This is a genomic window from Streptomyces paradoxus, assembly GCF_014202475.1.
Classification (GTDB): domain Bacteria; phylum Actinomycetota; class Actinomycetes; order Streptomycetales; family Streptomycetaceae; genus Streptomyces; species Streptomyces paradoxus.
In genome coordinates this window covers 126381-181688 of the sequence record NZ_JACHGV010000011.1, presented here as the reverse complement: position 1 = coordinate 181688, position 55308 = coordinate 126381, and the positions used below count along the sequence as shown (strand labels likewise).

Here is a 55308-nt window from a genome sequence, read left to right as displayed (position 1 = left end):
CATCCCCCGCACGAACGACTACCTCCAGGCCGGGCAGCGCTATCTGCTGCTGGAGGACTGGGAGCGCGACGACCTGGTGAAGAACTTCATCGGTCAACTGTCCCAGTGCGACCGGGCGATCCAGGAGCGCATGGTCTGGCACTTCCTGCTCGTGGAGAACGACCTCGGCCTGCGGGTCGGCGAAGGACTGGGCATCGGCCCGGAGGACGTGGCCGGCCTGGAGCCGCTGGCGAGCCAGGACCTCACGGACGAGGACCGCGAGCGCCTCGCCAGCCTCGGGAAGAACGAGCCGCGCGACGTGGAGGGCCTCACGATGACCCACTGCGTCCCCGACGAACGGCACGTCGTGACCCGCTGACGGGTCAAGCCTCCAGGGCCGAACGGGCCGCCGCGAGGGCCTGTTCCGCGTAGCCCCGGCCGAACAGCACGGCGTGCACCAGCAACGGGAACAGCTGGTGCACGCCGACGCGCCCCGCCCACCCGTCCGCGAGCGGCGCCACCTCCTGGTAGCCGTCCAGCACCCGCTCCAGATGGGGACAGCCGAACAGACGCAGCATCGCCAGATCCGTCTCCCGGTGCCCGCCGTGCGCGGCCGGATCGATCAGCCGCACCTGCCCGTCGGCCGCCCACAGCACGTTGCCGCTCCACAGGTCGCCGTGCAGCCGCGCGGGCGGCTCGGCCGGCCCTGCCAATGCGGGCAGGCGCTCGCACAGACGCTCCACGACGGTCGCCTCACCGGCCAGGACCGCGCCCTGGTCGACCGCCCGCCGCAGGTAGGGCAGCACGCGCTGTTCGGCGTACCAGTGCGGCCAGTCGGCGCCCGGCTCGTTGCGCATCGGCGCGAGCCCGATGTACGCGTCCACCGGCCCGTCCGGTGGCGGCGCCCCGAACGCGGGTGCCCCGGCGGCGTGCAGCGCCGCGAGGTCCCGGCCGAACCGCACCGCCGCCTCCCGGCCCGGCCGCCCCTGCGGAACCCGGTCGATGACCAGCAGGCCCTCCTCGTGTCCGTGCACCTCCGGCAGCCGGACGCTCCCGGCAGCGGTCAGCCACCGCAGCCCCGCCGCCTCGGCCCGTGCCGCCCCCGGTGCACCCGACCGCTTGACGACCAGGACCCGCCCGTCGTCGAGGGTGACCTCGGTGAGAGTCCCCGACAGCGGCCTCTCACCGCTGACCGCTCGCCCGGTGAGCCGGGCCACGAGATCGGAACAGACGGTCATACGAGCTCCTTCCCCGCCCTCAAAGGGCGTTCCGACTCCAGGACATGCGCCACGCCCCGGTCACGCGGGACGGTGAAATCCCGCCGCCGGCCGACAGAACCGGCCACCGCCGGGGGAGCAGTCAGGTCATGACGAGTTCACCGTTCCAGCGCACCATCGCCCTGCCCGCCCCCGTCTGCGAACAGGCCGCACAGCACCTGGAGCAGGCCGCGCACCGGGCCATCGACGGAGCCGCGATCCCCCTGAAGGCGTTCAGCTCGGCCGCCGACAACGACTTCATCCTGCCGGTCCCGGTCGTCGAACAGGCGGCGGCCTGCCTGCTGGTGCTCGCCACCGAGACCGCCCAGACCGTACGCCCGTCCGCCCTGCGCGCCACCATCACGGTCGCGCTGCAGCTGCGCGACGCCGTACAACTGGCCCATCAGCCCGCCCTCAGCAGCAGGTTCTGGTGAGGGCGGCCCGGCCCCTCAGGCCGCGCGGAAGGCGACCAGGACCTGCTTGTGGCGCAGCGCCTCCAGCGTGGCGTGCTGCCGCCGGGCCCGTTCGATGAGCTCGTCGAGCTGCCGGGCGTCGAGGCGTTCGTCCGTGCCGGCCAGATCGCGCAGCGTCTCCCAGCCCGCCATCTTGCCCTCCACCCCGAGCGCCAGCGCTTCCAGCTCCCACAGTGTGCTCAGCGGGGACCGCCGTACCAGACTGCCGTTGCTCTTCAGCCGCCCCACCTGCTCGGCCGCCCGGCCCGCGTAGACCTTGTAACGGCGTACCGGGACGTCCAGGCGCCGCATGACGTGGAGCAGGCTCGTCCGGTCGTCGGCGATCTCGGCGGCGACCGGGGCCAGCGCGGCGGCGAGCCCCGAGCCGCGGCACGAGCGCAGCAGGTAGCGCACCCGCGCGGTCCCGGCGGTGGCACCGGCGAGATGGTCGTTGAGGTAGATGCCCAGCAGGGACATGTCGGTGGCCGGGGCACGCCGGGCGCCCGGCGAATCCGCTCGCTGTTCCGTCATGACGCGGCTCCTGTCGTACTCCGGTCCTGCTGCACGGTCACCGTCGTGGTGATCCGTACGAGGCTGGGAGGGCGGGGTGTCGAGCCGGTGCCGAAGCGCACGGGGGGCTCGACCGGGGCGAGGGCGCCGAGGCTCTCGCCCTCGTAGGTGACGGTGGCCGAGGTGACCGGGTGCAGATCCCGGGCGCCGTACCACTGGTGTCGTCCGGCCCGGGCACTGCCGTGGGTGCGTGCTCCCAGCAGCAGACGGGCGGGCCGGTCCCACAGCGCGATCCAGCCGGGACGGGTGGCGAGCCGGCCCGGGACCGCCCGCAGCGCCAGGCCCGGCAGGCTCCGGCGGCCGGTGCTGAAGCGCAGGTGGAGCGGCGGGGCGGTGACGGTCCAGTGCCTGCGGTCGGCGATCCGCACCTCCACCGGTACGACCCGCACCTCGTCGAACACGTACGTACCGGCGACGAAGTCCGCCGTCTCGCCGGTGGGCGCCAGCAGCAGCCGGCGCCCGTCGGCCGCTTCGACCATCACGTCGCTGAACGGCCCCCACGGCGACCGCGGCCAGTGTCCGAGCACCACGCGGGCACCGGACGTCGTGCCGATCCCGGCGATCCAGCCGTCGAAGCGCAGCGGGAACACCGGCGGCCGGGTGCCCGCACGCCGGGCCGGACCAGCGGATTCGCGAGCGTGGGGGAACACGCGGGCCGGGTGCCCGGCCCCTCTGCCGCGAAACGAGCCGCCGCCGCGGCGCGGCGTCGCACCGTCGGCCGGTGTGGCCGAGGCCACGTGCCGGACGAGGTCCCGCTCACGTCCGGGCACGGGAAACGCCGGTTACCGTCTACGACCAGATCCCCGCTCCCTCCCCTCGGACGGCCCGGCAGTGCAAGCAGATCTCTCCCCGGTCATCGCGGCCACCGCCCAGTGGCTGACCCGCGCCTTCCCCGCCTCCGGCGGCGCCCTGGCCTCCGTCCTGTGCGAGGTCCAGGCCCGGCAGGCCGTGACGGTCGCGGCCTGGCTCAGGTACCCGACGGCGCTGGACGCCGCCCTGCTCGACCTGGCCGGACCCGGCGGCTCCGGGCGGCTGGACTGGGTCACCGGCGCCGACGCTGCCCTGGGCGACGACACGGACGCACACGCGTGGCGCACCTGGGTGGACGAGGTCGTGGCCAGCTGGGCGGCCTGTCTGCTGACCGACCCGGAACTGGCGGCCCGGGCCGTGGCCGCCCTCGCCGACGGCGGCCACAGCTCCGCGGCGCCGGCCGAGTTCCGCCGTCTGGTCGCCCCCGACGCCGGCGACCGGAGCGCAGCGGCCCTGCTGCGCCACCCGGACCTCCTCGCCCCCGTCGCCGGCCTGCACCAGGACCAGCTCCTCGACCGCCTGAACCCGGGCCGCACCCTGATCGCCTGACACCTCCGGGCTTCCTCCGCCCCGACCTCAGCCGACAGCGCGACGCCCTCCTTTTCTCACCCTCCGTGACTCACCCGTTCGCCCTACGTGACCGTGCCGTGCGCGCACGGCCGTCGGAGGCTGAGCGTGGGCTCGACGGCCTTCAGGCGACCGGTTTCGCCGGACCGAGGCGCGGCCCCCGTGCCGCGCGCCACCGCCGACGGAGGAGTGACCGCATGACCACCGCCCTCTCACGCAACTGGGAACACGCCGTCGTCACCGGCGGCGCCGGGTTCGTCGGCTCCCATCTGTGCGCCGCCCTGCTGGACGCGGGCGCTGCCGTCACCTGTGTGGACGACTTCAGCACCGGCCGGCCCGAGAACATATCGCCGCTGCTCGAACAGCCCGGCTTCAAGCTCGTCCAGGCCGACGTCGCCGAGGGCCTGCGGATCAAGCGGCCGCCGGACCTCGTCCTGCACTTCGCCTCGCCGGCGTCCCCCGCGGACTACCTGCGCCTCCCGCTGCACACGATGGAGACCGGCAGCCTCGGCACCCGCAACGCCCTGGAACTCGCGCACTCCTCCCGAGCCCGCTTCGTCCTCGCCTCGACCTCCGAGGTCTACGGCGACCCGCAGCAGAACCCCCAGGACGAGCGCTACTGGGGCAACGTCAACCCCGTCGGCCCGCGCAGCGTCTACGACGAGGCCAAACGATTCGGCGAGGCACTGAGCACCGCCTACGCCGACGCCCAGGGCACCGACACCTGCATCGTGCGGCTGTTCAACACCTACGGCCCCCGGATGCGCGGCCACGACGGACGCGCGGTACCCACCTTCGTACGGCAGGCCCTGGCCGGCGAGCCCCTCACCGTGACCGGCGACGGCCGCCAGACCCGGTCGCTGTGCTACGTCGACGACACCGTGCGCGGCATCCTCGCCGCCGCCGCCCACGGCATGCGCGGCCCCGTCAACATCGGCAACCCGACCGAGATCACCATGTTCGACCTGGCACGCCTGGTCGTCGAACTCGCCGAGTCGTCCTCGGAGATCCGCTACATCGAACGGCCGGTGGACGATCCGGCCGTGCGCTGCCCGGACATCACCCTGGCCCGCGACAAGCTCGGCTGGGACCCGCAGGTCCGCGCCGAGGAGGGGCTGCGGCGCACCATCGCATGGTTCCGCGAGGCCGGTACCGAGGAGTGACCCCGCCCGGGCACCCCGCACCCCCGCGCCCGGGTGTCCCCGACCGCCGAAAGGCCCGCCTCCCCATGCGCATCCTCGGAATCAACGCCCTCTTCCACGACCCCGCCGCCGCCCTGGTGATCGACGGACGGACCGTAGCCGCCGCGGAGGAGGAGCGGTTCTCCCGGCGCAAGCACGGCAAGAGGCCCCTGCCGTTCTCCGCCTGGGAACTGCCCGAACAGGCCGCGGCCTGGTGCCTGAAGCGGGCCGGGCTGCGCCCGCAGGACCTCGACGCGGTCACCTACTCCTTCGACCCCCGACTCGCCCGGCCCGCCCAGGAGATGGGGCTGGACGACCCGTGGGACCACCTGCGGCTGACCTACGCCCGCGAGGCACCCGCCTTCCTGAAGACCGCCCTGCCCGGTCTCGACCCCGGCCTCGTCCGCTTCGTACCGCACCACATGGCCCACGCCGCCTCCAGCGCCTTCGCCGCACCGGACGCCGGGAACTCCTCCGTCCTCGTCCTCGACGGCCGCGGCGAGCGCGCCTCCCACCTGGCCGCCCGCCGCGTGGGCCACCGCCTGGAGGCACTGCACGCCCAGGACCTGCCGCACTCGCTCGGCCTGGTCTACGAGGAACTCACCGAACACCTCGGCTTCCTGCGCTCCTCCGACGAGTTCAAGGTCATGGCCCTCGCCTCCCACGGCAGGCCGCGCATGCGCGCCGAACTGCGCCGCCACGTGTACCCCACCGGAGACGGCGGCTTCCACGCCACCGGCGTGCCCTGGCACGAGCTGTGTCCGCCCCGCGGGCCCGAGGAGCCGTGGACACAGGACCACGCCGACGTCGCCGCCAGTGCGCAGGCCGTGCTGGAGGAGACCCTGCTCGACCTGGTGCGCTGGCTGCACGGCCGGACCCACGACCGGGTACTCACCCTGGCCGGCGGCGTCGCCCTGAACTGCGTCGCCAACTCCCGCATCGCCCGCGAGGGACCCTTCTCCCGGGTGTGGGTGCAGCCCGCCGCGGGCGACGCCGGGACCGCCCTGGGCGGCGCCCTGCTGCTGTCCGCCGCGGAGGGCGACGAGCCGGAGCCCATGACCGGTGCCGACCTCGGCCGGGAGTGGTCGGACGCCGAGCTCGGAGCCTGGCTGAAGACGGCGGCCGTCCCCTTCGAACGGCCCCCGGACATCGCCGCGACCGTCGCCCGCGCCCTCGCCGGCAACAGGATCGTCGCCTGGTTCCAGGGCCGCTCCGAGTACGGCCCCCGGGCCCTGGGCCACCGCTCCCTGCTGGCCCACCCCGGGCACGCGGGCAACCTGGAACGGCTCAACGACGTCAAGGGCCGCGAACAGTTCCGGCCCGTCGCCCCCATGGTCCTCGCCGACCGTGCCGCCGACCTCTTCGACGGCCCGCTGCCCAGCCCGTACATGCTGTTCGTCCACGACGTGGCCCCGGCGTGGCGGGAGCGCGTCCCCGCGGTCGTGCACGTCGACGGCACCGCCCGCATCCAGACCGTCGACCCGGATCGCGAACCCCTGGTCGCCGCCATGCTCGGCGAGTTCGAGCGGCTCACCGGCCTGCCCGTGGTCGTCAACACCAGCCTCAACACGGCCGGCCGGCCCATGGTCGACGATCCGCGCGACGCCCTGGAGTGCTTCGGCTCCTCGCCCGTCGACCTGCTGGCCATCGGCCCGTACGCGATCCGGCGCGGCGACCTCTTCCGAACCGACTCCCGCAGCGACGACGCCGGATGCCCCCGATGACCGCACCCGGCGCCCCGCCGCCCGCAGCCGAGTACGCCGTGGTGATCCCGACTCTCGGACGGCCCAGCCTGGGCGCCTGCCTGCACGCCCTCGCCGAGGCCACCGGGCCCGGCCCGGCCCGGATCGTCCTCGTCGACGACCGGCCCGGCACGGACCGGATCGCCCTCACCGCCGTCGTCCCGCCGTCCCTGCGCTCGCGCACCGTCGTCGTGCCCGGCCGGGCCCGCGGACCCGCCGCCGCACGCAACCTCGGCTGGCGGGCCGCCGGCGACGTGCCCTGGATCGTCTTCCTCGACGACGACGTCGTACCCGGTCCCACCTGGGGCGACGACCTCACCCTCGACCTGGCGGCGGCGACCGCGCGCACCGCCGGCATCACCGCCCGCATCGAGGTGCCCCTGCCCGCCGGCCGGCGCCCCACCGACTGGGAACGCAACACGGCCGGTCTCGCCGACGCCCGCTGGATCACCGCCGACATGGCCTACCGCCGGGACGCGCTGGCGGCCGTCGGCGGATTCGACGAACGCTTCCGCCGGGCCTTCCGGGAGGACGCCGACCTCGCCCTGCGCACGCTCGACGCCGGCTGGACCCTCACCACCGGCCGTCGCACCACCACCCACCCCGTACGGCAGGCCGGGCGCTGGATCTCCGTCCGCCTCCAGGCCGGCAACGCCGACGACGTGCTGATGACCCGGCTGCACGGCCGTCACTGGTGGCGCCGTGCGGAGGCCCACCGCGGGCGCCTGCCCCTGCACCTGGCGGTGACCGGGGCGGGGGCGTCGGCGCTCGGCTGCGCCCTGCTCGGCCGGCACGGGGCCGCCGCGGTCTGCGCCGCCGCGTGGCTCGCCGGCACCGCCGAGTTCGCCCTCGCCCGCATCCTGCCCGGGCCCGGCACCCGCGACGAGGTGCTCACCATGACGGTGACCAGCGCCCTCGTCCCGCCCGCCGCGACCTGGCACTGGCTGCGCGGGCGCGTCGTCCACCGCAAGGCCCTGCCGTACACCCCGTCCGGCAGCGGAGAGCCGACACTCGGGTCCCGCCCGGCGGCCCGGGAACGGCTGCGGTCATGACGCCGCCCCCCGGCCCCTGGCTGCTCCCCGGGGACGTGCGTCAGCGCTACTGCGATCCGGGCGGCCCGCTGCCCGCGGCCGTCCTCTTCGACCGCGACGGCACGCTCGTCGCCGACGTCCCCTACAACGGTGACCCGTCGCGGGTCGCGCTCATGCCCGGTGCCCGGGAGGCCGTGGACGCCGTGCGCACCGCCGGGGTGCCCGTCGGTGTCGTCACCAACCAGTCGGGCGTGGCCCGGGGCCTGCTGACCCGCCGCGACGTCGAGGCCGTACGGCTGCGGGTGGAGGAGCTGCTCGGGCCGTTCGCCGTCTGGGCCGTGTGCCCGCACGCGCCGGAGGAGGGCTGCGACTGCCGCAAACCGGCCCCCGGCCTGATCCTGGCCGCGTGCCGCCGGCTCGCCGTCCCGCCGGAACGCACCGCCGTCATCGGCGACATCGGAGCCGACATGGAGGCGGCGCGGGCCGCGGGGGCCCGTGGAGTTCTGGTCCCCACGGCCGTCACCCGTGCCGAGGAGGCGGCAGAGGCCGAGGCCACGGCACCGGACCTGCGGGCGGCCGTGCGTCTCGTCCTTGCCCCGGCCGTCGCGGCCCGGGAGCCGCGATGACGCCCACCCGCCTTCCCCGCACCCTCGTGGTCCGCCTCGACAGCTCCGGAGACGTACTCCTGGCGGGCCCCGCCGTGCGGGCCGTCGCCGCCGGTTCCTCGTACACCGCGCTGCTCTGCGGACCTCAGAGCGCCCCGGCCGGACGGATGCTGCCCGGCGTCGACGACGTGCTGACCTACGACGCCCCCTGGGTCGGCCTGGAGCCGCCGCCGGTCACCCGGGCCGCCACCCGGCAGCTGATGGAAACGCTCACGGCGGGCCGCTTCGACCGGGCGATCGTGCTGGTGTCGTACCACCAGAGCCCGCTGCCGATCGCCCTCCTGCTGAAGCTGGCCGGGATCGGACGGACCGCCGCCGACTGCGAGGACTACCCGGGCGCGCTCCTCGACCTGCGGCACCGCAGACGTCCACGCCGCCACGAGGCCCTGGCCGCCCTCGACCTGGCCCGTGCCGCAGGCTTCGAGCTCCCGCACGGCGACGACGGCCGGCTGCGCGTCCTGCCGCCCCCGCGCACCACCCACCTCACCGGCCCCGGACCGTACGTCGTCCTCCATCCCGGCGCTGCCGTGCCCGCACGGGCCTGGACACCGGGCCGGGCGGCACGTGCCGCGGCCGCGCTGTCCGCGGCGGGGCACCGCGTGGTCGTCACCGGCGGGCGCGCCGAGCGCGAGCTGACCGCCCGGGTCGCCGGGCGGCACGCCCTGGACCTCGGCGGCGCCACCGACCTGCCGCAGCTGGCCGGGGTCCTGGCAGCGGCCCGGGCCGTGGTGGCCGGCAACACCGGCCCGGCGCACCTGGCCGCCGCCGTGGGCACCCCCGTCGTCAGCCTCTTCGCGCCGGTCGTGCCGGCCGAACGGTGGGCCCCCCACGGCGTACCGCACGTCCTGCTCGGCGACCCGCACGCCGCGTGCGCGGACACCAGGGCTCGGCACTGCCCGGTGCCGGGACACCCCTGCCTCGACGGCATCGGCGACGCCGAGGTGCTCGCCGCCGTGGCGGCCCTCACGGACCACCCGGCCGACCGGGGAGAACACACCGAGCGAGGAGCGGCCGTATGAACATCCTGCTGTGGCACGTGCACGGCTCCTGGACCACCGCGTTCGTCCAGGGCCCGCACACCTACCTCGTCCCGGTCACCCCCGGCCGCGGCCCGGACGGCCTCGGCCGGGCCCGCACCTTCGCCTGGCCGGCCTCGGTCCGCGAGGTCACTCCCGACGAACTCCGTGACACGCCGGTCGACCTGGTCCTTCTCCAGCGGCCGCACGAGCGGGAGCTGGCGCAGCGGTGGCTCGGCGGACGCCGCCCCGGCCAGGACGTGCCCGCGGTGTACCTGGAGCACAACGCGCCCGACGGCGACGTGCCGGACACCCGGCACCCGTGCGCCGGACGCGACGACCTGACGCTCGTGCACGTGACCCACTTCAACCGGCTGTTCTGGGACTGCGGAACCACCCGCACCGAGGTGATCGAGCACGGCATCGTCGACCCCGGCCACCGCTACACCGGCAGGCTCGCCCGTGCCGCCGTCGTCGTCAACGAACCCGTCCGGCGCGCCCGCCACACGGGAACGGACCTGCTGCCCGCCCTGGCCGAGGCCGTGCCGCTCGACGTCTTCGGCATGGGTACCGAGGACCTGGCCGGACACCTGGGCCTGCCGGCCGACCGCTGCCGCACGGCCGATCTGCCCCAGAGCGAGCTGCACACGGCCCTGGCCGAACGCCGCATGTACCTGCACCCGGTGCGCTGGACCTCCCTCGGTCTGTCCCTGCTGGAGGCGATGCACCTCGGTCTGCCCGTGCTGGCGCTCGCCACCACCGAGGCGGTCGAGGCGGTCCCGCCCGCCGCCGGGACCCTGACCACCCGCCCCGACGTCCTGGCCCGCGCCGCCCGCCGCTACCTCCACGAACCGGAGGCGGCGGCCGCGGACGGAGCCCGCGCCCGGCAGGCCGCCCTCGAACGCTACGGGCTCAAACGCTTCCTGGCCGACTGGGAGCGCCTGATCACGGAGGTGTGCTCATGACCCCGTCCCTCAGCCCCCTCCCCGGCGGACCGCTCGGCGGCGACCCGCTCGACCCGGGCGTCCTCGCGATCGCGCTCGTCTCCGAGCACGCCAGCCCCCTGGCCGCACTCGGCGGTGTCGACGCCGGCGGGCAGAACGTCCACGTCGCCTGCCTCGCCGCCGCACTGGCCGACCGCGGCCACCGCGTCACCGTCCACACCCGCCGCGACTCAACCGACCTGCCCTGCCGGGTGGAGCTGCGCGACGGCGTGGAGGTGCACCACGTACCCGCCGGGCCTGCCGAGCCGCTCCCCAAGGACGCTCTCCTGCCGCACATGGACGAGTTCGGCCGCCACCTCGCCCGCGGCTGGCGCACCTGGGCCCCCGACGTCGTGCACTCCCACTACTGGATGTCGGGCCTGGCCGCCCTGCGTGCGGCCCGCGAGCACGGCCTGCCCCTGCTGCACACCTACCACGCCCTCGGCACGGTGAAGCGGCGGCACCAGCGGCTCGCCGACACCAGCCCGCCGGAGCGGATCCCCGGCGAGACCGAGGTGGGGCTGGGCTGCGACCGGGTCATCGCCACCTGCCGGGACGAGGCCCGCGAACTGGCCCTCATGGGCATTCCCCCGCACCAGGTCGGCATCGTGCCGTGCGGCGTCGACACCGACCGGTTCACCCCGAAGGGCCCGGCCGCGCCGCGCGGACCGTACCCCCACCGGATCCTCCAGGTGGGCCGGCTGGTGCCGCGCAAGGGCGTCGCCGTCGCCGTCGCAGCGCTGGCCCGGCTGCCCGGCACCGAGCTGGTCGTGGTCGGCGGGCCGCCCGCCGGCCGGCTCGACGGCGACCCGGAGGTGCGGCGGCTGCGCGGCATCGCCCGGGACGCGGGTGTCGCCGACCGCGTCCGTTTCACCGGCGCCCTTTGCAGCGAGGAGGTGCCGCCGCTGCTGCGCTCCGCGGACGTCGTCGTGTGCCCCGCCGACTACGAACCCTTCGGCATCGTCCCGCTGGAGGCCATGGCCTGCGGAGTGCCCGTGGTGGCCAGCGCGGTCGGCGGGCAGCTCGACACGGTCGCCGACCCCGGAACCGGGCGGCTGGTGCCGCCCCGCGACCCGGAGGCCCTGGCCGCTGCCGTCGCCGCACTGCTCGCCGACCCGGCGGCCCGCGCGGCCTGCGGTGCGGCCGGCCGCCGGCGTGTCCTGAGCCGTTACGGCTGGGGACAGGTCGCCGCCGCCACCGAGGCCGCCTACTGCGAAGTCCTCGACACCGATGCCGCCGCGACCCGGGCCGGCTGACCGGCCGGCCCCGCCCGACGGCAGCCGCCAGGCTCCGACGTCCGACGTCCGACATCCGAAGGAGGTGCGGGTTCACCGCCGCCCCCACGGCGGGACGCCCGATCGACATGAGCGAACCCCCCGCACACCCCGTCCTGGAAACCGCGCGACTGCACTGCCGGTCCCTTGAGGAAGCCCTCGGAGGGTTCCGCAGGCACGGCCTGGACCGGGTCGCGGACTGGGGCGGCCGTCTCGCCGACGTCCTCACCGGCGGCGGCCGGCTGCTGGCCGCGGGCAACGGCGGCAGCGCCGCCCAGGCCCAGCACCTCACCGCCGAACTGGTCGGCCGCTACCGCCGGGAACGCCGCGCCTATTCCGCGCTCGCCCTGCACGCCGAGACGTCCAGCATGACCGCCATCGGCAACGACTACGGCTTCGACCACGTGTACGCCCGCCAGGTCACCGCCCACGGCCGCCCGGGAGACATCCTGATGCTGCTCTCCACCTCCGGACGCAGCCCCAACCTCATCGCCGCCGCCGTGACCGCCCGGCAGGCAGGACTGCGCGTGTGGGCCCTGACCGGACGCGGCCCCAACCCCCTCGCGGAGGCCGCCCACGCATCCCTGTGCGTCGACGCGGGCAGCACCGCCAATGTCCAGGAGATCCATCTCGTCGCCGTGCACCTGCTGTGCGAGTGCTTCGACACGGCCGTGTCCGCGCTGCCGGCACGCCGCGCGGTCCTCACCCACGGGAGCACGTCATGACCGGGCCCCACCCCCTCGTCGTCGTGGGGGACGTGCTCCTCGACGAGGACATCGAGGGCGTCTCCACCCGTCTCTCCCCGGACGCCCCCGCCCCGGTCGTCGACGTCACCGGCGACCGCAGCCACCCCGGCGGAGCGGGCCTGGCCGCCGCCCTGGCCGCCCGCGGTGGCCGGGACGTGGCGCTGGTGACCGCGCTCGGCGACGACGAGGCCAGCGAGGAGGTACGACGCGGCCTGCGCGGCCGGGTCCGGCTGCTGGAGATCCCGCTGGAGGGCACCCTGCCGGTGAAGACCCGCGTCCTCGCGGGCGGGCGGCCGGTGGTCCGCATCGACCGGGGCGGCGGCATCCCCGGTGAACCGGGTGACGCGGTCCGTGACGCACTGGCCGGCGCGCACGCCGTCCTGGTCGCCGACTACGGCCGGCACACCGCCGGGGCCCTGCGGCCGCTCCTGGAGGACGCCGCCCGCCGCACCCCCCTGGTGTGGGACCCGCATCCGAACGGCGACCCGCCCGTGCCGGGAGCCCGCCTCGTCACGCCCAACGCGGCCGAGGCACGGTCTCTGCACCCCGGCTCCGGGGAGACCACGCTGGGCGCGTTCATCGAGAGAGGGGCCCGTCTGGCCGAGCGCTGGCGTGCCGCCGGTGTCGCCGTCACCCTCGGCGAGCGCGGGGTGCTGCTGGTCCGGCCGGGCACCGGCACCCCGATGCTGGTCCCCGTGCCCTACCGGGCCACCGGGGACCCCTGTGGCGCGGGCGACTGCTTCGCCGCCACGACGGCGGCGGCCCTCGCCGACGGCCTGCTGCCCGAGGAGGCGCTACAACGGGCCGTCGCCGAGGCGGCCGCCTTCGTCGCGGCGGGCGGCGCGGGCAACCCGGGCCTGTGGCGGCCCGAGCCCGCGGCCGGCCCGACGGTCGAGCCCGCGCACGACGCGTTCGGCCTGGCCGAGCGGGTCAGGTCCCGGGGCGGCACCGTCGTCGCCACCGGGGGCTGCTTCGACCTGGTGCACGCCGGTCACGTCGGCCTGCTGGAGAGCGCCCGCCGCATCGGCGACTGCCTCATCGTCTGCCTGAACTCCGACGCGTCCGTCGCCCGGCGCAAGGGCCCCGGCCGGCCGCTCAACCCGGCGGCGGACCGTGCCCGTGTGCTGGCCGCGCTCGGCAGCGTCGACGCCGTCGCGGTCTTCGAGGAGGACACCCCCGAGACGGTACTGGCCCGGTTGCGGCCGGACGTCTGGGTCAAGGGCGGCGACTATTCCGTCCAGGACCTGCCCGAGGCGGAGGTGCTCCGCACCTGGGGCGGCCAGGCCGTGGTCCTGCCCTATCTCGACGGCCGCTCCACGACCCTGCTGGCCCGCCGGGCGGCGGTGGCGGCGGAGGCGGCGCCGCGTTCGTAGGGCGGCGGGGCGGTGTGCTGCCGCCGGTGTCCGCCGTGCGTCGGACGAGCCGGTCGTGGGCCTTCGGCGCCGAGCCGGATGTCCGGTGGGCCGGCGGTGGCAGCACGGCCGTGACACCGCGGGCCGCTGGCTGCCGTCTGTGCGGCGCCCGGCTCACTCCCGGGCAGAGAGCCGCTCAGGCAGCCGGGGTCAGAGCCGGCCGGCCCGGCATCTCGTGGTCGCCCTTGCGCAGGACCACCGGCGCGGAAGCGGCCCGGCGCCTGCGCAGCAGGGAGCCCGTCCCGATCGTTCCGGCGATGAGCAGTCCGCCGGTGACGAGGGCGCCGCGGGGCCCGGCCAGTTCCATGAGCAGGCCCAGTGCGGGCGGGCCGCCCAGGCCCCACACCGTGCCGATGCTGCCCCACACTCCCAGCACCCGTCCCCGCAGGTGGGCAGGCGGGTCGGTCTGCAGGACGGCCGTGCCGGCGGTGTCGGAGACGGATTCCACGACGGCCATGGGCAGGACCAGCACGATCAGCACCGCCAGCGACGGCGACAGCCCCGCCACCACCTGCAGCAGCGCCCCCGCGGCCGCCAGCGCGCCCACGAGCCGCACGGACGGCCGGCGCAGCCGCGCGCCCAGTACCGCGCCGAGGATGCCGCCGGCGGCGAGCACGGTCGACACCGTGCCGAACGAACCGGCGCCTCCCGCGAGCGGCCCGGTGACCAGTACGGCCAGGGTGAGCCCGTAGTTGCGGCCGAACACCGCGCTGATCCCGGTCACACCCGCCAGCGCGACCAGGCGCGGCCGCCGCACGAAGTAGGCCAGCCCCTCGCGCACGGTCAGGTCCGGGCCGGTGCCCCCGGGCTCCCGGCCGGTGTGCCGGGCCGCTCCGGCGGCGGGGCGCAGGAACGGGATGACCGAGGCCACGAACAGGAACGACAGCCCGTTCGCGAAGTACGCGGCCGAAGTGCCGAGGAACCCGACCGCCACACCGGCCAGGGCCGCTCCCACCAAGCGGCCCGCCTGGTGCACCAGCGCCCCGACACCGATGGCCGAGGGCACGTCCTCCGCGGGCACGAGGTCGTTGCCCAGCAGCGCGCACGCCGGGTTGTCGACGGTCGCCACGACACCCGTGACGGCGGCCAGCACCATCAGCGAGGTCATGTCGATCCGGTCCAGCGCCACGAGGACGGCCGTGGTGAACGCGATCGCGCCGAGCAGCGCCTGGCTCACGGCCGCCGTCAGTTTGCGCGGCCACCGGTCGACGGCGGCCCCGCCCAGCACGCTGATCAGCAACGCCGGCGCGGCCTGCACGGACATGGAAAGACCCGTCGCGGCGGCGGACCCGGTGATCTGCAGGACCAGCAGGTTCTGCACGGTGAGCTGCATCCACGTACCCGCGTTCGACACGAAGTTCGCGACGGACCACCAGCGCATGCTGCGGTACCGCAGCGACCGCCAGGGCGAGCGGGAGGCGGGCAGGGCAGGGGAGGGGGAGGAAGGCACAGTGCGGTACTCGAAGACGAGTCGGAGGACTCAGGAGAAGGGGGACGAGGGGGTGGGGCACACCGGCCGCGCTGCGCGGTGTTCTCCCCTCGACGGGTACGGCGCCGACCATCGTGGCAGAGGGGACCGGACAAGCGGTTCCACCGCACCTTGATCCGCCGTCCCGCACCTCCCAAACGCCCCGCCGCGCACGGGCCTTGGGGCCACAGTGTGGTTACTCACACGCACACGGAAGCGGGGCCCCTCGCCTCGGCGACGGGCCCCGCGGACGAGGACTTCCCTACTCGAACTTGCCGCGGCCGCTGAGCGCGTCCCGCAGCCGGTCCACCATTCCGGTGCCCGGGGCCAGAAGCTTGTTCGCGGGGGGCTTGTCGGGGGCCGACGGGTGGGGCCGGGTCGGAGCGGTCTTCTTCGCCTTGCGCACCTTGTCGCCCAGCTCGTTGAGCGTGTCCATCGGACAGGCCTGCCGCAGCCGCGGGAAGAGGTTGCCCTCCTCGTCGGCGATGTGCGAGCGGATCTCGCTCATGAGCATGCCCATCAGCCGGTCGAAGTCGGCGTCGCCCGCGTCACAGCCCTCCAGGTCCTTCATGATCTGCTCGGCCGTGGCGTGGTCCTGGAGCTCCTGGTCGGCGATGGCGTCCCCGCCGGCCACGTGCTCCCGGACGGCCGGGTAGAGGTGGGCCTCCTCGGCCACCGAGTGCCGTACGAGCTCCATCGTGACCTGGTCGGCGTACACCTTGCGGTCCTGGTGGCCGGACGGCAGCGCCTCGATCCTGCCGAACATCTCCTCGACCTCGCGGTGATCGGTCACCAGCTCGTCGATGACGTTTCCTCCGTGTCCCATGTCCTTCACCTCCAGCGCTCGGGTCCCCCCGGCCCCTCGGGGTTAACGCGCGTCCCGCCGGTGCCGTACCGGCGGATCAGACGGGGAGCTTGGCCCGGACACGCCCGGCCGCGGTGGCCGGCCGTGCGGTGGCGCGCACGGAGCGGCGCACCAGACCCGCGTCGCGCCGCAGACCACGGGCGGCGTGCGTGCCGCGCCACACCACCGAGGGGCGGGCGCCGGTGTCGTCGGCGGCGATCAGCAGCCCGCCGAGCATGGACAGGTTCTTGAAGAAGTGGATGCGCTGCTGCGCCCGCTCCTCGGGATCCTCCGCCTCCCAGAAGCGGTGCCCGGCCAGTGTGGTGGGCACCAGGGTGGCCGCGATGGCCAGCGCGGCCGGGCGGGGCATGCGCCCCGTGGCCAGCATCAGCCCGGCGGCGATCTGCACGGCGCCGCTGAGGCGTACGACCTGCTCGGTGCGGTCCGGCAGGGCCTGGACGCGCTCGGTGACCGGTTGGACGACGGGCTCGGCGGCGTCGGCGACCTGCTCCGGGTCGCGGACGGAGCTCATGCCGCCCGTGAGGAACATCGAGGCCAGCATGGGGCGGCCGAGCACTCGCAACAGACTCATGGCCCTCTCCAAAAAGTCGGTGGGTACGGCGTTCGCCGGGTTCCCCAGCCGGAGCCGAACCACTCACACCGCCCGGTGCCGCGCCCAGGCCTCCTCGCGCAGTTCCCGGACAGCAGGACGTCGGCGGCGGTGCAGGCGAGCGCCTCGGTCACGGCGAGCAGCACCTCGCGGGCCCGGGGCGAGGCCGCCGCCTCGGCGAATTCCGGCGTGTGGTCGGAGCCGCCCTCGCCCATGATCGCGACGAACGGGTGGATGGCGGGCACCCGCGTGCTGACGTTGCCGATGTCGGACGACCCCGGCGGAAAGGGGGAAGGGCCCGCTCAGCGGGCCTGTTGTGCGGCGGCGCCGGCCGCGGCGGGCTCCCGGACCGGCAGGTGGTAGACGTGGAAGGCCCGGCCGATGACCGGCTGGGCGACGTTGCGCACCCGCACACCGCCGCTCGTCATGCCGTGCTCCGTCCCGGCGTGCGCGTGCCCGTGCACCGCGAGGTCGGCGCCGGCGGTGTCGATCGCCTCGGCCAGCAGATAGCTGCCCAGGAAGGGATAGATTTCCAGCGGCTCGCCGGCCAGCGTGTCCGCGACGGGGGAGTAGTGGGTCAGCGCGATCCGCGCGTCGCAGTCCTCCTCACCCAGTCGCTCCAGCGCGGTCCGCAGCCCGTCGGCGCTCCGGCGGGAGTACCGGACGAACTCCTTCATGACCGGCTCGCCGAACTCCCCGGCGCAGCGGCCGACGAAGCCGCCGCCGAACCCCTTGGTCCCGGCGACGCCGATCCGCGCCCCACCGCTCTCCACGACCGTCCCCTGCCCCTCCAGGACCTGCGCACCGGCGTCCCGGAGGATGGCCGTGACCTCGTCCGGGCGGTCGTCGTGGTGGTCGTGGTTGCCCAGGACGGCGACGACCGGAACGCCGAGGCCCTGGACCTCCCGGGCCACCACCCGCATCTCCTCGGGCGTGCCGTGCCGGGTGAGGTCCCCGGCCAGCAGCAGGAGGTCGGCGCACTCGGGCAGGGTCTCGAAGGCGGGGCGGAGCACGCCCTGGCTCTCGGGCCCCATGTGGATGTCTCCGACGGCTGCGACACGGATCATGAGAGTTCCTCCGCGTGGTCGGGGGAGGACGCCTCGGTGACGACGAGGTCGCTGTGCACGGGGAAGCCGGCGAGCTCCTCCTCGACGGTGCGCACGATCTCCTCCCGGCAGGGCGCCGAGGGCACGGTGCCGGTGAGCAGCACCGTTTTTCCGCGGGCCTCGACCCGTACGCCCAGTTCACCGAGGTCGCCGGAGGCGAGGCGGTCCTGGAGGTGGGCGATGCGGTACTCCAGGTTCTCGGCGGGCGGCCCGCCGCCCGCCGACTGTGAACCGAGGGTGTTCATGTGGGTGCTCCTTCAGATGACGTTCAGGCGCTCCAGGAGGAAGAAGAACGCCGCGGGCATGGGCTCGTCCCCGCACTCGCGCCGCACCAGCTCCCAGTCGACCTTCTCCCGCAGCGCACGTGCGATGGGCAGGGCCGCCCCGAAATCGCAGTGGTGCTCGGAGAACGCGGCGGTCAGACTCCACAGCAGATCGGTCGGGGCCAGCACGGGCATGCGCACCGAGTCGACCGACAGTTCTTCGGCCCGCTTCAGCATGTCCGCGCCGACCGGCCGGTGCGCCAACTCGAAGATGATGTCGACCGGCTGCCCGAAACAGGTGGCCTTGATCAGCCAGTCCTCCGGCGGGGTGTAGACCGTCAGCCCGGCTTCCCGCAGGGTCGCCGCCACCGCTTCCGCGTCCTCGGGGCGGATCGCGAAGTCGACGTCGTGCTGCATGTTCTTCTCGCCGCCGTGGGCGTACGCGGCCACGCTGCCGGCGAGGGCGAACAGGTGCCCCTTGCGCTTCAGCAGCGCGCCGACCTGCTTGGCCGCCTCCAGGATCGCCTGGTTGCGGTCCAGGGGCAGTTCCTGCGGCGGCTGGTCCGCCCGCGGGTCCTGTGGTGGCGCGGGCTCGGCTTCCTCCGGTGCCATCCGGAGGTCGGGGATCCCCGGTCGCCGGACGAGCGTCGCGTCATCACCGTTCTGCGTCATGACCACTCCTTCGCCGAACCGGACACTCCGCTCCCGTGCGGTGTCCGGACCCGAGACGGCCTGTTTGCCTGCATTGAGTACCCGGCGCTCCCGACCCGACACGGACGGCTTCCGAGGGCCGCCCGATCCGGCCCGATGTCGCCTTCCTGCAGGGCCGGTTCACCCCCCGGCCGCAGCTCCCGGGCCCCGGGTTCAGGCCGCCGTGCCCTTCCCCCGCCGCCCTCCCGGCGGACGTCACCGCGAGCCAGTGCGTCGCCGGTGGCGGCATGATCGTCATCTCGGCCGTGGGTGACGGCTCGCCGTCGTACAGCAAGCGCTGCATGGGTGGGGTCCACGACGGCGAGACGGTCCTCTGACACCTGGCCGAACAAGACAAGCGCATAACATGCTAAAAGCGGAATATAGGGCAAAGAGCTGGGAAACCGGATGACGCCGCTGGACAACGCGCTCGTGGAGGTCGACATGAACCAGGAGACATCACGTTCGTCCGATCTTCCGCAGCCCTTGCGGGCCATGGCCTCGGGCCTCAGGCACCTGCCGGGTGCGGAGCAGGTGGGCAAGGTCGCCACGGACGCACTGGACAAGATCGGCGCGGTCTCGCCGCGCGGCCGCCGGATGGCCGTCTATGCCGGCGCCGGAGTGCTCGGCGTGGCCGGGCTGGTGGAGTGGCCGGTCGCGGTGACCGGCGCGGCCGTCGCCTGGTTCACCCAGCCGCGCCCCGGACAACGGCCCGACGGCGCGTCCCCGAATGGCGGAACAGCGGCCGGTGAGGACGGGGACCGCAGCTCCGCCCGGTCCGGCCAGGGCGACGAGGACACCTCCGCCTACGGACCCGGCGGCAGGCTCGCCGCCTCCCACTACCGGCACGACCAGCCGGAACAGCACGTCCACGAACAGCCCGCCAAGGTCGGCGACACCGCCACCGCCTCCGCGCTGAAGCAGGTCGCCGAGGCCACCGCGCACCACGGCGAGGAGCAGCCCCACGGGAACACACACGACAGCCGCCCCACCGGCTGAGTCGGGACAGCAGCAGATGCTCACACGCTTCGACGTCACCCCCCTCGTCGGGGCAGTGGCCGGCGCGGCCGCAGGCGCCGCCCGCGGCACCGCCCGGTCGGTGACCTCCGCCTACGACACCACGCGCCGCGTCCGCAACGTCGCCCGCAACGCCCTGACCGGCGGACAGCACTGGAAAGCCGGGCAGCGCCTCCACCTCGCACTGCGGCACCCGGACGGCGACGTCGAAGCGATCGCCCGCAGAGTCGCCGGGGAACTGGTCGAGCACCCGGACGTGCTCACGGCGTACTGGGACGGGGGACTGGCCCGCCTGGTCGTCACCGTGGCAGAGGACGCCGCCACCGACCGCGTCGCCGAGCGGGCCACCGCACTCGCCACCCGCCTCGGCCTGGACCAGGGCGCCGACCCGAACCTCCGGGACACCAGCCACCCCGGCGACCCAGCCGAGGTGCGCGTCACCGCGGCGGCGATCCTGCTGGACGCCGCCGGAGCGGCCGGCGCCCTGGCCGGCCGCTCCCTGCGGATCCCGCCCACCTCGCGCATCATCACCGCCAGCGTCACGCTGCTGCGCGAGAACCCCCGCTTCCGGGCCCTGCTCCGGCAGCGGTTCGGCACGTCCGGCATGGAACTCGTCCTCGCCGCCGCCAACGCCGCCGCCCACGGCATCGGCCAGACCCCGCTGGCGCTCGTGCTCGACGGCATCCTGCGCGGCAACCAGCTCACGGAGGCGGTGGCCAGGGCCGCGGCCTTCGAGGCGCTGCACGACGACATCTGCCACCACAAGCGCACCAGCCTGCCCGGCTCCACGGACGCCCGGCCACCGCTCAAGGTGACCCCGGCCGCGGAGTACGCCTCCCACGCCAGCACCGGCAGCCTCGCCGGCGCCGCCGCCACCCTCCTCGTCACCCACAGCGCGAACGACGCCGCCGAAGCGGTCCTCGCCGGATCCCCCAAGGCGGCCCGCTACGGACCGGCCGCCTTCGGCGCGACCCTCGGCACCTTCCTCGCGCGCGCCGGGATCCTCCTGCGCAACGGGGAGCGGCTGCGGCAGCTGGAGATCGCCGACGCCCTCGTCCTGCACGCCGACGCCCTGCGCAGCCTGCGGCAGGACGCCACCGACGACGGCCTCCCCGACGACCCGGTCCACCCCTTCGCCGAGGCCGTCCTGGACGCGGCCCGCAGGGCAGGACTGCACGTCGTGATCGCCGGCGGCTCCGATCTGAAGGACATCACCCGGCTCGCCGACGAGGTCGCCCCGGGCGCCGAGCCGTTCGGGGACGTCGTACGGGCCCTGCAAGGCGAGGGGCACGTCGTCGTGACCGTCGCCCGCCTGGACGAATCCGGTGACGGGCACATCGCCGCCGGGCTGCCCGCCGGCGACGTGGCCATCGCCCTCACCGACGGAGGGGGCGCCGTCTCCTGGGGCGTCGACGCGCTGGTCCCCGGCGGCCTCGCCGACGTCTGGCGGCTGCTCACGGCGATCCCCGCGGCACGGCGCGTCGGACGGCGGTCGCAGACCCTCGCCCGCGCCGGGGCGGCCCTCTCCGGACTCCTGGTCGCCCGCGGCGGCCAGCCTCCCGGCCTGCACCTCCTGTTTCCCCTCACCCGGCACGCCCCCGTCAACATCGCCGCCGCCAACGCCCTGATCACCGGCTGGCTCGAAGCCGTCCGCGTCGCCCGGGCCACCCCGCCGGAGCCCCGCCTGCACATCCCCTGGCACGCCCTGGAACCCCACGAGGCCCGCGACCGGCTGCGACGCGCCGACCACGACGGCGAGCCCCGCGGACTCGCCCTGCTCGCCGACCGCTCACGGCAGCAGGCCGCACGCGTGACCCGGCACCCCGCCGCCACCCCCGCCCGCTGGACCTGGCAGGCGGCCGGCGCCGTACGCCGCGAACTGGACGACCCGCTGACTCCCGTCCTCGCCACGGGCGCCGTCGCCTCCGCCCTGCTCGGCTCGGTCGTCGACGCGCTGCTCGTCGTCGGCGCCATGGACCTCAACGCCGTGACCGGCGGACTCCAGCGACTGCGCGCCGAACAGGCCCTGGCCCGGCTCGCCGCCCGCCAGCAGCCCAAGGCCCGCAAGCAGGACAGCCGCAAACGCACGGTCACCGTCGACGCCGCCCGGCTGCGGCCCGGCGACGAGATCAGCCTCGGCGCCGGCGACGTCGTACCCGCCGACGCCCGGCTGCTGGACGTCGACGGCCTGGAGGTCGACGAGTCGGCGCTCACCGGCGAGTCCCTGCCGGTGACCAAGACGATCGAGGCCACACCCGGCCTGCCCGTGGCGCAGCGCACCTGCATGGTCTTCGAGGGCACCACCGTCGTGGCCGGACGGGCCACCGCCCTCGTCGTGGACACCGGCGACCGGACCGAGGCGGGCCGGGCCGTCACCCTCGCCGCCCGCACCCCGCCGCCCGCCGGAGTCCAGGCCCGACTGCAGGAACTGACCCGCAAGGCCCTGCCGGTGACCTTCACCGGCGGCGCCGCCGTGACCGGGCTGTCCCTGTTGCGCGGCAGCCCCGTCCGGCGCGCCGTCAGCGGCGGCGTCGCGGTCGCCGTCGCCGCCGTCCCCGAAGGGCTGCCGCTCGTCGCCACCGTCGCGCAGATGGCGGCGGCCCGCCGGCTGTCCCGCCGCGGCGTCCTGGTCCGCACCCCGCGCACCCTGGAGGCGCTCGGCCGGGTCGACACCGTCTGCTTCGACAAGACCGGCACCCTCACCGAGAACAAGCTGCGCCTGGTCCGCGTGGCCACCGCCGACGGCACCGTCCTGGCCACCGACGACGAACAGGCCGCACCGGTCGTACGCCTGGCCGCGCGCGCCTGCCCGCAGGAGGAGACGGGGGAGGGCCGCCGGGTCGCGCACGCCACCGACGAGGCCGTCCTCGACGTCGCCCCGCCCGACGAGGGCTGGGCGGCCACCGGCGAGCTGCCCTTCGAGGCCCGCCGGGGCTACGCCGCCGCGGTCGGCCGCGACCCCGGCATGGGCGAACTGCTCGTCGTCAAGGGCGCCCCCGAGACGATCCTGCCCGCCTGCCGGGACCTCCCCGCCCACGCCTGGGACACCGCCCACGAACTGGCCGGGCAAGGACTGCGCGTCCTCGCCGTCGCCCGCCGCGCCGGCCGGGCCGGCGACGCCGAGGCCGAACTCGACCTGCCGCTCGCCGACCTGGAGTTCAGCGGCTTCATCGCCCTCGCCGACGTGCCGCGCGACACCTCGCACGCCCTGCTCGCCGAACTGCGCCGCTCCGGCATCCTGCCCGTCATGCTCACCGGCGACCACCCGGAGACCGCCCGCGCCATCGCCCTGCAACTGGGCTGGCCGGAGGAGACCGAGGCCGTGACCGGTGACGAACTCGTCGCCATGGAGCGCCGCGAACGCGTCCGGGTCCTGCGCGGCGCGGGCGTCATCGCCCGGGTCGCACCCGAGCAGAAGCTGCACGTCGTGGAGGCCCTGCAACAGGCCGGGCGGGTCGTCGCGATGGCCGGCGACGGCGCCAACGACGCCGCCGCCATCCGCGCCGCCGACGTGGGGGTCGGCGTCGAGTCCCGCGGCTCCGCGGCCGCCCGCAACGCCGCCGACCTCGTGCTCACCACCGGCGACCTGTCCGTCCTCGTGGACGCGGTCGCCGAGGGCCGCGCCCTGTGGCGCAGCGTCGCCGACGCGGTGAGCATCCTCATCGGCGGCAACGCCGGCGAGGTCGGCTTCAGCGTCCTCGGCACCCTGCTCGCCGGTGCCTCGCCCCTGTCGACCCGTCAGCTGCTGCTGGTCAACCTGCTCACCGACATGTTCCCGGCCATGGCCGTCGCGGTCACCCCCAGCGACGACCCCTCGACCGCGGAACACGCCGCGACCGGCCCGATGGGCCTCGACGCCCTCGGCGCGCCCCTGCTGCGATCCATCCGCCGACGCGGCATCACCACCTGCTTCGGCGCAGTCGCGGCGTACCTCATCGGCCGCCTCACCCCGGGCACCGAACGCCGGTCCACCACCATGGCCCTGTGCGGCGTGGTCGGCGCCCAGCTCGTGCAGACCCTCTCCGGGCGGCGCCACAGCACCCTGGTGTGGGTCACGGCCCTCGGCTCCGCCGCCGTCCTCGCCGCCCTCGTCCAGACCCCCGGCGTCAGCCACTTCTTCGGCTGCACCCCGCTCGGGCCCGTCGCCTGGGCCGGCGTGGCCCTGGCCATCGCCCTGTCGGCCCTGGCCCCCCGTCTGGAACGCCTCCAGGCGGTCCACGCCCTCTACGACGCCGCGACACGACTCGCCCTGCGCCTCAACGACCTGAGCCGGCAGGCCCGGCAGCTCCTGCAGAGCGGCATCGCCGCCCCGGTGGCGTAGCGGGCGAGCACAGCCGGAGGCCGCCACCACGAGCAGTGGTGGCGGCCTCCTCACACCCGGTCAGACCTGGCCGCGCCAGGCGCCGGTCTCCGCCCCGCGGGCCTCCATGAACTCCTTGAAGCGCCGCAGATCACCGGAGACCTGCCGCTTCACGAAGCCGAGCTTGTCGCCCACGGTCTCGGCCACGCCATGGGGATCGAAGTCCATCTGCAGCATGACCTTGGTCGTGTCGTCCTGGATGCGGTGGAAGGTCACCACACCGGCCTGCCGTGCCTCGCCGCCCACGGTGGTCCAGGCCACGCGCTCGTCCGGGACCTGCTCGGTGATCTCCGCGTCGAACTCCCGCGCCTGTCCGCCGACCTTCGTGACCCAGTGCGTGAGGGTGTCGGTTCGCTGCTCGATGCGCTCGACACCGTCCATGAACTCGGGGAAGGACTCGAACTGCGTCCACTGGTTGTATGCGGTGTGCACCGGCACGCGGACCTCGATGGATTCCTCTACCTGCGACAAGGGTGCCTCCCTTTCTCGTTCGTGAGCGGCGGACGGGTACCAGATCTCGGGCCGCTCACTCATCGTCATCAGAAGTTGTCCGACCAGGTGTCCTTTCCGCCTCTCCTGGGGTACCCGGCCCGCAACCACGGACCGGGAGGTGATCGCCATGACGGACACGCACCGCACGGCCTCCGCCGCTCCCCGCACGGGGAACGCGGCCGGAGACGAGCCGGTGGGCGAGCTGGTGCAGCGTGCCACCGAGCAACTGACCGACCTGGTGCGCGGCGAAATGCGCCTCGCCCAGGCGGAGATGACCGAGAAGGGCAAACGCTTCGGGAAGGGCGGCGGACTGTTCGGCGGTGCCGGCGTACTCGGCTTCGTCACCCTGCAGGCCCTGGTCGCCACGGTGATCGCCGCCCTGGCCGTACCGCTGCCGGTGTGGGCGGCGGCGCTGATCGTCACCGGCGTGCTGGCCGTCGCCACGGGCCTGACGGCGCTGGCCGGCCGCAAGCAGGTGCGCAGCGCCACCCCGCCCGCCCCGCAGCAGACCATCGACAACGTGAAGGCCGACGTGGCCGAGATCAAGGAGAGTGCACAGCGATGACCCAGCCTCCGCACGACGAGCCGACCGCCCGCAGCCAGGAGGAGCTGCGCGAGCAGGTCGAGCACACCCGCCACGAACTCGGCGACACCGTGCAGGCACTGGCGGACCGGGCCGACGTCAAGACCCGTGCCCGCGAGAAGGCCGTCGCGGTCAGGGAACAGGCCGGGGCCAAGGCCCAGGCGTGGAGCGGGCAGGCCAGGACCAAGGCCGCGCACATGGCCCACACCGTGGAGGAGAAGCTGCCCGAGCCGGTGAAGCAGAAGGGCGCCGCCGCCGCCCAGGGCGCGAAGGAGAAGGCCGCACAGGCCGAGCAGGTCTGGCAGGACAAGGCCCCGCAGCAGGTGCGCGATCACCGGGCCGCCCTGCTGGCGGGCGCCGGTGCCGTTCTCGTGGCCTGCCTGCTGATCCGCCGTCGTGGGAAGCACTGAGCGAAGCGACACCCGGGGCCCCCGTCGCCGCTTGCGGTGGCGGGGGCCCACACGGCAGGGTCAGGTGCCGTGGCCACCTTGCTGATCGTCCATCACACGCCCTCGCCCCACTGCCAGGCGATGTTCGAAGCCGTCGTCTCCGGGGCGACGGACCCCGAGATCGAGGACGTCCGGGTCGTCCGCGTGCCCGCGCTCTCCGCGACCGCCTCCGACGTCCTCGCCGCCGACGGCTTCCTCCTCGGCACTCCCGCGAACCTCGGCTACATGTCCGGCGCCCTCAAGCACTTCTTCGACCAGATCTACTACCCGTGCCTGGACGCCACCCGCGGCCGTCCCTTCGGCTACTGGGTGCACGGCGGCAACGACGTCACCGGAGCGGTGCGCGGGATCGAGTCGGTGACGACCGGCCTCGGCTGGCGTCGCACCGCCGAGGCCGTGACCGTGACCGGCGAGCCGGACAAGGGCGACCTCCAGCGGTGCTGGGAACTGGGTGCGACGCTCGCCGCCGGCCTCATGGGCTGAACCGCCCGGACCGATCAGGTCTGTTCCAGCCGGCGCCGGTCCTGATCGTCCCATGCCCGGGTGTCACGCGGCTGGGTGTACGGCTCGGCCTCGGGCGGGTGACCACCGGCGATGGCGCGCTGCCGCACCGTCTCCGCGTCGAACTCCAGCCCCAGCAGGATCGCCAGGTTGGTGATCCACAGCCACACCAGGAAGACGATGACACCGGCCATGGTGCCGTAGGTCTTGTTGTACGAGGCGAAGTTGGCCACGTAGACCGCGAAGCCGGCGGAGGCGACCATCCAGATCAGCAGGGCCAGGAAACTGCCCGGAGTGATCCAGCGGAACCCCTTCACCTTGGCGTTCGGCGCCGCCCAGTACAGGATCGCGATCATGAGCACGACCAGCAGGACCAGGACGGGCCACTTGGCGATCGACCACACCGTCAGCGCCGTGTCGCCGATGCCGAGAGCGTCCCCGGCCTGCTGGGCCAGCCCGCCCGAGAACACCACGATCAGCGAGCTGATGACGGCCAGCACCAGCAGCACGACCGTCACGCCCACCCGCATCGGCAGCAGCTTCCACACGGGCCGGCCCTCGGGCATGTCGTACACGGCGTTGGCCGAGCGGATGAACGCGCCCACGTAGCCGGACGCCGACCACACGGCCAGGACCAGACCGACGATCGCCATCAGCGAGCCGATGCCGGCGTTGCCCTGCAACTGGTCGACGGCCCGCGTGATGATGTCGCCCGCGGAGCCGGGCACGAGCTCGCGGACGTTCTCGGTCACCTTGTCCGTGGTCGACCTGCCGGTGAGGCCCAGCATTGACACGAGCACCAGCAGGGCCGGGAACAGCGCCAGCACGCCGTAGTAGGTCAGCGCGGCCGCCCGGTCGGTCAGCTCGTCGTCCTTGAACTCCCGCAGGCTGCCCTTCAGCACCGCGACCCAGGACTTGCGGGGCAGGTCGGTCGGCGTGTCCGGTGCCGCACGCTCCACTTCGGGGTCCGGCCCGGGCTCCTCGGCAGCGGGTGCGGGAGCTTCCCGGCCCTCCGAACCGTCGGCCCCCCGGCGTTCCGCCGCACGAGCGTCCCGGCGTTCGGCCTCCGAAGTCTCCCGGTGTTCCGCGTCGACAGCCTCCCGGCGTTCCGCCTCGAACCCCGGGCGTGGGCTCTCCGGCGGCGGGGCCTCGGTCTCGCGCTGTTCCTTTCGTCCCGGAATATGCAGCTTCACCATGTGAGCCGGGTAACCCCAGGCGGGGGCCTTAAGCCGCGCTCTTCCAAGCCGGTCCCGGAACTTCGGTGTGAGGCGCCCCGAGGCGGACCGGCCGGCCGCCTCGGCCGACGGTGGACGGGACTTGAGGGAGCGCTCCCACTTGTGCACGATTCCGCCATGACCACGTCACCCCCGATCCGTCCGTACCGCCCTGAGGACCGCCCGGCTCTCGATGACATCTGCATCCGCACCGCACATCACGGCGAGGACAGCCGCCCCCACTACACGGACCCGGGCATCTTCCCGGCGACCTTCGCGGCGCCGTACGTCCATCTGGAGCCGGAACTGGCCTTCGTGCTGGACGACGGGCGGGGGCGGGCGGTCGGCTACATCCTCGGCACGGCCGACACCGCGCGCTTCGCCGAAGCCTTCCGCACCACGTGGCTTCCCCTGGTCGCCGGCCGCTATCCGGAACCGCCCCGGCCGCCGCGGACCCCGGACGAGGCGATGGCGGGCCTGCTGCACGACCCCGAACGGATGGTCCTGCCCGAACTGGCGGCCCACCCCGCGCACCTGCACATCGATCTGCTGCCCGAGTGGCAGCGCCGCGGCCACGGACGCCGCCTGATGCGGACGCTTCTGCGGGCTCTGCGGGACAGGGGAGTACCGGCCGTCCACCTGGCCATGGCGACCGCCAACACCCGGGCCCGGGCCTTCTACGACCGCATGGGCTTCGAGGAGATCGAGGTGACCGAGCCGGGCGCGGCCACCTACCTCGGGCGCACCACGAAGGAGCCGGACCGGCTCTGACCGATACGGAAGTGGCGCGATCGCGCATTGCCGACTCGTGTCATCGGGTGCAGTCTGCGTGATATGGGAGCGCTCCCATATCGAAACATGATCGAAAGCAAGAATGAACGCACGGCAACCCCCACACCCGAAAGAGGGAGATCATGAATTGTCATGGTCATGATGCGCGGCGAGGTGTCTTACGCCTCCCCAGGCTCAAGTCCCGCCTGACACTCGCCCTGAGCGTGCTCGTCGCCGCACTGCTCAGCCTGATCCCGTGGAGCGGCACGGCTGTCGCCCACGGCTCGGTCGTCGACCCCGCCTCCCGCAACTACGGCTGCTGGCAGCGCTGGGGCAACGACCACCTGAACCCCGCGATGGCCCAGCAGGACCCCATGTGCTGGCAGGCGTGGCGGGCCGACGCCAACGCCATGTGGAACTGGAACGGCCTGTACCGCAACGGCTCCGCCGGGAACTTCCAGGCCGTCGTCCCCAACGGGCAACTGTGCAGCGGCGGCCGGACCGAGGGCGGCCGGTACAACTCCCTCGACGCGGTCGGCGCCTGGAAGACCACGGACATCACCGGCGACTTCACGGTGAAGTTGTACGACCAGGCCAGTCACGGCGCCGACTACTTCCTGGTGTACGTCACACGGCAGGGCTTCGACCCCACCACCCGGCCGCTGACGTGGAACGACCTCCAGCTCGTCAAGCGCACCGGCAGGTACGCGCCCAGCCAGAACTACGAGATCCCGGTGAGCACTTCGGGGCTGAGCGGCCGGCACGTCGTCTACACGATCTGGCAGGCCTCGCACATGGACCAGACCTACTTCCTGTGCAGTGACGTGAACTTCCGCTGACCTGCGCGTCCCCGCCGGACGGGGCGTCCGGCGGGGCTCGGGCCGCCCCGCACTTCATGAGAGTTCTCCGAAAATTTTCGAGCGGCCTGAACACACGGGTGCTCCCGTACGTATGGGGCGAGGGGATTTTCATGCCCGGCACGCCACAAGCGCAGGAGAGCACCCTTGGGACGCAACACGCGAAGACGCCCTACCGGACCACGACGCGCGACCTTCGCCGCATTCGCACTGATCCTGGGCGGAGGCGGCCTGATGGCCGCGAACGTCTACGCCTCGGCCACGGACGGCGGTTCGGGCGGTGACTCCGCCGCGACGCGGTCCGGCACGGGGGTCCGGACCGCGGGCGCCACGATCGACTGCCCGGACGTCGGCACCAAGCTGACCTCGGTCCCCGAGCAGGCGCGGGGGGAGGTGGACAAGGAACTGGCCCTCCTGGACGAGCAGATCGCCAAGGCCTACCAGCAGCTGAGCGAATCGGCCCAGCAGATGCAGCAGGACCCCGGCTTCGCCGACAACGCGATCGTGAATCCGCTGAAGGAGAAGCGGGGCGCGACCCTTGAGCGCATCGCGATCGCCATCGACCGCGTGGGGGACCGTCCCGAGGGGCTGGAGGCCCTGGCCGCCTGTACCGTGCAGAACGGCAACCAGGCTCCCGCACAGGGCGAAGGCCAGGACGGCGGCGCCACCGAGCAGCCCGGCCAGGAACAGGGCCAGGCAGGCCAGGAGCAGGGGAACGGCCAGGGCGCCAACGGCGGCCAGGCGGGCAACGGCCCCGTCGCCGCCGACTACGCGGACATCAAGAGCGTCCAGCCCAACGTGAACGACCCCCGCCCCCAGGGCGACGCGTCCCGCGGCACCTTCGCGACCAGTTGCGGCGTGAACGAGAACGGCCTGTTCAACTCCGACAACATCATCGCCGCCCCGGGCGTCAGCAACGGCGCCCACCACTTCCACGACTACGTCGGCAACCAGGCCAACAACGCCTTCGCCAGCGACCAGGACCTCGCGAACGCCGAGACCAGCTGCGACGACCAGGGCGACAAGTCGTCCTACTACTGGCCCGTCGTACGCCTGCAGAACGGCACCCAGGAGCAGGACGCGAACAAGCCCGGCGGCGGCATCGAGGGCAACGCCGGCGAGATCCTCACGCCGAAGCAGGTCACGCTGACGTTCGTCGGCAACCCGCGCGAGAAGGTCACGGCCATGCCGCGGCTGCTGCGCATCATCACCGGTGACGCCAAGTCGTTCGTCAACGGCCCGGCCAACGCCAACGCCTCCTGGAGCTGCACCGGCTTCGAGGACCGGCAGCTGAAGGACAAGTACCCGCTGTGCCCGCAGGGCAGCGACGTCGTGCGCACCTTCAAGTTCCAGAGCTGCTGGGACGGCCGCAACATCGACAGCGCCAACCACCGCACCCACGTGGCGTTCGCGGACGCCGCCGGGAACTGCCCGTCCGGCTTCCGCCCCATCCCGCAGCTGGTCCAGCGCATCGTCTACGACATCGACGCGCCGAGCCTGAACGACGGCGGCCGCACGACACCGTTGTTCGCGGTCGACTCCTTCCCGGAGCAGCTGCACAAGCCGGGCACGGACCACGGTGACTTCATCAACATCTTCGACGAGGATCTGATGGGGGAGATGGTCGACTGCATCAACGACGGCCGCACGTGCGGCGCCGGAGCGGGCGGCGGGCAGGACCCGGCACCGGGCGAGGAGCCCCAGGAGGAGCCGACGAAGACGCCGGAGGCCCCTCAGGAAGAGCCGACCAAGACGCCCGAGGCCCCTCAGGAAGAGCCGACGAAGACGCCCGAGGCTCCGCAGGAAGAGCCGACGAAGGCGCCCGGAGCCCCGCAGGACGGCAACGGCGGCGGGAAGCCCGGTGACGAGGGCGACGGCGGTGACGGCGGCAAGGGTGACGGCGGCAAGGACGAGGCCTCGAAGCCCCCGGCGGACAAGCCCGCCAAGCCGGCCCCCGAACCGGAGCCCGGCGACGCGTCCACGGCTCCCGGCAGCGCCGGACCCGCGGTGAAGGCGACCTCCTCGGCGGGCGGCGGCAAGGCCGGTGCGCAGGACGGCGGCTCGAAGGGCGGCGACGGCGAGGACACGGACGGTCTCGGCGAGTCCCAGGCCGTCGGCACGGCGACCAGTGCCGCGCCGACCCCCTCGGACGCCTCCGGGACCGAGCCGCAGGCGGTCGGCGAGGGCGGCCTGGCCGACACCGGTGCCCAGCTCTGGCCGGCGGCGGCGGGCGCGGTCCTGGTCATCGCGGGCTTCGTCGTCCTGCGCCGGGTGCGGCGCGGCTAGGCACCACGTCCGGACGTGCTCCGTGAACGGCGGCGGGATCCCCACCGGATCCCGCCGCCGTCGTGCGTCCCGGGCCGGGCCCCTTCCACGGGACCCTTCGACGGCCGCCGAAGAGTGCACCCTCTAGCGTGACCCCATGAACCTCACCGGGAACGGCACACGCGGCGGAGCGGCGGCGTGACGCCGTGGGAGATGGCCGCCGTGCTCGCCGCGGGTACGGGTGCCGGGGCCGTCAACGCCGTCGTCGGCTCGGGAACGCTGATCACCTTCCCGGTGCTGCTGGCCGCCGGACTGGCCCCGGTCACGGCCACGGTGTCGAACGGGCTGGGCCTGGTGCCCGGTTCCATCACCGCCGCCCTCGGCTACCGCGAGGAACTGCGCGGGCAGGGCCGGCGCGTCCTGCTGCTGGGCATCGGGGCTGTGCTGGGCGGCCTCGCGGGCGCCGTGCTGCTGCTGACCCTGCCCGCGTCGGCGTTCGAACGGATCGTGCCGGTCCTGGTGGGCCTTGCCCTCGTGCTGGTCGCGTGCCAGCCCTGGATCGCTCAGCGGGTACGCCGCCGCCGTGCCTCGGGCGGTCCCGTCCGCCGCGACGGCGGCCCGCTGCTGTTCACCGGGCTGACCCTCGCCAGCGTCTACGGCGGCTACTTCTCCGCCGCGCAGGGCATCATCTACGTCTCCCTGATGGGCATGCTGCTCGACGAGACGCTCCAGCGGCTCAACGCCGTGAAGAACGTGCTGGCGGCCGTGGTCAACACGGTCGCCGCCCTGCTGTTCCTGTTCTTCGCCGACTTCGACTGGACGGCCGTCGTGCTCATCGCCGCCGGGTCGGCGCTCGGCGGCATGATCGGAGCCAGAACGGGCCGCCGCTTCAGCCCCGCCGTCCTGCGCACCCTGATCGTGTCGGTCGGCACCGTCGCCCTCGTCCACCTGATGCTCCACTGACCCCCGCCCGGCGCACGCGGGGCGCCCGGGAAGGAGGATCATCGGCCCTCCCGCCCCGGGCGCCCGTGGAGATCAGCGGCGGCCTCCCTGGTCCCCTTGCTCGCCCGTCCCCTCGGTTTCGATACGTTCCTTGCGGACCTCGCCGGTGACGGTCTCCTCCTCCGTGACCTCCTCGGTGGTCAGGCGGACCCGCTCCTTCGGAACGGCCCTGGTCTCCACCACGGCCTGCTCCTCGTAGAGCGTGACGTCGTGTTCCGCCTCGGTGATGTCCGGGCCGGTCATCGCCCTGTCCCGGTTGGCGTCGGTGATCGGCTCGCGCTCGACGCGGACCTCTTCGTGACGCACGGGGACGGTGTACTGCTGCTCTTCGGTGACGACGTACTTGCGCAGCCGCGCCCGGCCGGCCTCGCGGCGTTCGACACCGACGTGCATTTCCTCCTCGGAGCGCGTCATCGCGTCGTCGGCGGTGCCGGTCGCCTGACCGGTACCGGAGCGCGCGTCCTGCCAGCCGGCGTCCCAGTCGACGCCGTAGTACTGGTACAGGCGCTGCTCCTCCTGCTCGGACAGGTGGCCGCCGGCATCCACGTCGACGTTGGGCGCGTCCTTGACCTGGTCCTTGGCGTACGGCACCTCGAGGTGGTCCTCGACGAGGGCCGCGTCGTGGATGGGTACGAAGGACTCGCTGGTGCCGAACAGGCCCGTACGGACGCTGACCCACTCGGGCTCGCCGGTGACGTCGTCGAAGAAGACGTGCCCGGCATCGCCGATCTTGTCGCCCCTGGCGTCATGGACCGGATGGTCCAGCACGGTGGCGATCTGCTCTCGGGTGATCATTCTGGTATCTCCTGCATTGTTATCGGTAAATTCCGGCCGTCGGGCTCGGGTCTTGCCGGTGGTGCGGCACAGGCCGGTCGGGCGGCGCGGTTCCTACGGTCCGGGGCTGCCGGTCTGCCCGCGTGCCTCCTCGGCCGTGGTCTGTGCGGAGCGGCGGGCCTGTTCGGTGACGTGCCCGGCTTGCTCTCCGGCCTGCTCCTTGGTGGCGCGGGCGGCTTCGGAGGCGGTGTCCTTGACTTCCTGGGCGGCCTGGCGGCCGGCCTGGGTGGCGTCCTCCTTCAGTTGCTGCGCGGACTCCAACGCGGCCTGTTTCACCGGCTCGACGGCCTGTCCGGCCCGCTCCGCCGCCTGTTCCTCGGCCTGCGAGGTGGGCAGCAGTGAGGCGGTCAGCAGTCCCGCGCCGAAGGCGATCAGGCCGGCGGCGAGCGGGTTGCCCTGCGTCTGCCGCATCGCTTGCTCGGGGGCCTGCCGTGCGGCGTCACCGGCCTGCCCGGCGGTCTTACGAGCGGTGCCGGCGACTTTCCCGGCGGCCTGGCGCGCGGTGTCCGCGGCCTGACCCGTGGATTCCTGCACCGATTGGGCGGCCTGCTGGGTGCGGTCGGCGGTCTGGCCGGTGATCTCCGAGGCGCTGCCCATCACCCGTTCCCGGACCCCGTGCAGGGCGCCGCGGACGCGCCGGGTGCGGCGCCGTACCATCCGGCGGGGGCGGGCGTGGTCGGCCAGCCGGGAGACGTCCTCGGACAGTCTCTCCCTCGTGGAATCGATGTCGGCCCTTATCCGGTCGGGTGCCGTGCCCATCGCATGTCCTCCTTCAGCGTCTGCATGGTCTGCTCCGGCTTCGGCGACACCGTGCGCATCCGCGCGCGGCCCCGGCGGTAGAGGACCAGGCCGATCACCGCCCACACACCGGTGACGATCAGCGCGGCCCATCCCAGGTCCATGACGTTGGCCAGGGCGAACATCGCCGCCAGGGTCAGGAAGACGGCCACCATGTAGCCGGCGAAACCGGCTCCGCCGAACATCCCGGCCGCCTTGCCCGCCTTGGTGGCCTCTTCCCGGATCTCGGCCTTGGCCAGTTCCGCTTCCTGGCGCAGCAGTTGCTGCACGTCCGACGTCACCGTCGAGAGCAGCTCTCCCATCGAGCTGTCCTCCTGCCCGCGGTGCTTCGGAGCGTGTCGCTGCGGAGCGTGTGGTGTGAGCGACGACATCTCAGGCCTCCCCGTGGCCCGGCAGCTCCGGTGCCGACCGGCCCGAGCCGGAACCGTCGGCCTTGCTGCCGGCCTTGGCGAGCCGTCCGACGGCGAACCCGGCCACGACCGCTCCGCCGAGGAAGGCGCCGGGGCGCCGGCGGGCGAAGTGCTGCAGGTCGTCGACGAGGCCGCCCACACCCCGTGTGTCCAGGTAGTCGGCGGCACGGTGACCGCGGTCGGCCGCCTGTGTCACGAGGCTCCTGGCGGGTGAGTCCGCGTCAGCGCTGTCGGCGAGACCGGACAGGTCGTCCGCCCACTGCCGCATCACCTGCGCTCCGCGCCGCGTCTGGCTCTCGGCCTCCTCGGTGACCCGCGTCCGCAGGTCACCGGCCATCGCACCGGCCTGTGCCCTGGCCTCGCCGGTGACGGCTCGGACCTGGTCGGTGGCGGTGCCGACGACCTGACTCGCACCTTCCCTGGCCTGGCCGGCCGTGGCCGACGCCTCCTGTTTCGCCGTCTGCCCGGCCTGCTGAGCACGACCGGTGCTCTCGTTCGCCATCTCGCTCATGGGTCCTCTCCCTCAGGCACCGCCCGTGGATTCGGTCTCGTCGGGATCCGGACCGCCCGCGGTGACGGCGTACGCCGTCCATCGCGCTTCGGCACGCCCGGCCGGGTGCGGGCTCGCCGCCGGCTTCTTGTGTTCCAGCCGCCGTCCCACACGCACCCTCCTCGGTTAACCACACCCACTAGGACAAAACAGGAAAAGGGAATCTTTCGGGCATGCGGGGTTCGGGATGAGGTGCGATGCCGCGGCAAAGCAGCCGATGCCGTAAGCGAGTTTGGGCAGCGGTGGAGTCGCCTTTCAGCGAGCCGACGAACGCGCCCCGGTTCCCGCCCCCTCGGCGTCGATGTGCGGCACCACCCGGTCCAGCCACCGCGGCATCCACCAGGCGTGCCGCCCGAGCAGGGTCATCACGGCCGGCACCATGAGCAGGCGTACGACGGTCGCGTCGATGAGCACGCTGACGGCCAGTCCCAGCCCGAGCATCTTGACCACGATGTTGTCGCTGACGATGAACGCCGCGAACACGCTCACCATGATCAGCGCCGCGCAGGTGATCACCCGGGCCGTGATCTCCAGGGCGTGCGCCACCGATCCCTTCGCGTCCCCGGTGCGCAGCCAGGCCTCGTGGACGCGGGACAGCAGGAAGATCTCGTAGTCCATGCTGAGGCCGAAGATGATGGCGAACATCATCATCGGCACATAGCTCTCGATGGGCACCTTGCCGTGCACGCCGAGAGCGGGCCCGCCCCAGCCCCACTGGAACACCGCGACGACCACCCCGTACGAGGCGGCGATCGACAGCACGTTCAGGACGGCCGCCTTGACGGCGACGAGCAGCCCCCGGAACACGGCCAGGATGATCAGGAACGCCAGACCGACCACGACGAGGATAATCACGACCAGCCGGGACGCGACGATGTCGCGGAAGTCGACCTGGGCCGCCGTCGTACCGGTGACATACCCCTTGGCGCCGGTTCCCTTCACCGCGTCCGGCAGCGTCTGGTCGACCAGACGGTTGGTCAGGTCGGTGGTCGCGGCGTTCTGCGGCGACTTGGTCGAGTAGACGGTGCCGATCAGGACGTCGCCGTCCTGCGTGGGTGTCAGGGGCGTGACGACGGCGGCCCCCTGGACCGAGTCGAGCGACTGCTGGGCCTTCGAGGCCAGACCGGAACGCTGCGAGGAGGGCACGTTCGTCTGGTCGATGACGACGGTGAGCGGTCCGTTGGAGCCCGGCCCGAACGCGTCGGTCATCAGGTCGAAGGCCCGCCGGTCGGTGAAGGACGTCGGATCCGCGCCGTCGCCGATGTGGCCGAGCTGGATGGAGAACACGGGGATCGCGAGCACCACGACCACCGCGACACCCGCCGACAGGAACCGCAGCGGCCGGCGCTCCACCCGCTGCGCGTACCGGTGCCAGGTGCCCTGCGGTGTCTCGCCCGCCTCGGTGTCGGTCTCGGCGACGGGACGGCGCACGTGATAGCGGTCGATGCGCCGGCCGATGAGCCCGAGCAGGGCCGGGACCAGGGTGAGCGCGCCGACGACGGCCGAGACGACGGTGACCGCGGCCGCGAGCCCGAGCAGACCGATGAAGCCGACCCCGGAGGCGGACAGGCCCGCCAGCGCGATGATCACCGTGCAGCCGGAGACGCTGACGGCGTGTCCGCTGGTGGCCGCGGCCTGCCCGGCGGCCCGCACCGGGTCGGCGCCGTCGATCAGGTTCTGCCGGTGCCGGGTGATCATGAACAGGGCGTAGTCGATCCCGACACCGAGCCCGATCATGGTGGCCAGGGTGGGGGAGACCGTCGCGAAGGTGAACGCGGCGGCCAGCAGCCCGAGGATCGCCAGACCGCCGACGACGCTGATCAGCGCGGTCAGCAACGGGACGACGGCGGCGATGACACTGCCGAACCCGATCAGCAGCACGATGACGGCGACGCCGAAACCGATCAGCTCGCTCACCCGGTCGTCGGCGTTCGGCCGGGCGAGCTCACCGAGCGGCCCGCCGTACTCGACCTCGGCACCGGCCGATCGCAGCGGCTGCACGGCGCTGTCGACCCCGTTCAGGTAGTCGTCGCCGAGCGTGGAGGGCTGCACGTTGAAACGGACGGTGATGTACGCCGTCTTCTTGTCGTCGGACAGCGGCCCGACGTTCTGCTGCTGCGACTGCCCCGAGGAGGACCCCTGTGCGGACAGCGGGTTCTGGGCCGACAGGACGTGCGGCAGATTCTCCAGGTCGGCGACCGTGGTGGAGACCTGGGAACTCAGGGCGGTCAGGTCCTGCTGCTCGTCGTGCAGCACGATCTGACTGCTGTAGCCGCCGGCCTGGGGATCGTGCGCCTTCAGCACGTCCAGACCCTTCTGGGACTGTGCCTGGGGCAGGGAGAAGTTGTCCGAGTACTCCCCGCCGAAGGCCCGGCTGACGACCTGCAGTGCCACCAGCGCCACCAGCCAGGCGATGATCACGATCACGAAGTGGCGTGCGCACCACTCGCCCAGCCGCCGCAGCACACCTCCGCGCGCGGCCTTCTGGTCCCCTTGGGCGGTGCGGCTGTGCGGCATGGACGTCGTCTCCTGTGTCGGCCGGGAGGTCAGTGCCGTCCATTAGATGCACGCGGGATCACTCCGGCATTTCAGGCACGCGGACTCCGTGGGACTCCGGGCGCCCGTTCCCCCGAAAAGCCCGCCTTCGCGCACGGCGATCGCGCCGCACGCCCCCCAGCGCCCCCGACCCCAGAGCCACGCCGAGCCCCACCAGCGCGCTGCCCGCCGCCTGCGCGAGTCCGTAGGAACCCGTGCCGACGAGCGGTGCGGTGCAGGCCGCCGCCACCGGGATGAGACCGGAGAACAGGGTGGCGCGTTCCGCCCCGATCCGCTGCATGCCGATGTACCAGCACACGAAGCCGACCACGGTGACCACCACCGCCTGCCACAGCAGCGCGGCCGTCTCGACTCCGTCCGGACGCCGCAACCAGCCGGAGCCGTCCACCAGGAGCCCGACCGCCGCCGACTCCACGGCGGCGACGGCGCACACCGTGGCGGACAGCAACCGGGGCCCGAGCGGCCGCAGTACGGGAACGGCCAAGACGGCGAACCCGACCTCCCCGGCCAGGGCGCACACGGAGAAGGCGATACCCCCGCCGTCCGTGCGTCCCCAGCCCTGGACGGTGAAGGCGCCGACCGCCACGAGCAACGCCCCGTACAGCACGGCCCGCTGTGGCCTGCGCCCGTCCAGCAGGGGCACGAGAACGGCGACGGCTACCGGCGCGCAGCCCACGAACACGCCGGGCACCGCGGGTTCCGCCGTGCGCTCGGCCGCGATGACGGCCAGGTTGAAACCGACCATGCCGATCGCCGCGAGCAGGGTGAGACGGACCCACTGACGAGGTGTCAGGGCCCGTAGCCGGCCGGCGGCGCCCTTCCCGGCCGCCGGTACCAGCAGCAGGCAGGCCAGTGCGTAGCGCAGGAACTGGCCGCCCGCGTAGGGGTAGTCGCCCAGGACGCTGTTGGCGGTGAAGGACCCTCCGACGAGGACGCAGGCGAGCGCGGCGAGCAGGGCGCCGCGCGCTGTCGTGGCGTTCATGGAGGTGACGCTAGGCAGCCGGGCGGCCCGGGAAGGGGTCCACTTCCGTGCCTGCTTGGTGGACCAATTCCCGCCCGGGCCGGTGGTGGTCAGCCGATGTGGTAGCTGTCGCCGTAGACCTTCCAGTCCAGCGGCGGGTTCAGGTCGAGGTTGCGCCGGCGCAGGAAGACGCGCTGTGCCGTGTCGACCCGGCTCGTGTCGCTGTGCGCCTCCTCCTGTTTCATGGCCCACACCCGTGCGTCCAGGAAGGCGTCGAGGTAGGCCACCTCGTCACCGCCCTGCGCCGGCGGCTTCGCCGTGCGCAGCGCGCGCCTGCGGATGTTGCGGAAGCTCAGGGGGTCGGTGCCGTCGCCGTGCATGACGATGGCGTCGTAGTAAGCGAACTGGCCGAGCACACGCAGCCCGTCCGCCTTCCCCTGCCGGACCGCCGGGCCGAAGTACACCCGGTCGCGCTCGTCGTCCTGTGCCCGCCGGAACGCGGCGTCCCGGGCCGCCCGGCGCCAGTCGCCGGGGAAGCCGGGGTCGAGTCCGTCGTGCGAGTCGGAGCCGTTGACCTCGCGCAGGGCCGGCAGGTACTTCGCGAGGACGTTGCCGGGCCTGCGGTCGGTGTAGAGCTCGACGAGGTCGAGCATGTCGCCGGTGCCGGAGCAGAACCCGATGATGCCGGCGGTGTAGCCGCGGCCGTCGCGGATGTCCTCGATGTACTGGTACTGCGCCTTCCAGTCGAGCGAGGAGTTCTCCGCGCTCGACACGAGCTGCATGGCGATCTCCTTCTTCGCCGGGTCGTCGAGCCCGATCGCCCGCACGGACGCCGTGGCGGGAGCGGACTGCAGGAACGGGGTGGCCGCGAGGGCCGCGCCGAACAGCGTCAGGGCGGTGCGGCGCGTCGCCGGGGTGGCGGGGTGTCTCACGGGGCCTCCAAGCGGAGTGGGGGGTTGGAAGAGCTGGCCGTGCAGAACTGATAGGAAGGTTTCCTATCATCGAGAGGCCGCTAGCGGAACCGTCGAGTCGAAAGTTCGTACGCTCGAACGAGGGAGTCGCTGGAGGAAAACCGCGATGAGCTCCGGCGGTGGTCGCCCAAGGTCGGCCGCAGCCGACGGCACCGGCCCGCCGGTGGACCACCGAGCGGTGGGGGTGCACCGTGCGCTATCGCGAACTGGGACGCAGCGGACTGTCCGTGTCGGAGATCGGCTACGGCGCCTTGGGTATCGGCGAGTCCGCCTGGGTCGGCGCCACCGAGAGTCGTGGCGACCAAGGTGCCGCCGCTGAACCGGCTGTGGCCCGCGCCCGGCGGCGTCGATCCCGCGGAGGCGTTCCCCGGCGAGCACACGCCTGCGCGGAGCACGGCGTCGGCGTCATCGTGCGCGTCGCCCTCGACGAGGGCGGACTGGCCGGGCGGATCACGGCCGGCTCGGCCTTCCCCGAGGACGACTTCCGCAATCGTTACTTCCGCGACGACCGCCCCGCCCAAGTGGAGCGGCGGGGCGCGGCGATCTGCGCCTGAGCGACGGCCGCCCGCTCACGGACGACCGGCTGGCCACGCTCGCCGGGCACCCGTGGCAGCGCAACTTCCACGGCTGAGCGAGGCCCCGGGAACCAGGAGCCCCTCCCGCACGTCAACTCATTGCCCACCTAGGGGCGAACGGTCGGACCGACCAGCCGGAGAGGGGAATCGCCGTGGACGAGGCGACGTCGCAGCAGGGGAGCGAGGCGGAGAGCGCCGCCCGCCGGGCCCGCTTCGGGGCACTGCCGGAGCCGGTGCGCGTGGAGGACATGGTCGAGGAGCGGGCGGCGAGCGTGCCCGACCCGGCGCGCACCGCCTACAACCAGGACGAATGGCTCGTGCGCTACTGCCTGTGAGATGCCCCCGCGCGCCGCAAGGCGGAGCAGGACGCCGACCGCGACGGGGGTGTCTGGGCCTAGGCGCGGCTCTTCGCGCCCAGGTCGCGCAGCCACCGCACGACGTCGTCGGCGTCCTGGGCGCGGGCGATGTCGAGCGGGGTCATGCCGTCGTAGCCGCACCAGTCGGCGTCCGCACCGCGTCCGTGGAGGTACTGCGCGGTGGGCAGGTGGCCGCCGTGGCAGGCACCCCAGAAGGCGCTGGTGATCTCGTCCGGTGACGGCCGCTCGTCCGCCTCGACGTAGGCCCGGACCCGGTCGAGCAGACCGAGCGTGGCGGCGTCCTGGAGGGTGACGTGGGCGCCGTGCTCGACGAGCCGGTGCGCGGCGCGCCACTGGCCGAAGCCCCGGGCGTCGGCGAGCGGGGTGCCACCGCCGATCACCGCCCCGGGCGCCTCGATGTCGGCCCCGGCCGCGATCAGCGCGTCCAGGACGGGCACGTCGTTGTTGCTCGCGGCCCAGTGCAGCGGCGTCTCCGCGTGCGCACCGTCGAAGCGGGCCTGCGGATCGGCCCCGGCGGCGACGAGGACCGCGACCACCTCGGGGCCCCTGGGGAAGTGACCGGGCCAGTCGGCCGCGATGTGCAGCAGACTCCGCGTGCCCTTGCCGTCCTCGCCCTGCTCGGTGATGCGCGCGGTGGCGAGACCGGGATGGCCGGCGAGCAGCCGCCGGAGCCCGGGCAGATCCCCGGCGCGGATCGCCTCGGTGACGGCGACGGCCAGGGGGTCCCGCGATGTCAGCGTCTGCATGCCGGCCTCCCGTTGCCGTCAGGGCTCCCGATTCTGCCAGCCGGCGTCCGCCCGCACGGCCGCCCGCGGGAATCGGCCGGACCCTCACTCCCGGCAGCCCCCCACCCTGCTGCGAGACCTGAGCAATCCGCATCGAACCGGGCACCCGTCCGCATGACATGCCCGGACGCTCCGCCAGGCGTAGCGTCCGGGTAGGAGCGGGAGGACACCATGCCCGGGAGCAACGAGCACCCCGGCGGCGCCGGATCACCGGACGACGCCCTGGGGGTGGCCCTGGCCGACACCGTGCGCGGCACCGGCGCCTCGATCGGCGGCCTCTACCTCATCGAGGAGGCCGAGCCGGTGCTGCGCCTGGTGGCCCTGTGCGGTCTGCCGGTGGCCTTCAGCGCCCCCTGGCGGCGGCTGCCCCTGACCGCACCGGTCCCGGTCGCCGACGCGATCCACGACGACACCCTGGTCAGCGTGGCCGGACAGGACGACATGGCCCGCCGCTACCCCCGCGCCGCCGCCGTCCTGCCCTACCCGTTCGCTCTCGTCGCCGTCCCGCTGACCGGCGTACGCCGCTCCTGGGGAGGCCTCGTGCTGATGTGGCCCGCCGGCCGGCCGCGCCGGATGACGCCACGCGAACGCGGCAGCATCACCTCCAGCGCCCGCCGCATGGCCCGCCTCCTGGACGACGCCCCCCGGCCGCCGTCCCTGCCCGACCTGCCGCGGGTCGTCCCCGTGGACGCCACCCGCCATCCCGTGCAGACCGGCCTGGCCGCCGCCGACTACCTCGAACGCCTCCCCGAGGGCGCCCTGGCCCTGGACCTGGAGGGCCGCGTCACCTTCATCACCGCCACCGCGGCCCGCCTGCTCGGCCGCGGCGCCGACCGGCTGCTGGGCACCAGACCCTGGCAGTCCCTGTCGTGGCTCGACGACCCCGTCTACGAGGACCACTACCGCACGGCGGTGGTCAGCCGCGCTCCCGTCTCCTTCACCGCGCTCCGCCCACCGGACCAGCCGCTGTCCTTCCAGCTCTATCCCGACACCAGCGGCATCAGCGTCCGCGTCCTGCCGAGCGCTGAGCAGGCCGGTGAACCGCCGCACGCCGGCGAAGGGCCGTCCGTCGCGGCACCGACGGGACGCCTCTACCAACTCGTGCACCTGGCCGCCGCGCTCACGGAGTCGGTGACCGTGCGCGACCTCGTCGCGCTGATCGCCCACCAGATCCTGCCCGCCTTCGGCGCGCAGGGCCTGGTGCTGTCCGGCGTCGAAGCCGGACGGCTGAAGATCACCGGCCACCACGGCTACCCGGCCGAGGTCATGGAGCGCCTCGACGCCCTCTCCCTGGACACCGACCTCACCCCCGCGGGCCAGGTCCTCGCCAGCGGCACCCCCGCCTTCTTCGCCCACCCCGCGGAACTGGCCGCCAGCTACCCTCGAGCGCCCCAGATCAGCGGCAAGCAGGCCTGGGCGTTCCTCCCCCTGATCATCTCCGGCCGTCCCGTCGGCTGCTGCATCCTGTCCTACGCCCAGCCGCACACCTTCACCGCCGACGAACGCGCCGTCCTCACCTCGCTGTCCGGCCTGATCGCCCAGGCCCTCGACCGCGCCCGGCTCTACGACACCAAACACCGGCTCGTGCACGAACTGCAGCGCGCCCTGCTGCCCCGGGCTCTGCCGCGCCTGCCCGGCCTCGACGTCGCCGCCCGCTACCTGCCCGCCGGCCACGGCACCGAGGTCGGCGGCGACTTCTTCGACGTCCTGCGCGTGGACGACACGACCGCGGCAGCCGTCATCGGCGACGTGGAGGGCCACAGTGTCGCCGCCGCGGCCCTCATGGGTCAGGTCCGCACCGCCATCCACGCCCACGCCACCGCCGGCGCCGCACCTGACCAGGTCCTGGCCCGGACCAACCGGCTCCTGGCCGACCTCGACTCCGAACTGCTCGTCTCCTGCCTCTACGTCCACCTCGACCTGGCCGGCCGGCAGGCTTCCTTCGCCAGCGCGGGACACGTGCCGCCGCTGCTGCACCACGCCCGGCACCCCGCCCGGGTCCTGGACGTCGACCCCGGCCCGCTGCTGGGCATCGACACCGGCGGCGACTACCCGGTCACCACGGTGCCCCTGTTCCCCGGCACGACCCTCGCCCTCTACACCGACGGCCTGGTCGAACTCCCCGGCACCGACGTCACCCGCACCACGACCGATCTCGCCGGGCACCTGGACACCGCCGACGGGCAGGACCTGGAACGGATCATCGACCGGCTCGTCCGCCACACCGCACCCACCGGACAGAACGCCGACGACATCGCGGTGCTCCTCCTGCGCACCTCCCGCCCGAGCGCCGGTCCGGTATGAGACGTCAGCCGCGCTCCGGGGAGGCGGCCCTGACCCGTCCGGCCACGTCGCGCAACTTGAGGTTGTGATTCTGGGAGATGCGCCGCAGCACGCCGAAGGCCTCGTCCTCGCTCATCTGATGGCGTTCCATCAGGATGCCCATGGCCTCACCGATGGCGTGCCGGGTCTCCAGGGCGTTCTCCAGCTGGTCGACGGTACGGGCCGTGGCCAGCGCCACCGCGGCGTGCGAGGCGAGCAGCCAGCCGGCGGTTTCGATGTCCTCACCGAAGGCCCCGGGGCGGCGCGAGTAGAGGTTCAGCGCGCCGAAGTCCTCCTCGTCGGTGTAGAGCAGTACGCCGGTCATGCTGCCGATCCCCAGGTCGCGAGCGGCCCGGCTGTAGCGCGGCCAGGACGGCTGCGGCCGGGTCATGTCGGCGATGCGGAACAGCCGTTCCCCGTCAACGCGGCGCGCCGCGTCGAAGCAGGGCCCCTCGCCGAACTCGCCCTGCAGCCGGTCCGACTCCTCGACGATGTCGCCGCACACGGCGAGGGTCACGGCCCGGCCCTTCGAGACCGTCAGAATCCCCGCCGCGTCGCAGCCCTCGACCAGCTCCACGGCCGCCGCCGAGACCGCGTCCAGCGTCGCCTGCACCGACTCCTGGGCGACCAGGTCCCGGGCGAGCCGCGCCATCTGCTCGGCGTACCGCTGCCAATCCACCGTCACCACCGCCTCGCCCGCCGGTCCCCCCACGCTACTCCGCACCGCTTCGCACGGCTGTTCGTCGGATCAGCCGGGTGTCCGGGCGGCATGCCCGGGGCCGCGCACCGTATTCACCGGTACGCCGTCAGCAGCAGCGCCACGTCGTCCGGCCGCTCCCGGGCCCGCCGGGCCGTCCCCACCAGCCGGTCGGCGAGATGTTCCACCGAGTCCGCCGGGGTCTCGGACAGCCTGCGCCGGACCGCGTCGATGCCCGCCTCGATGTCGTCGCCGGGCCGTTCCACCAACCCGTCGGTGTACAGGGCGAGGACGCTGCCGGGGGCCAGGGTGAGCGCGGTGACGGGGTACACCGAGTCGGGCTGCACGCCCAGCATGACGCCGCCCGCGAGGTTCAGGGTCTCGGCCCGCCCGCCGGGGTGGCGCAGCAGCGGCGGTGGATGACCGGCCCGTACCGCGAGGGCCCGTCCGGTGCCCGGGTCGAGCTCGATGTAGCAGCAGGTCGCGAACACGTCCGACTCCAGCTCGGTCAGCAGCCGGTTGGTGTGCGTGATGACCTCCTGCGGCGGGCGCTCGCTCGCGGCGAAGGCGTGCACCGCGCTGCGCAGCTGCCCCATCACCGCGGCGGCGCCGACGCTGTGCCCCTCGACGTCCCCGATGACCAGGGCCACGCCACGCCCGGTGGTGATCACGTCGTACCAGTCCCCGCCGATCGCCATGCCCTGCGTACCGGGCAGATAGCGGCCCGTCGTGCGCAGGCCCTCGACGGTCGGCAGCCGGTGCGGCAGCAGCCCCTCCTGGAGGCCGCGGGCGACGGCGGACTCCGAGTCGTAGAGCCGGGCCCGCTCCATCGCCTGGGCGGCCAGGCCGCTCAGCGCGGTGAGGGCGGAGCGCTCGTCCGGGGTGAAGCGGTGCGGGGCCTCCCAGCCGAGGATGCACGAGCCGACCGAACGGCCGGAGGCGATCAGCGGCAGGAACGACCAGGCGTTCATGCGGTCCAGGGTGATGCCCGGATAGGCGAGGGAGAGGTCCTCGGGCGATTCGAAGAACAGCGGCAGCCGGGTGGTGAGCGCGTGGACGCCGGGCAGTTGTGTGTCGAGGGTGACGCCTTCGAACGGGGTGAGGAAGCCCTCCGGGTAGCCCGACTCCCACAGCAGGTACATCCGGCCCTCGCGAACGGTGTACAGCGCCAGCTCCCGGGCGCCGAAGGCGGGCAGCAGCTGCTCGGCCACGGCCCGGCAGACGTCCCGCACGGTGACCGCCTCGGTGAGCACGCTCGCCATCTGCACCACGTGGTAGAGCGCACCGGCTCGCGCGGCGGCGACCGGCCTGGGCGGGGGCGTGACGGCCGCGATGCCGGGACCGGCGGCGGTACCGGCCTCCGGCTCCTGCTCGGCCCCGCTGGGCGGCCCGGTCGGGGAGACCCGGCCGGTGAGCCCGTGCACGTCCGGGTACAGCACGAAGCTCAGCCAGTTCCCATCGGGGTGCCGGACGAGGAAGGACACCTGCTCCTGCGACAGCATCGCCGCCCGGTAGCGGTCCTCGTACGCGGGGTCCCTGAGCCAGGTGATCACTTCCCACGGATAGCGGCCGAAGAGCTCTTCCCGGCCGGAGTCCAGCAGCTCCTCGCAGCGGCGGTTGGCATAGGTCACGCGGCCGTCCTGGTCCAGCGAGAAGATCCCGTCGGGCAGCCGCTCCGCCGCCTCGGCCGCGGTGAGTCCGCCGGCCGCGTCGACGAGGGCGCCCACCAGGATCCGCGCGGAGCCGGCGCCGCCCTGGACGAGATGGCCCCACAGTTCGACCGGCCGGTAGCCGGTCTCCTCCTCGCCCCGGGACTCGTCCCGCACCCGGAAGTGCCGGGACCTGACCCGGCCGCCGGCCAGCGCGTCGTGCCGGCTCTCCCGCAGTTCGTGCAGGTCGTCCGGGCTGACACGGGACTCGACGTCCGCGATCGTGCCGCCGTAGTCCGCCCGGTCGATGCCCAGCAGTGCGAGGGCCTCGTCGTCGGCCGTGCACCGGTCGCTGTCCAGGTCCCAGTCGATGAGCCCGACGCGGACCGGATGGCCGCCGGAGATGGGCAGCCGCACGCCGATCGGCTCGTCGTCGTACTCGACGCTTCGGTCGGCGGCGCCCGGGCCGGGCTGGTGTGCGGCGAGGCGGTCGAGGCGTTCTTCCATGGCCCGCTCGGCCGGCCGCAGCGTACGGTCCACCGTCTCCGCGTCCATCGGCGTCCGGGAGGCCGAGCGCAGCACCACCAGGACGCCCACCGCCTCACCGCCGGTCCGGACGGGCTGGTAGGCGGAGCCGAAGGAGTAGGGCAGCCCGGCGGTGAAGTGCGGGAAGCGCACCATGGTGGCGCGCTCGTCCGGCAGCCACAGTGTCTCGTCGCGCCGGTAGGCCTCCGCCATGGGCAGGGCACCGCCCACCGGCACCCGCCACCAGCTCTTGAGCAGGGAGCGGGGCACGCCGGTGACCATCGCGAGCACCAGCGACCGCCGGTCGCGGGAGCGCAGGTAGACCAGTCCGCCGTAGCCGTCGAGGTCCCGCACGGCCTCCACCAGCGGGTCCGTCAGGGCATCCTCGATCCGGCCGGGGCCGTCGGCGGGGGCCCGGCTCTCAGCCCCGTCCCGGTTCCGGCCGTCGGCTGACCGCGGCCCGTCCGGTACGGCGGCTGCCTCATCCATGTCGCGTCCTCCCGGTACGGACGCACCGGACACCAATCGCTCCCCACCAGGATGTGCCATGCCCGGCGGTCCGGCGCGGCAAGTGCAACCTTTTGGTCCGTCCGGCCGTCTCACCCGACATCAGCCACATGCAAGCCTCGGGGGCGGCAATGGTACGAATCAGAAGAGCATGCGCGACTCTCGCGCTCGTGGGCGCGACGGTGGGCGTGGCGGCGGTCCCGGCCGGCGCCGCACCGGAAGCCACGGGGCGGTCCACCACGAAGGCCACGACGTGCCCGACCGGCTGGGGAAGCCTCGCCAAGACCGGTGCCGGCGCCACGGTCGCACCCATGACGAACGTCAGGACCGGCCGTCACACCTGCTTCGACCGGATGGTCGTCGACGTACCGGGGGCGGGCAGCGGCGTCGGCTACACCGTCCAGTACGTCACCCGTCTCTACCAGGACGGCTCGGGCCGCCACATCCCCGTGGCCGGCGGCGCCGTCCTCGCGGTGCGGGTGGCCGCGCCCGCGTACGACCCGGAGACCGGCGCGGCCACGTACCCGGGCCGGGTGGCGCGCCCGCTGCCCGGCGTCGACCTCACCGGTTACCGCACCTTCCGTGACACCCGGTTCGCCGGCAGCTTCGAGGGAGAGACCCAGATAGGCCTCGGCGTCCGCGCCCGGCTGCCCTTCCGGGTGCAGCAGCTGGACGACCGCGTCGTCGTGGACGTCGCCCACAGCTGGACCGCCACGGGCTGACCAGGCCCCACACCGCGCCCGGCTCCCCGGAGCCGGGCGCGCCGGTCTCAGCCACCGCGCAACCGGCCCACTTCCTCAAGCGTCCGCGCCGCCGCAGCGGCCAGGCCGGGCCGGTTGCGTACGAAGCGGCGGGCCGCCCGGGCCGGCTCCCGGCCCAGCCAGTGCACGGCTCCCCCCGGCACCGCCCGGACCACCGCTCCTTCATACACGCGCAGATCGCGCGTCTTGAGCGACTCCTTGTAGCGGGCCGGACCGCTTCCCAGATCAAGCATCTCGACGGCGTCGGCCGCCGCGGCCTCCAGCATCTTCAGCTGCAGCACGAGACCGGGGGAGTACTTGGCGTACGCGCGGTCGTACGCCGGGAACCACCAGGACAGCACCGTGCGCGACCGCAGCCCGAAGTGCGCGGCCACAGGCCGGTCCGCGGCGTACAGCACGGACAGCAGCCCGCGGCACTCCGGCTCCTCGCTCCTCCCGAGCAGCCCCACCAGGTGGGTGATCCACTCCTGGGAGAACCGGTCCCGCCGGCCGGTCCGCCGGTACTGCGCCGACTTCCACTCCATCAGTGCCCGCAGCGCACCGGGGTCCCGGGCGTCGTACACGAAGCGCACCTCGCCGACCTGCCGGGCCAGCTTGCGCTCCTTGGCCAGGGTCTGTCTGAGGAAACCCGGCGACCGCGCCCGCAGCCGTCGCGCGTACGCCTCGAAACCGTCGCCGATGTCGACGACAGGGGAGGCGAGCTCCTCGACCGCGTGCGGCACGAACGCCTCCTGACCGGCTTCGAGGTTGTCGAACTCCCAGGACGACAGCCCGCAGACCCGTAACAGCCGGCGGGCGTCCAGCCGGACCCCGGGGCGCAGCACGGCCCCCTGACTGTCGGACACCCCCAGCCCGATGGCCCGGCCCCGCCCCAACACCCCGGCCTCGTACGGGAAGAATCCCACCGGGGAGCCGTCGTCCTGCAGCACCGCCACTCTGGCCCGCGGCCGGACCTGCCCCACCGCGGCGGTGAACACCGGGTCGAGAAAGGGATTCGCCGGCGCGCCGGACTCGGTCCGGATCTCCCGCCACATCTTCGTGTCGTTCGGGCCGAGCTCGTCGGGCCTCAGAACGAGAACGCGCTTTCCAGGCAACTCTGCCTCCTGTGTCATCGGCATGGGACACATGAAGGCCCGCACATCACCGCGTACCGGCACCAGGCAGTACTCGGGCCGCACGGCGCAGGCCCTGGTCGGTACTGCCGTCACTCAGCAGCGAAACGTCTGCAACCGGGCGGTACTCGTGGCGGATCCGACCGCCACCGGACACGGAGGCGTTCCTGCCGCACGGAGGTGCGCACCACTCTCGCCCGGCACGGCCGCCCCGGTCACCACCGCGCTCACCCCGGTCGCCCCCGCGACCCGCGGCGTCCACGCCGCGAGCTGCCGCCCGGACGGCTCCTCCTCACACGGGCACGGCTCTTCGGCCCCTTCGGCCGCGGCACTCGACGCCGCCGCACCCGAGTCCCTCGCGTCCGCCGACGCCGTGACCGGCACCGCCGGGCGCGGCTCGTCCGCGAACGCGGGAGTGATGAGGTGCAGCAGCATCAGCAGGCAGGCCACCAGACCCACCGCCGCTGCCCAACGTCGCCGCACCATCAGACCCCCGACTCGGCCGGCTGCGCCTTCCAGTAGGCCGAGCCCGGCTCCGCCCCGTCAAGCCCTGGTGTGACGATTCGCCCCACTGGGCCGGTTGCCGCCTGGATTCCAACGGAAAGCGCTGCCGCCCGGGGGGTGTTCAGCCCCCGGCGCTCAGCACCTCGTCCGGCTTCGGCGCCCGCAGGTCCAGCGGCTCGTCGAAACCGCTGAACGACGTGGTGGTGCGCTGCCCGGCGCTCTCGTACACCGTCTTCAGCAGGTACGGCTCGCCCTCCTCGGCCACGTAGAAGGTGTACGTCCCTTCCTTGTCCGCCTTGTCGGTCACGATCACCTCGACGGCCCTGGTGTCTCCGACGCGGGTGGAGCCGCCCTTCCTCGCCGTGCCGAACGAGTCGAAGGGCCAATCGCAGGAGGTGAGTCCGTCGCCGCCCGAGGAGGCCGGGTCCACGGGCGTCTTCACCCACAGTTTCTGGTCGCCGGTGACGCCCGGTTTCTTATTCCACTTCTGCACGTAGGCCCGGTTCGGGCGGACGTAGTCGGTCGTGCCCAGCCGGATCTGCTCCAGGACGCCGCCGCCGGCCCAGGTAGTCCTGCACCTGCACCGGCCGTCCAGGTCCGTCACGAGGTGGCTGGTGACGGTGCCGCCCCTCATGGTGCGGTTGGTGATGTCGACGGTGACGGAATCCAGCTTCCGCATCGTCGCGTTGGCCTCGTCGAGGATGGCACCGGCGGACGTGTCCTCGCCGGTGCCGCCGGCTCCGCACCCGGCCAGGGCCGTGCCCGCCAGCAGGCAGAGCACGATCGTCCTCACGGTAGCCATGGCCCGCACGGAGCCCCCTGTTGTTCGTGTCGGCCGATGATCAACAGGGGAGCCTACCCGGCCTCCTCCGCGCCGGGCCCGGAGTTTCTCCGGCCGGGTGGTCAGGGGTTCATGGCGGCTCGGTCGGACTCACTGCGCAGGACGCAGAACTCGTTGCCCTCGGGATCGGCGAGGATCGCCCAGCCCGAACCATCGGGGTTGCGGTGATCGGCGACGAAGGTGGCACCGAGGCCCAGCAGCCGGTCCACCTCCTGATCGCGCGAGGTCTCGGGGCGCAGGCACAGATGAATCCGGTTCTTGATCGTCTTGGCTTCCGGGACCTGGTTGAAGTGCAGCACCGGGCCCTCCGCCAGGACCACCTGGGTCTCCCGATCACCCGGCCGGTCCTCCGGATGCAGGGGACGGCCGGTCACCCCGCTCCAGAAGCGGGCCAGCTCATAGGGATCCGCACAGTCGATCGCCACGTTCTGCACTACCGAGACCATGCGCGTGAGCCTTCCTGATCTTCGCGCCGAACGCCACCGGGTTGCGGTTCTCGATGGCTGAGATCAAGCCCCCGGCGTGCGGAACCACGCGCGCGAGGCCGCGTACGCTACCGGTGGCTCCGCCTCGGTGGATCTTCGCGTCTGACGTGGTCCGCGGCGGGGGAGTCATCCAGGACGGCAGTGGCGGAGCCGACGCGTCGGCGGGCACGATGGTGACGGCCGGGCGCGGTCTCGGGGATCCGCCCGCGCCGGCCTTCGAGCGGAGGGACGACATGGGATCGGCGATGGACGAACGGTTTCACCGCCGGCAGAGATGGGCGGCCAGGGGCGCCCTGGCCGCGGCCGCCCTGGCGGCCTTGCTGCCGCTCGTGTCCGGCGGTCTGCGGGGGCTGCTCCTGCTCGTGGCGGGCCTCGCGGGACTCGCCCTGACCGCGGCCGCGCTCTGGTGGGTCCTGTCACGGCGGGGAGCGGTCCGCATCGCGTCGGCCGCGCTGGCCGTCGTCGCACCCGCCGGCCTGATCACGGCCTTCGCCGCGGCGAACCTGCTCTGGGTGGTCTTCCTGTCCCTGCTCCTGTGGTGCGGGGCGGTCTGGAGCGGCCGCTACGCCCTGCGCAGCACGGGCCTGCGGTCCGTGCGGGTCAAGGAGTACCGCACGCCGCCGCCGCTGCGGCCCTTCCTGCTGCTCAACCCGCGCTCCGGGGGCGGCAAGGTCGAGAAGTTCAACCTGCGGGAGAAGGCCGAGTCGCTCGGCGCCCGGGTCGTCCTGCTCGACCCGGACCAGCACCAGGACGTCACCGCCCTGGCCAAGGCCGCCGTGGCCGACGGAGCGGACCTCCTGGGCGTCGCGGGCGGCGACGGCACCCAGGCGCTGGTCGCCGCCGTCGCCGCGGAACACGGCCTGCCGTTCCTCGTCATCGCCGCTGGTACGCGCAACCACTTCGCCATGGACCTGGGCCTGGACCGGGACGACCCCTCCACCTGCCTCGACGCCCTCTCCGACGGCGTCGAACTCCGCGTCGACCTGGGGTTCGCCGACGACCGCCCGTTCGTCAACAACGCCTCGTTCGGCGTGTACGGGGCCGTCGTCCAGAGCCCCGGCTACCGCGAGGACAAGGTGGGCGCGGCCCTGGAGCGTCTGCCCGACCTGCTCACCCGGCAGAGCGGCCCGCGTCTGACGGCCACCGCCGACGGCATCATCGTCTCCGACCCGCAGGCGATCCTGGTCAGCAACAACGCCTACCGCATGGACGATCCCTTCGGATTCGGCCGGCGCGAGCGGCTCAACTCCGGGCGGCTGGGCGTGCTCGCCGTCCGCGTGGACAGTGCCGTGGAAGCGGCCGAACTCCTGCTGTCCCCGCGCCCGGAAGGGCTCACCGTGCTGACCGCCCAGCGCGTCGTCGTCGACGCCGACGAGCCGCAGCTGGAGGTCGGCCTGGACGGCGAGGCGCTCACCATGCCCGCCCCCGTCCACTGCCGCGTCGCCCGCCGCGCCCTGCGGGTGCGGGTGCCCCGTAACCGGCCCGGAGTGCCCGAGGCACCCCCGCGGCTCGACTGGCGCCGGCTGCGCAAACTGGCGGCCGCGGTCGGCCGCACCGCCGTGCCCGCGCGTTCCCGCCGGAGCTGAGCGCCGCCACACCGGCACCCACGAGACGTACGAGGTTCCCCGTGCCGCGCGCACGGGGGACCTCGTACGTCCGGCCGTCGGTCAGGCCTCCTTCGGCCCGGCCTGCTGCACCACCTCGAAGGACCACAGCGTCGAGCCGCTCGCCGCCGGCTTCGGCCGCTCGCCGCCCTCGCCGCCGCCTTGGTGCGCGGCCTTCATGGGCCCCTCCATCCAGGCCTGGAACGACTCCTCGTCACGCCACCGGGTGTAGACGAGGTAGGTGTCGGTGCCCTCCACCGGGCGGAGCAGCTCGAACCACTCGAACCCGTCGGAGTTCTCGACGGCGTGCGCGCGGGAGGCGAACCGCTTCTCCAGCGTCTCCCGCTGCTCGGCGGGCACGGTCAGCACGTTGATCTTGACTACGCTCATGGGCCCCATCTTGCCCGATGGCGCATCTGCGCAGGCTAAGCCCTGCCTCCCCCAAGGTTTTGAACGCGTTCAAATATGAGTTAGTGTCGTTCTCACATCGTCGAGGGGGAGACCTTCATGAAGTTCGTGATGCCCGGTGGCACCGGACAGGTCGGCACGGTCCTGAAGCGTGCGCTGAGCGCGGCCGGACACGACGTGGTGGTGCTCAGCAGGAACCCTTCCGGGCCCGGCGAAGTGCGCTGGGACGGCGCGACCCCGGGGCCCTGGACAGCCGAGATCGACGGCTGCGACGTCGTGGTCAACCTGGCCGGCCGGAGTGTGAACTGCCGCTACACGCCCGCCAACCTCCGGCAGATGATGGACTCGCGGGTCCACTCCGCCCGGGTGGTGGGCGAGGCCATCGCCGCCGCGGGCCGGCCGCCCCGGCTCTGGCTGCAGATGAGCACCGCGACCGTGTACGCCCACCGCTTCGACGCGGCCAACGACGAGCTCACCGGCGTGATCGGCGGCACCGAACCCGACGTCCCCGGGTACTGGGGATACAGCGTCGGCATCGCCGAGGCCTGGGAGCGGGAGCTGGAGAGCGCGGACACCCCGCACACCCGGAAGGTGGCCCTGCGCGCCGCCATGGTGATGAGCCCGGACCGCGGCGGCGTCTTCGACGTGCTGCTGCGGCTGGCCCGGCTGGGTCTGGGCGGCCCGGTCGCCGGTGGCGCCCAGTACGTGTCCTGGATCCACGACCGGGACTTCGTCCGGGCGGTCGAGTTCCTCGTCGCCCGGGACGACATCGAGGGTCCGGTCAACCTCGCCGCACCGGGCCCCGTGCCGCAGCGCGCCTTCATGCGCGCCCTGCGCGCCGCGTCAGGCGTCCGCGTGGGCCTGCCCGCGACGCGCTGGATGGCGGAGATCGGCGCGTTCGTCCTGCGCTCGGACACCGAACTGCTGCTGAAGAGCCGCCGTGTCGTCCCCGGCCGGCTGCTCGAAGCGGGCTTCGCCTTCGAGCGCCCCGAGTGGCCGCAGGCCGCGGACGACCTCGTACGACGCCTCCGCGGCCGTGCGACGGGGTGACCCGGTCAGCTCTGCCGCTTGCCCTGCTTCAGCGCCTTGCCGGTCATGTCGGTGACCTGCCCGGCCGGCGGCTCGTCGGCCTCCACCTCGGTACCGAAGTCGGTGAAGTCCATGACCGTGCGCACCGTGACCTTCCCGGCCGCGGGCGAGGCGCCGGCGGAGGACCGCTGCGTCGCCTCGGGGGCCTTGACGGTCATGTCGATCTGCTGACGGCGCATCCGGCCCTCGTCGTCCAGCCACACGTCCATCGGCAGGGTCGGGCCGACCTGCTTGCGCAGGGTGTCGCCGCCCGGCAGTTCGGCGACGTCGACGGAGACGCGGTAGTGCGTGGTCTTCACACCGTTGACCGTGGCCGTGCCCTTCTCGGTCACGTCCTTGTCGGTGATCGCCTTGGCGTACGCCGCGGACTGCGCGGGGTCGCTCATGGACTGGTCGCCGGTGCCCTGCTGTGCGGCGACCTTCCCCAGGTCGATCTTGATCCAGGGCTTGCCGCCGGGCGCCTGGCCCTTGGGCATCCTCTGGTAGAGGACCTGGTCGATCACCCGTTGCTCGATCTGCTGCCCCTGCACGGTGAGCGTCATGACGCTGTCGCCGTCGTCCAGATCCACCGCGCCCTGGCCTTCCGCGGTCTGCGAGGCGCCCTGGGCCGAGGTCCGCACCCGCAGCTTCACCTTGGCGGTGTCCTCCTCGGCCGTCCTGTCGTAGGCCGACCGGACCGCCTGTGTGCCCTGCTCCCGGGTGCCGGCGCTCGATGCGGCCGAGCCCTGCGCGCCGTCACCCGGGTCGCCGTCGTCGCCGCAGCCGACCAGCACCGTCCCCGCCAGGGCTCCGGCGACGCCTAAGGCACAGACCCGCCTGCCGTTTCCCGCCCTGCCCATCGAACCAGCTCCTCTCAGGTGTGTGGTGCGGCTCAAGTGCCCAAGCCGGGCATGAACACACCTGTGTGTACGAGGAGTTGGATGCCGGGAGGAACAGGCGCCCCGGTCAGTGGCCGCGGCCCCTGAGCTTGCCGAGGAGGCGCTGGGCCTGGGCCCGCTTGCGGGGGTCGGCCGCTGCCCGCCGTGCCTGCTCCGCGGCCCGCCGTCCCTGCGGGCTCTTGGCGAACTCCTTGATGCGATTCAGCATTCCGGCCATGACGCACCTTCCTTCCTGTGGTGATGTCGCTTGCCTGTAGTGCGCCTACCCCTCCGGCACGGTGCTCAGGCACGTCCCCGCCCGGTCGGTGCGCGACCGAATGTGTTTGCCGCCGGAGTCAGAGGCAAGTCGGTGTCCATGACTGATGAGAACAAGCGCACGAATCAGAAGCCGGCCACCGTACGGACCGCGGAGTCCAAGGCCCGCGGCACGGCGGACAAGGCCACCGCCCCGGCGTCCCGGGCGGCGAAGGGCGCCGCGGGCAAGGCCGGTGAGGCGGCGTCAGCTGCCAAGTCCGGCGCGGAGCGCTCCACCGAGACGGTGAAGGCGGCCGCACAGACCGCGGCCAAGGGCGTCGAAGCGGGCCGTCAGGCGGTCGTCACGGCCTCCGGGCACGTCGCCACCACGGCGAAGACGGCCTGGACGGTCATCGCCCACCGCAAGCTCGTGGCCGCGGGCGTCGGAGCGGGCCTGACCGCCCTGAGCGCCGCCTCCTACGCCGTCGGACGCCGCGCGGAACGCGGCGCGCACGGCCCCCTCACCCGGCTCACCGGCGGGCGGATCTGAGCACGGCCGGCGCGATGGACGTGCCGGCACGAGGGGAGCGGCGGCGCGGGGGGGGGGGGCCCCCCCCGGGCGGGGGGGGGCGCCCGCCCCCCCCCGGGGAGGCGCCCCGCCCCCCCCCCGCGGGGCGGGCCCCCCACCCCACACCCCCC

56 protein-coding genes and 1 pseudogene (1 of these 57 cut by a window edge) are annotated in these 55308 nt (G+C 73.6%); 28 read left to right on the top strand and 29 right to left on the bottom strand.

Annotated features, from left to right (window positions below; all coding sequences use genetic code 11):
- On the top strand, positions 1-358 hold the final stretch of the coding sequence (locus tag HNR57_RS31245) for a catalase (protein ID WP_184565283.1). It extends 1301 nt beyond the left edge of the window; only the last 358 of its 1659 coding nucleotides appear in the window; its start codon lies beyond the left edge, outside the window; it ends in the stop codon at positions 356-358.
- A gap of 4 nt (positions 359-362) precedes the next feature.
- Here the strand turns inward: HNR57_RS31245 and HNR57_RS31240 are convergent, their stop codons facing one another.
- Positions 363-1217, bottom strand: coding sequence for a fructosamine kinase family protein (locus HNR57_RS31240; RefSeq protein ID WP_184565281.1), 855 nt, complete (start codon positions 1215-1217; stop codon positions 363-365).
- A 128-nt stretch (positions 1218-1345) separates the two neighbouring features.
- Between HNR57_RS31240 and HNR57_RS31235 the strand changes: the two genes are divergently transcribed.
- Positions 1346-1669, top strand: coding sequence for a hypothetical protein (locus tag HNR57_RS31235; protein ID WP_184565279.1), 324 nt, complete (start codon positions 1346-1348; stop codon positions 1667-1669).
- A 15-nt stretch (positions 1670-1684) separates the two neighbouring features.
- On the opposite strand, the gene HNR57_RS31230 is transcribed toward HNR57_RS31235, so the two are convergent.
- Together HNR57_RS31230 and HNR57_RS31225 are read right to left on the bottom strand one after the other, a co-directional pair.
- Positions 1685-2218 (bottom strand): hypothetical protein, encoded by a 534-nt coding sequence (locus HNR57_RS31230; protein ID WP_184565277.1) that lies wholly within the window; start codon positions 2216-2218, stop codon positions 1685-1687.
- A complete protein-coding gene (locus tag HNR57_RS31225) occupies positions 2215-2847 on the bottom strand; it encodes a hypothetical protein (protein ID WP_184565396.1) in 633 nt (210 codons plus the stop codon). Before HNR57_RS31225 ends, HNR57_RS31230 begins: the two co-directional genes overlap by 4 nt.
- Before the next feature lie 241 nt (positions 2848-3088).
- On the opposite strand from HNR57_RS31225, the gene HNR57_RS31220 reads away from it, so the two are divergent.
- The 10 genes from HNR57_RS31220 to rfaE2 all read left to right on the top strand — a co-directional run bounded on the left by HNR57_RS31220 (position 3089) and on the right by rfaE2 (position 13645).
- On the top strand, positions 3089-3616 hold the full coding sequence (locus HNR57_RS31220; RefSeq protein WP_184565275.1) for a hypothetical protein: 528 nt from the start codon (positions 3089-3091) through the stop codon (positions 3614-3616).
- 215 nt (positions 3617-3831) lie between these two features.
- Positions 3832-4797 (top strand): NAD-dependent epimerase/dehydratase family protein, encoded by a 966-nt coding sequence (locus HNR57_RS31215; RefSeq protein WP_184565273.1) that lies wholly within the window; start codon positions 3832-3834, stop codon positions 4795-4797.
- A gap of 65 nt (positions 4798-4862) precedes the next feature.
- Positions 4863-6539, top strand: a complete 1677-nt coding sequence (locus HNR57_RS31210) for a carbamoyltransferase family protein (protein WP_184565271.1) — start codon at positions 4863-4865, stop codon at positions 6537-6539.
- The gene (locus tag HNR57_RS31205; RefSeq protein ID WP_184565269.1) at positions 6536-7609 is read left to right on the top strand and encodes a glycosyltransferase family 2 protein; all 1074 of its coding nucleotides are present in this window, start codon (positions 6536-6538) and stop codon (positions 7607-7609) included. The genes HNR57_RS31210 and HNR57_RS31205 overlap by 4 nt, the downstream gene beginning before the upstream one ends.
- Positions 7606-8214: a D-glycero-alpha-D-manno-heptose-1,7-bisphosphate 7-phosphatase gene (locus tag HNR57_RS31200; RefSeq protein WP_184565267.1), complete on the top strand. Its 609-nt coding sequence runs from the start codon at positions 7606-7608 to the stop codon at positions 8212-8214. The genes HNR57_RS31205 and HNR57_RS31200 overlap by 4 nt, the downstream gene beginning before the upstream one ends.
- Complete coding sequence (locus HNR57_RS31195; protein ID WP_184565265.1) at positions 8211-9272, top strand: glycosyltransferase family 9 protein; 1062 nt, start codon at positions 8211-8213, stop codon at positions 9270-9272. The genes HNR57_RS31200 and HNR57_RS31195 overlap by 4 nt, the downstream gene beginning before the upstream one ends.
- Positions 9269-10234: a glycosyltransferase gene (locus HNR57_RS31190; protein WP_184565263.1), complete on the top strand. Its 966-nt coding sequence runs from the start codon at positions 9269-9271 to the stop codon at positions 10232-10234. Before HNR57_RS31195 ends, HNR57_RS31190 begins: the two co-directional genes overlap by 4 nt.
- Positions 10231-11508 carry a glycosyltransferase gene (locus HNR57_RS31185; RefSeq protein WP_184565261.1) on the top strand — a complete coding sequence of 426 codons (1278 nt, stop codon included), beginning with the start codon at positions 10231-10233 and terminating at the stop codon, positions 11506-11508. Before HNR57_RS31190 ends, HNR57_RS31185 begins: the two co-directional genes overlap by 4 nt.
- A 107-nt stretch (positions 11509-11615) precedes the next feature.
- Complete coding sequence (locus HNR57_RS31180) at positions 11616-12251, top strand: D-sedoheptulose-7-phosphate isomerase (protein ID WP_184565259.1); 636 nt, start codon at positions 11616-11618, stop codon at positions 12249-12251.
- Positions 12248-13645, top strand: a complete 1398-nt coding sequence (gene rfaE2, locus HNR57_RS31175) for a D-glycero-beta-D-manno-heptose 1-phosphate adenylyltransferase (protein WP_184565257.1) — start codon at positions 12248-12250, stop codon at positions 13643-13645. The genes HNR57_RS31180 and rfaE2 overlap by 4 nt, the downstream gene beginning before the upstream one ends.
- A gap of 175 nt (positions 13646-13820) precedes the next feature.
- Here rfaE2 and HNR57_RS31170 read toward each other — a convergent pair whose 3' ends face one another.
- The 7 genes and pseudogenes from HNR57_RS31170 to HNR57_RS31140 form a co-directional block, all read right to left on the bottom strand.
- Positions 13821-15065: an MFS transporter gene (locus HNR57_RS31170; RefSeq protein ID WP_246555131.1), complete on the bottom strand. Its 1245-nt coding sequence runs from the start codon at positions 15063-15065 to the stop codon at positions 13821-13823.
- 349 nt (positions 15066-15414) lie between these two features.
- Positions 15415-15978 carry a hemerythrin domain-containing protein gene (locus tag HNR57_RS31165; protein ID WP_184565253.1) on the bottom strand — a complete coding sequence of 188 codons (564 nt, stop codon included), beginning with the start codon at positions 15976-15978 and terminating at the stop codon, positions 15415-15417.
- Positions 15979-16054: 76 nt separating this feature from the next.
- Positions 16055-16588, bottom strand: coding sequence for a DoxX family protein (locus HNR57_RS31160; protein ID WP_184565251.1), 534 nt, complete (start codon positions 16586-16588; stop codon positions 16055-16057).
- Positions 16589-16651: 63 nt separating this feature from the next.
- Positions 16652-16884, bottom strand: a pseudogene (locus tag HNR57_RS31155) (amidohydrolase); the annotation flags it as partial.
- Between the two features lie 24 nt (positions 16885-16908).
- Positions 16909-17673, bottom strand: a complete 765-nt coding sequence (locus HNR57_RS31150; RefSeq protein ID WP_184565249.1) for a metallophosphoesterase family protein — start codon at positions 17671-17673, stop codon at positions 16909-16911.
- Positions 17670-17957 (bottom strand): BON domain-containing protein, encoded by a 288-nt coding sequence (locus tag HNR57_RS31145; RefSeq protein WP_184565247.1) that lies wholly within the window; start codon positions 17955-17957, stop codon positions 17670-17672. Before HNR57_RS31145 ends, HNR57_RS31150 begins: the two co-directional genes overlap by 4 nt.
- A gap of 12 nt (positions 17958-17969) precedes the next feature.
- Positions 17970-18647 (bottom strand): nucleotidyltransferase family protein, encoded by a 678-nt coding sequence (locus HNR57_RS31140; protein WP_184565244.1) that lies wholly within the window; start codon positions 18645-18647, stop codon positions 17970-17972.
- Between the two features lie 426 nt (positions 18648-19073).
- Here HNR57_RS31140 and HNR57_RS31135 point away from each other — a divergent pair, with 426 nt between their 5' ends.
- Together HNR57_RS31135 and HNR57_RS31130 are read left to right on the top strand one after the other, a co-directional pair.
- Complete coding sequence (locus HNR57_RS31135; protein WP_246555111.1) at positions 19074-19664, top strand: hypothetical protein; 591 nt, start codon at positions 19074-19076, stop codon at positions 19662-19664.
- A gap of 16 nt (positions 19665-19680) precedes the next feature.
- Positions 19681-24003 (top strand): cation-translocating P-type ATPase, encoded by a 4323-nt coding sequence (locus HNR57_RS31130; RefSeq protein WP_184565242.1) that lies wholly within the window; start codon positions 19681-19683, stop codon positions 24001-24003.
- Positions 24004-24063: 60 nt separating this feature from the next.
- Here the strand turns inward: HNR57_RS31130 and HNR57_RS31125 are convergent, their stop codons facing one another.
- Positions 24064-24513, bottom strand: coding sequence for an SRPBCC family protein (locus HNR57_RS31125; protein ID WP_184565240.1), 450 nt, complete (start codon positions 24511-24513; stop codon positions 24064-24066).
- A 148-nt stretch (positions 24514-24661) separates the two neighbouring features.
- Between HNR57_RS31125 and HNR57_RS31120 the strand changes: the two genes are divergently transcribed.
- From HNR57_RS31120 to HNR57_RS31110, 3 genes are all read left to right on the top strand, one after another.
- Entirely contained in the window at positions 24662-25099 is a 438-nt protein-coding gene (locus tag HNR57_RS31120) for a phage holin family protein (protein ID WP_184565238.1), read from the top strand.
- Positions 25096-25527 carry a DUF3618 domain-containing protein gene (locus tag HNR57_RS31115; protein ID WP_184565236.1) on the top strand — a complete coding sequence of 144 codons (432 nt, stop codon included), beginning with the start codon at positions 25096-25098 and terminating at the stop codon, positions 25525-25527. The genes HNR57_RS31120 and HNR57_RS31115 overlap by 4 nt, the downstream gene beginning before the upstream one ends.
- Positions 25528-25596: 69 nt before the next feature.
- Complete coding sequence (locus tag HNR57_RS31110) at positions 25597-26049, top strand: flavodoxin family protein (RefSeq protein WP_313675256.1); 453 nt, start codon at positions 25597-25599, stop codon at positions 26047-26049.
- A 14-nt stretch (positions 26050-26063) separates the two neighbouring features.
- Here the strand turns inward: HNR57_RS31110 and HNR57_RS31105 are convergent, their stop codons facing one another.
- A complete protein-coding gene (locus tag HNR57_RS31105; protein ID WP_246555110.1) occupies positions 26064-27263 on the bottom strand; it encodes a YihY/virulence factor BrkB family protein in 1200 nt (399 codons plus the stop codon).
- A gap of 156 nt (positions 27264-27419) precedes the next feature.
- Here HNR57_RS31105 and HNR57_RS31100 point away from each other — a divergent pair, with 156 nt between their 5' ends.
- From HNR57_RS31100 to HNR57_RS31085, 4 genes are all read left to right on the top strand, one after another.
- Positions 27420-28052, top strand: coding sequence for a GNAT family N-acetyltransferase (locus tag HNR57_RS31100; RefSeq protein ID WP_184565232.1), 633 nt, complete (start codon positions 27420-27422; stop codon positions 28050-28052).
- A gap of 143 nt (positions 28053-28195) precedes the next feature.
- A complete protein-coding gene (locus HNR57_RS31095; protein WP_184565230.1) occupies positions 28196-28891 on the top strand; it encodes a lytic polysaccharide monooxygenase auxiliary activity family 9 protein in 696 nt (231 codons plus the stop codon).
- 252 nt (positions 28892-29143) lie between these two features.
- Complete coding sequence (locus HNR57_RS31090; protein WP_184565228.1) at positions 29144-31195, top strand: DUF1996 domain-containing protein; 2052 nt, start codon at positions 29144-29146, stop codon at positions 31193-31195.
- A 177-nt stretch (positions 31196-31372) separates the two neighbouring features.
- Complete coding sequence (locus HNR57_RS31085; protein ID WP_184565226.1) at positions 31373-32137, top strand: sulfite exporter TauE/SafE family protein; 765 nt, start codon at positions 31373-31375, stop codon at positions 32135-32137.
- A 72-nt stretch (positions 32138-32209) separates the two neighbouring features.
- On the opposite strand, the gene HNR57_RS31080 is transcribed toward HNR57_RS31085, so the two are convergent.
- The 8 genes from HNR57_RS31080 to HNR57_RS31045 all read right to left on the bottom strand — a co-directional run bounded on the left by HNR57_RS31080 (position 32210) and on the right by HNR57_RS31045 (position 39217).
- Positions 32210-32971 (bottom strand): YsnF/AvaK domain-containing protein, encoded by a 762-nt coding sequence (locus HNR57_RS31080; protein WP_184565224.1) that lies wholly within the window; start codon positions 32969-32971, stop codon positions 32210-32212.
- 93 nt (positions 32972-33064) lie between these two features.
- Positions 33065-33769 (bottom strand): DUF3618 domain-containing protein, encoded by a 705-nt coding sequence (locus HNR57_RS31075; RefSeq protein WP_184565222.1) that lies wholly within the window; start codon positions 33767-33769, stop codon positions 33065-33067.
- Positions 33745-34110 carry a phage holin family protein gene (locus HNR57_RS31070; RefSeq protein WP_246555108.1) on the bottom strand — a complete coding sequence of 122 codons (366 nt, stop codon included), beginning with the start codon at positions 34108-34110 and terminating at the stop codon, positions 33745-33747. Before HNR57_RS31070 ends, HNR57_RS31075 begins: the two co-directional genes overlap by 25 nt.
- A 70-nt stretch (positions 34111-34180) precedes the next feature.
- A complete protein-coding gene (locus HNR57_RS31065) occupies positions 34181-34729 on the bottom strand; it encodes a hypothetical protein (RefSeq protein WP_184565218.1) in 549 nt (182 codons plus the stop codon).
- A gap of 12 nt (positions 34730-34741) precedes the next feature.
- On the bottom strand, positions 34742-34879 hold the full coding sequence (locus HNR57_RS31060) for a hypothetical protein (protein ID WP_184565216.1): 138 nt from the start codon (positions 34877-34879) through the stop codon (positions 34742-34744).
- 144 nt (positions 34880-35023) lie between these two features.
- On the bottom strand, positions 35024-37285 hold the full coding sequence (locus HNR57_RS31055; protein ID WP_184565213.1) for an MMPL family transporter: 2262 nt from the start codon (positions 37283-37285) through the stop codon (positions 35024-35026).
- A gap of 58 nt (positions 37286-37343) precedes the next feature.
- Positions 37344-38306, bottom strand: a complete 963-nt coding sequence (locus HNR57_RS31050) for a DMT family transporter (RefSeq protein WP_184565211.1) — start codon at positions 38304-38306, stop codon at positions 37344-37346.
- An 89-nt stretch (positions 38307-38395) separates the two neighbouring features.
- A complete protein-coding gene (locus HNR57_RS31045) occupies positions 38396-39217 on the bottom strand; it encodes a chitosanase (RefSeq protein ID WP_313675249.1) in 822 nt (273 codons plus the stop codon).
- Between the two features lie 158 nt (positions 39218-39375).
- Between HNR57_RS31045 and HNR57_RS31040 the strand changes: the two genes are divergently transcribed.
- A complete protein-coding gene (locus HNR57_RS31040; protein WP_246555106.1) occupies positions 39376-39810 on the top strand; it encodes a hypothetical protein in 435 nt (144 codons plus the stop codon).
- Positions 39811-39983: 173 nt separating this feature from the next.
- Complete coding sequence (locus tag HNR57_RS31035; RefSeq protein ID WP_104781672.1) at positions 39984-40166, top strand: hypothetical protein; 183 nt, start codon at positions 39984-39986, stop codon at positions 40164-40166.
- Between the two features lie 59 nt (positions 40167-40225).
- Here the strand turns inward: HNR57_RS31035 and HNR57_RS31030 are convergent, their stop codons facing one another.
- On the bottom strand, positions 40226-40954 hold the full coding sequence (locus HNR57_RS31030; RefSeq protein ID WP_184565209.1) for an ankyrin repeat domain-containing protein: 729 nt from the start codon (positions 40952-40954) through the stop codon (positions 40226-40228).
- A gap of 210 nt (positions 40955-41164) precedes the next feature.
- Between HNR57_RS31030 and HNR57_RS31025 the strand changes: the two genes are divergently transcribed.
- Positions 41165-43297 carry a SpoIIE family protein phosphatase gene (locus HNR57_RS31025; protein ID WP_184565207.1) on the top strand — a complete coding sequence of 711 codons (2133 nt, stop codon included), beginning with the start codon at positions 41165-41167 and terminating at the stop codon, positions 43295-43297.
- Between the two features lie 4 nt (positions 43298-43301).
- Here HNR57_RS31025 and HNR57_RS31020 read toward each other — a convergent pair whose 3' ends face one another.
- Positions 43302-43994 carry a GAF and ANTAR domain-containing protein gene (locus HNR57_RS31020; RefSeq protein WP_313675290.1) on the bottom strand — a complete coding sequence of 231 codons (693 nt, stop codon included), beginning with the start codon at positions 43992-43994 and terminating at the stop codon, positions 43302-43304.
- A gap of 113 nt (positions 43995-44107) precedes the next feature.
- A complete protein-coding gene (locus HNR57_RS31015) occupies positions 44108-46675 on the bottom strand; it encodes a SpoIIE family protein phosphatase (protein WP_184565205.1) in 2568 nt (855 codons plus the stop codon).
- A gap of 149 nt (positions 46676-46824) precedes the next feature.
- Between HNR57_RS31015 and HNR57_RS31010 the strand changes: the two genes are divergently transcribed.
- Positions 46825-47415 carry an AMIN-like domain-containing (lipo)protein gene (locus tag HNR57_RS31010; protein ID WP_184565203.1) on the top strand — a complete coding sequence of 197 codons (591 nt, stop codon included), beginning with the start codon at positions 46825-46827 and terminating at the stop codon, positions 47413-47415.
- 47 nt (positions 47416-47462) lie between these two features.
- On the opposite strand, the gene HNR57_RS31005 is transcribed toward HNR57_RS31010, so the two are convergent.
- The 3 genes from HNR57_RS31005 to HNR57_RS30995 form a co-directional block, all read right to left on the bottom strand.
- Positions 47463-48566: a GNAT family N-acetyltransferase gene (locus HNR57_RS31005; RefSeq protein WP_184565386.1), complete on the bottom strand. Its 1104-nt coding sequence runs from the start codon at positions 48564-48566 to the stop codon at positions 47463-47465.
- Between the two features lie 625 nt (positions 48567-49191).
- Positions 49192-49872: a hypothetical protein gene (locus HNR57_RS31000; RefSeq protein ID WP_184565201.1), complete on the bottom strand. Its 681-nt coding sequence runs from the start codon at positions 49870-49872 to the stop codon at positions 49192-49194.
- Positions 49873-49973: 101 nt separating this feature from the next.
- Positions 49974-50357, bottom strand: coding sequence for a VOC family protein (locus HNR57_RS30995; protein ID WP_184565199.1), 384 nt, complete (start codon positions 50355-50357; stop codon positions 49974-49976).
- Between the two features lie 272 nt (positions 50358-50629).
- On the opposite strand from HNR57_RS30995, the gene HNR57_RS30990 reads away from it, so the two are divergent.
- The gene (locus HNR57_RS30990; protein ID WP_184565384.1) at positions 50630-51982 is read left to right on the top strand and encodes a diacylglycerol/lipid kinase family protein; all 1353 of its coding nucleotides are present in this window, start codon (positions 50630-50632) and stop codon (positions 51980-51982) included.
- A gap of 81 nt (positions 51983-52063) precedes the next feature.
- Here the strand turns inward: HNR57_RS30990 and HNR57_RS30985 are convergent, their stop codons facing one another.
- Entirely contained in the window at positions 52064-52390 is a 327-nt protein-coding gene (locus tag HNR57_RS30985) for an antibiotic biosynthesis monooxygenase family protein (protein ID WP_184565197.1), read from the bottom strand.
- Between the two features lie 117 nt (positions 52391-52507).
- Here HNR57_RS30985 and HNR57_RS30980 point away from each other — a divergent pair, with 117 nt between their 5' ends.
- Positions 52508-53458, top strand: coding sequence for a DUF1731 domain-containing protein (locus tag HNR57_RS30980; RefSeq protein WP_184565195.1), 951 nt, complete (start codon positions 52508-52510; stop codon positions 53456-53458).
- 5 nt (positions 53459-53463) lie between these two features.
- Here HNR57_RS30980 and HNR57_RS30975 read toward each other — a convergent pair whose 3' ends face one another.
- A complete protein-coding gene (locus HNR57_RS30975) occupies positions 53464-54336 on the bottom strand; it encodes an SCO4651 family lipoprotein (protein ID WP_184565193.1) in 873 nt (290 codons plus the stop codon).
- Between the two features lie 106 nt (positions 54337-54442).
- Positions 54443-54592 (bottom strand): hypothetical protein, encoded by a 150-nt coding sequence (locus tag HNR57_RS30970; RefSeq protein WP_167345921.1) that lies wholly within the window; start codon positions 54590-54592, stop codon positions 54443-54445.
- 138 nt (positions 54593-54730) lie between these two features.
- Here HNR57_RS30970 and HNR57_RS30965 point away from each other — a divergent pair, with 138 nt between their 5' ends.
- Complete coding sequence (locus tag HNR57_RS30965; protein ID WP_184565192.1) at positions 54731-55159, top strand: hypothetical protein; 429 nt, start codon at positions 54731-54733, stop codon at positions 55157-55159.
- The last annotated feature ends 149 nt before the right edge of the window (positions 55160-55308 follow it).

Bases quoted from the DNA above. Each gene is read 5' to 3' on its own strand.
- HNR57_RS30985 (WP_184565197.1), bottom strand. From the start codon at position 52,390: ATGAGCGTAGTCAAGATCAACGTGCTGACCGTGCCCGCCGAGCAGCGG.
- HNR57_RS31235 (WP_184565279.1), top strand. From the start codon at position 1,346: ATGACGAGTTCACCGTTCCAGCGCACCATCGCCCTGCCCGCCCCCGTC.
- rfaE2 (WP_184565257.1), top strand. From the start codon at position 12,248: ATGACCGGGCCCCACCCCCTCGTCGTCGTGGGGGACGTGCTCCTCGAC.
- HNR57_RS31170 (WP_246555131.1), bottom strand. From the start codon at position 15,065: ATGCGCTGGTGGTCCGTCGCGAACTTCGTGTCGAACGCGGGTACGTGG.
- HNR57_RS30965 (WP_184565192.1), top strand. From the start codon at position 54,731: ATGACTGATGAGAACAAGCGCACGAATCAGAAGCCGGCCACCGTACGG.
- HNR57_RS31070 (WP_246555108.1), bottom strand. From the start codon at position 34,110: ATGGGAGAGCTGCTCTCGACGGTGACGTCGGACGTGCAGCAACTGCTG.
- HNR57_RS30990 (WP_184565384.1), top strand. From the start codon at position 50,630: ATGGGATCGGCGATGGACGAACGGTTTCACCGCCGGCAGAGATGGGCG.
- HNR57_RS31190 (WP_184565263.1), top strand. From the start codon at position 9,269: ATGAACATCCTGCTGTGGCACGTGCACGGCTCCTGGACCACCGCGTTC.
- HNR57_RS31075 (WP_184565222.1), bottom strand. From the start codon at position 33,769: ATGGGCACGGCACCCGACCGGATAAGGGCCGACATCGATTCCACGAGG.
- HNR57_RS31030 (WP_184565209.1), bottom strand. From the start codon at position 40,954: ATGCAGACGCTGACATCGCGGGACCCCCTGGCCGTCGCCGTCACCGAG.
- HNR57_RS31050 (WP_184565211.1), bottom strand. From the start codon at position 38,306: ATGAACGCCACGACAGCGCGCGGCGCCCTGCTCGCCGCGCTCGCCTGC.
- HNR57_RS31015 (WP_184565205.1), bottom strand. From the start codon at position 46,675: ATGGATGAGGCAGCCGCCGTACCGGACGGGCCGCGGTCAGCCGACGGC.
- HNR57_RS30995 (WP_184565199.1), bottom strand. From the start codon at position 50,357: ATGGTCTCGGTAGTGCAGAACGTGGCGATCGACTGTGCGGATCCCTAT.
- HNR57_RS31180 (WP_184565259.1), top strand. From the start codon at position 11,616: ATGAGCGAACCCCCCGCACACCCCGTCCTGGAAACCGCGCGACTGCAC.
- HNR57_RS31090 (WP_184565228.1), top strand. From the start codon at position 29,144: ATGGCCGCGAACGTCTACGCCTCGGCCACGGACGGCGGTTCGGGCGGT.
- HNR57_RS31135 (WP_246555111.1), top strand. From the start codon at position 19,074: ATGACGCCGCTGGACAACGCGCTCGTGGAGGTCGACATGAACCAGGAG.
- HNR57_RS31160 (WP_184565251.1), bottom strand. From the start codon at position 16,588: ATGAGTCTGTTGCGAGTGCTCGGCCGCCCCATGCTGGCCTCGATGTTC.
- HNR57_RS31230 (WP_184565277.1), bottom strand. From the start codon at position 2,218: ATGACGGAACAGCGAGCGGATTCGCCGGGCGCCCGGCGTGCCCCGGCC.
- HNR57_RS31000 (WP_184565201.1), bottom strand. From the start codon at position 49,872: ATGGCTACCGTGAGGACGATCGTGCTCTGCCTGCTGGCGGGCACGGCC.
- HNR57_RS31205 (WP_184565269.1), top strand. From the start codon at position 6,536: ATGACCGCACCCGGCGCCCCGCCGCCCGCAGCCGAGTACGCCGTGGTG.
- HNR57_RS30970 (WP_167345921.1), bottom strand. From the start codon at position 54,592: ATGGCCGGAATGCTGAATCGCATCAAGGAGTTCGCCAAGAGCCCGCAG.
- HNR57_RS30980 (WP_184565195.1), top strand. From the start codon at position 52,508: ATGAAGTTCGTGATGCCCGGTGGCACCGGACAGGTCGGCACGGTCCTG.
- HNR57_RS31185 (WP_184565261.1), top strand. From the start codon at position 10,231: ATGACCCCGTCCCTCAGCCCCCTCCCCGGCGGACCGCTCGGCGGCGAC.
- HNR57_RS31145 (WP_184565247.1), bottom strand. From the start codon at position 17,957: ATGAACACCCTCGGTTCACAGTCGGCGGGCGGCGGGCCGCCCGCCGAG.
- HNR57_RS31005 (WP_184565386.1), bottom strand. From the start codon at position 48,566: ATGACACAGGAGGCAGAGTTGCCTGGAAAGCGCGTTCTCGTTCTGAGG.
- HNR57_RS31120 (WP_184565238.1), top strand. From the start codon at position 24,662: ATGACGGACACGCACCGCACGGCCTCCGCCGCTCCCCGCACGGGGAAC.
- HNR57_RS31100 (WP_184565232.1), top strand. From the start codon at position 27,420: ATGACCACGTCACCCCCGATCCGTCCGTACCGCCCTGAGGACCGCCCG.
- HNR57_RS30975 (WP_184565193.1), bottom strand. From the start codon at position 54,336: ATGGGCAGGGCGGGAAACGGCAGGCGGGTCTGTGCCTTAGGCGTCGCC.
- HNR57_RS31200 (WP_184565267.1), top strand. From the start codon at position 7,606: ATGACGCCGCCCCCCGGCCCCTGGCTGCTCCCCGGGGACGTGCGTCAG.
- HNR57_RS31025 (WP_184565207.1), top strand. From the start codon at position 41,165: ATGCCCGGGAGCAACGAGCACCCCGGCGGCGCCGGATCACCGGACGAC.
- HNR57_RS31195 (WP_184565265.1), top strand. From the start codon at position 8,211: ATGACGCCCACCCGCCTTCCCCGCACCCTCGTGGTCCGCCTCGACAGC.
- HNR57_RS31210 (WP_184565271.1), top strand. From the start codon at position 4,863: ATGCGCATCCTCGGAATCAACGCCCTCTTCCACGACCCCGCCGCCGCC.
- HNR57_RS31140 (WP_184565244.1), bottom strand. From the start codon at position 18,647: ATGACGCAGAACGGTGATGACGCGACGCTCGTCCGGCGACCGGGGATC.
- HNR57_RS31105 (WP_246555110.1), bottom strand. From the start codon at position 27,263: ATGGTGAAGCTGCATATTCCGGGACGAAAGGAACAGCGCGAGACCGAG.
- HNR57_RS31130 (WP_184565242.1), top strand. From the start codon at position 19,681: ATGCTCACACGCTTCGACGTCACCCCCCTCGTCGGGGCAGTGGCCGGC.
- HNR57_RS31150 (WP_184565249.1), bottom strand. From the start codon at position 17,673: ATGATCCGTGTCGCAGCCGTCGGAGACATCCACATGGGGCCCGAGAGC.
- HNR57_RS31010 (WP_184565203.1), top strand. From the start codon at position 46,825: ATGGTACGAATCAGAAGAGCATGCGCGACTCTCGCGCTCGTGGGCGCG.
- HNR57_RS31095 (WP_184565230.1), top strand. From the start codon at position 28,196: ATGAATTGTCATGGTCATGATGCGCGGCGAGGTGTCTTACGCCTCCCC.
- HNR57_RS31065 (WP_184565218.1), bottom strand. From the start codon at position 34,729: ATGAGCGAGATGGCGAACGAGAGCACCGGTCGTGCTCAGCAGGCCGGG.
- HNR57_RS31215 (WP_184565273.1), top strand. From the start codon at position 3,832: ATGACCACCGCCCTCTCACGCAACTGGGAACACGCCGTCGTCACCGGC.
- HNR57_RS31055 (WP_184565213.1), bottom strand. From the start codon at position 37,285: ATGCCGCACAGCCGCACCGCCCAAGGGGACCAGAAGGCCGCGCGCGGA.
- HNR57_RS31165 (WP_184565253.1), bottom strand. From the start codon at position 15,978: ATGGGACACGGAGGAAACGTCATCGACGAGCTGGTGACCGATCACCGC.
- HNR57_RS31080 (WP_184565224.1), bottom strand. From the start codon at position 32,971: ATGATCACCCGAGAGCAGATCGCCACCGTGCTGGACCATCCGGTCCAT.
- HNR57_RS31115 (WP_184565236.1), top strand. From the start codon at position 25,096: ATGACCCAGCCTCCGCACGACGAGCCGACCGCCCGCAGCCAGGAGGAG.
- HNR57_RS31240 (WP_184565281.1), bottom strand. From the start codon at position 1,217: ATGACCGTCTGTTCCGATCTCGTGGCCCGGCTCACCGGGCGAGCGGTC.